This window comes from Neisseria sp. P0001.S007 (genome assembly GCF_051963655.1).
GTDB lineage: Bacteria > Pseudomonadota > Gammaproteobacteria > Burkholderiales > Neisseriaceae > Neisseria > Neisseria subflava_A.
Window position 1 is genome coordinate 11358 of record NZ_JBQCUB010000002.1, and the last position, 57292, is coordinate 68649.

Below are 57292 nucleotides of genomic sequence, written 5' to 3' on the forward strand. Positions count from 1 at the left end.
GCGGGAATAGCTCAGTTGGTAGAGCGCAACCTTGCCAAGGTTGAGGTCGCGAGTTCGAGACTCGTTTCCCGCTCCAGTTTCAATACTACATACACTCCAAAGTAGTTTATTTGGCGAGATAGCAAAGTGGTTATGCAGCGGATTGCAAATCCGTCTACGCCGGTTCGATTCCGACTCTCGCCTCCATCCATTTCATGGCGGGGTGGCAGAGTGTTTATGCTATAAGGGGTGCAACCCTTATATAGGCCGGTTCAAATCCGCGCCCCCGCCTCCAATCTATCAATTTATTGTCTACGCCCGGGTGGTGAAATAGGTAGACACAACGGACTTAAAATCCGTCGGCCCTAAACCGGCCGTGCCGGTTCGATTCCGGCTCCGGGCACCAATAAATATCTGAACTTATTGAAAAACCTAAGATTCTAAATTTCTAATTGACAGCTTATTTGTAAGTCTGTCTTTTTTGTTTGTGCCTGATTTATGTCTAACTTGCGCTTGCGCCATTTGTGTCAAATGTGACAAGCTCGTGTAAAACTTGAGCATGTTGATGAAGATGCTCAGGAGCCAAATGTGCTATCTCTGCACCATCCTTAACGTCTTCCAACCACCCATTTCTTGCAACACTCTCAATGGTACGCCACCTTGAACTAACCAATTTGCCCAAGTGTGCCTTAAATCGTGCCAAATAAAATCTTCTATTTCTGCCAGTTCTAACGTCTTCTTCCAATATCGGCTGTTAATGCCGCTAATTGGTTTATTCCACTTATTCACAAAAACAAATTTCTTATGCTTGCCTATCTGCCGCTTTAATACTTCAACAGCAGTATCATTCAAAGCAACACCCAGTGCATTTCCAGCTTTCATTTCATCAGGATGATACCAACAGACCTTCCTGTCTAAATCAACCTGATTCCATGTCAAACCCAAAACATTTGCCTGTCGCAAGCCCGTATTCAAAATAATTAATTATCATAGCAATACTCCAAATTGAAAATGTTTGAAGATAGTAAAATTGACTTTTCCTCCTTTTTGTATTTGCCTATCAATATACCTTTTTGGCCAAGCGCTTTATGGCCCGCTGGCTCGATGGCATTAAACAAAGGTCGTCTGAAACGGTTTTGCTGTTTTCAGACGGCCTTTTGAATTCATACAAGCTATGGCTTGGCTTGCTTATATTTATAATTGGCTAAATTTCCAATAATCTCGTCCTTCAATTTTCCAGTAACAGAATTCGTCCGGTATTAAATACCCAAAATCCATTGCCTTTGAAAACCAGCCATCATAGACATAATCTTCATGACATCTGTCCCAATCCATATGCAGATACACTTCCATATCAAAATTGATATAGAACAAAGGCAGCCTCGAAGAAATCTGATTGATTTTTAAGAAATCACTTTGCTGGCTAGAGTCTGAGATAGGATCATTGTACGACAGCTTGTTCTCAACAACGGAATATAACCTTACTGCTTCAGCAGAAGTAAACCCCTGAAACATCAGTTCCTTCAATTCATCTTTTTTTAATACAATGACTGAATCTGATTGAAGATAGCTTTCGAAATTGTCCTTAGTTAACTGCCAGATGCCATTACGGTAATTTTTATAATCATAATTATATTGTTCTTTAGTTATAATTCCTTCTCTTAGGTAAATGTCAAAAGATATTTTTGCATTTAATTCAAAATTTTCCTTATAATCAATTAAATAATATATCTTTTTCTTATAGACAAAAATAGATATGCATTGAGTATATTGAAAGATGGCATTTAATAATTCAGATTTAAATTTCTCAATTTTTTCCATATTTGACAAATTCCTTAATAACTTTATCTTCAGCAAGCCGTAGCCCGCATTAAACCTGTGCAGGTAAGGTGTGCGCGGTACGCACGCACGCGAGCTTGAGTCTAATAAAAAAGTCGTCTGAAACATTTTTCCGGCTTTCAGACGACCTTTTGCCAAATATTATCGGCAGCGGCTCAATGCCAACCTTAAACCTGCTCCGATTTCTTCAGGGCTGTTATCCAATGATAAAATTACATCGTCTGCATCAATGGCATCCCACGCTTCCAGCTTGACATGGCGGCTCGGGCTGATTTTCAGGCAGCCGTTGTGCAGCCAAATATCCCCGCTCATCATGTTTTTAAATAGGGCGCGTCTGGTTTTATAGCCCAAGTTCCCGCATAGGTTGGCAACCCAATCCTCATAGCGTTGCCGAATTTTTTCGGTATCAAAAAAATCTTGGTCTTCTGGACTGTCATAAACGAAAGTCCTGCTGTTTGCCAACGCTTGCAAGACCGTCGTGCCTAAAGTTTCATTGTCGGTATCCAATGGCAGGATATGGGGGGGAGATAGGTGGTCTGGAGCATATCGCCCAAATCCTGACCATGTTTGAATAATCAAGGCTCTTTCATTTGCCTTATAGCCAGCCCAATAATCTTGTTCTTGATTAAAAGTCATTTATTCGATCTCCGTAATTTTGACTGTAATGTTTCAATTTTTGCCATACTCTACCACACGTTGCAACTGCAATCTTTGCTCCTTATTTGTGTATATGTCGGCTTTGGTTTGCGCTGCGGTTTTGCCTGTCAGCTGAATTTGTTTGGCTTCATCTGTAATGCGGATATTTTGGGTGTTGATGCCGCTTTTTGTGACGCTGCTTTGATTGTCTCGATCGCTGCCGTAACCTACTGATGAACTTGTGCCGTTTTTATCGGCTACGGTTTTTAAGTGGCTTTCTTGCGGATTGTTTTGTGCGCCTTGCCCCAATGTTTTACCGCTTACGGCAACACTTGCACCCAATCCGAAACTTTCGCCTTCGTAATGGCTGTGGTTTTGGATGTCGCTGTGGGCAAGTGTGCCTGTGCCAAATCGGTTTTTGCCGTTATCTTCTGCACTTTGGCTGGACGTGATAATGCCGCCATCAAGTTGGGTGTGTTGTTTCACATTCACTTGATAGCCCGCATCGCCCGCATAAATGCCGCTTTGTTCGCTGACGCTTTGGTGCTCGGCGTTGATTTTGCTTTGGCTGTAATCGCCACTGGCACTGAATCCGTAGCCTACGGTCACTTGTGCACTGGCGTTTTGTTGTTTGCTTTGATAAGTTTCTCTATCTTGTACGCTTTGAATGCTTAGGTTTTTGGCATCAACTTGTACGCCTTGGCCCATGACTTGGGCACCTTTGAGTGTCGTGGTCTCACCACTTTGAATTAGGGTTCGACTGCCTGTGTCGCCAATATGGCTATGCCGATGGGTGAGGCTGTCGCCCTTGCCATGTCCTTTGCCGACATTGCCACCTGCGGTAATGCCTAATGACCAACCGCCTTGTCCGAATGATACGGCAACGCCTGCGTTTCAGCCGCTGCTTTTATTGCTACTGCGCTCGATGCTGCTTTGTCGAGCATATTATACAGGCTACGCTGGCTTTATTTATCACGTAGTGTAAATTGAGCATGAGCATCTTTACAGCCCAAAAATTTCATTGTGGTATTTTGATTGATGTATTCTATAAACTCCTTATCTCTTTGTATATCATAACCATCTTGCTTGTTTATGCAATATGTCCACTTGGGATTATTGGAATTATCAGGTTGTGCGCCAATTTGCGCCATAAGTTGATAATATAGTTTCGGATTGGACTTGGGATTTATTGTATGAATGTCAGTTGTTTGACATCCGATTAATAATAAACAGCTACATAATAAGTAATATTTAAACATTTTTGATATACCTTAATTTATGGATATGGATAAGATTGGTTGGGATTATTAGGATTTTGGATAATATATTTCCCCTTGCTATCTGGTTTTATAATTGTTTGTTTTGGCTGAAATTCATGAATTAAATTATCATTACTATCATATTTAAGCTTACCGAAAGTAATACCAATTAATCGGTGCAGATTATTATCATAGTATAATTTATCATACTCAATCCCATTAACCATACCATTATCTTCAACAAAATTAATGTATGCCGGCAATACTTGTGGTTCGTGCTTGAATATTGCTTTTCTATGTAATTGTTGAAAATCCATATCGTTACTGCCTTGATTCGGTTGCAGTCCTAGCTTTGTTTTATCCAGTTGTTCATTAAATTCATGAGCTATTAGCACATTTCCCGATAATACAATTGAATGATTATCCAATTTTTCCATATCCCCTACATCAAAATTGCCTGTAATCCAACTTCCTCCTGCTGTTTTCTCATCATTAAGAACTAAGGTTATATTAGCAGAACCTCTTCTATCCTGAATTACGCCCGATAACATATTGTAGAATCTTAATTCATCGGTAGTTAAATCAGAAATCTGATATTTATTAGTGCTATTAGGTTTTGCTAATGGGACTAACTCAACAATTTCATACCCTTGTTTATTTTTTTCTCCTGTTTTTTGTAGTTCAAATTTATTACCTAATTCCGTTCGTACTTTTTGATTGAAACGAAACACTGCATTTTTTTCACTATTTATATTAAATGCTAGTTCATTATTCTCCACCGCACTTTGCGCATTCAGGCTGCCTTGCTCTGCATTGGCTGTGGTGTCGCCAATAACTGCTCCTGTTGCCGTTCCCAATAAGTTTGTAATTGCGGTTACAGTCTCTTTCTCTTCTGCCGTTAAATCGCTGCCTTTGTCTTTGCCATATAACCATTTACTGATGTAAGGTGCAGCCGCTTCCGCACCACCTGCACTCAACGCTCCTGCTAGGGCGTTATTGTCTCCTGCTGCTGCAACTGCTGCTCCTAATACCGCGTGGGCAAGGATATGTGCAGGTGTGCCTTCTGCATTGTGTTTTTTGAATTGTTGTCCAATTTCATATGACAATGCTGGCGATGCAGTTGCGGCTACTATGCCCATTGTGCTTTCGGTTGGCGCACTTAAGCCCGAGGCGATGCTGTTGAGTAGCACTTGTCCTCGTTGCCAATTTTTCACTTGGGTGTCTTAGTCGCTTTGACTTATCTCGCCTTTTTCTAGTTGTGCTTTGAGTTGGTCAAGGTGTTGGTTAATTTTGATATTGGCTGCCTGAACGTTTTGATTAAAACTTTGGCTTATGGTTCTTTGTAAATCTAGCTCGCTTTGCACCGCTGCTTGGTCAAACACGTTTTTCAGGCTGCCTGAATGTTATTGCAGTAAATGCCAAAAAAGTTGCTCACGCTACTGCTTATTAGCTACAAAGCGATTGCAAGTTTATTTGGATATGTGGTTTTATTCTTATGCTAAAACTACTAACATCGTTATTTTGTTTTAATTTAACATAAAGATATTCACTTATCTCATCATTTTTTATTTTCATTTCAATAATTTGCTCTAAATAATATGAGCAAATCATTCCAATAGATGAAAAAACTTTTATGGATACATACGGCAAAGCATATCCAAAGGCAATTTCAAAATTATTGATACCGTCATTTAATTTGAAAATAACACAACTTTCATCTTCGCTAATTACTGGTTCTTTTTCAAAAAACCACATTAACTCATCTGCGTTAAGTAACATATTTTCAGACATTATTGTCCCCCTTTGGGAATTACTGTATTAAACACTCTTGTTCCATTTGGCAACACTTGATATGTGGTTTCAAATTTTACAAACTTTCCACTTGGACTTGCAAACAACGACTCTCTAACTTCAAAATTTCCATATTGTGTAGAAAAAGTTCTGACGATGTTATTGTTATTTTGTGTAACATTTGAAAAGTGTTCAGTCAATAGATTGTGTCCATAAGCATTATTTGGCACACCAAGTCTTTGCATTGTCTGCGATAATTGAGAAGACCTCGCTGCATTGTGAGAGTTACTTGAAACATTACCAAAGAGATAATTAAACTTGTTTGTCTTAATCTCGATAAACCCAAAATAATGACCGCACAAGATTATTTTGAAAAGTTTATGGAAAAATAAAACAGCGAAAAAGTTTTGGTTTCGCTGTTTTTGATTTAATTAGCACTGATAATCTTCAAACTCCCACGAAAAGAAACGAAGTAAATAAGGTAATGACTTTTCCCAAGTTTCTTTTGAACATTCTTTAAGAATTTTCTCAATTTCCGATTTAATAACAGAATGATTAAATTCATTCATAATCATCATACCCGCTCCCCATTTAACCCTTTGATTTTGGAAACAATTATGCAAAATCCATTTTGGAGAGCATATGCACACGGAAAATATATCTGCAGCATCACTATCATCAGTGCCTATGTCTAAATCAATTCCCACACAAAAATTGTCTTTGATTTCGGGAACGAAATCTTCAAAGGCACAATCGTAAAGATTGATGGCTTTCAATTCTAGGTTAATCATTTTATATTTAAATGTCCATTAGTTAGTGTTGTTCTTGTATTTGGGTCTCGAATAACAAAATTCGCTTGCGTTCCTGTTGGATTAAGATGTGTTGGAGTGTTTTTTTGGTAGTAGGCGGTCGGTATAAACGAGTTCCGTCAGCACTTATCAAACAACCCTTGCACGAAGGATTATTGACCAATCGTGCTCCTGAAATCATCGGCGAAACAGTCGCTGCTGCAATACCTACACCACTTTGCGTAGGCACACTTAAGCCTGTGGCAATCATATTTACCAAAATATTGTCATATTGATGTGGAGGGTGCAAGTACCCACCTTACCAATGACCCACGCTACGCTTGCTATGGTTTATACCTATTTAAAGCTGGTACCCTTTCTTCAAAATCACAAGAAATAATTGTGATAATATTTGCATGATTTAAATATTCTAAAAAATTATTAATTTTATTGATACATTCATCAATATCATATTGATTTAACATAATTATCTCTATGATAAATGGAAAATATAAAAAATTATCTTTAAAGTCAAAATTACGTTTTTCATCAAATTCATCATTATTAAAAAAATAAATATCTAACATTTCAGTTTCTATATATTTACCATTTATTAATGGCGATTTAAAGAAATTTTCAATTGCTAAAGATATTAGATTTTTATCTTGACTACTAATAAATAATTTACAAAAATCAGAAATCATAAATTTTCCTTACTGAACTTTAATATAAGGTGGATTGTCAAATTTCCCACCTTGTTTAATGATAGAAATATCAACATCCATACCTAAATCTTTTTCTAATTCTTTACGAAAAGAAGACAATTTAGCTTCTCCAGATTGAATTTTTCCTGTTTGTATTGCATGTAGCATAGTACGTTCTTTTGCCGAACCAGCATTCGGCTTTCCAAAGTATTTACTAATTAAATCATTGAAATCTTCGGGAGTTACTCTAATTGCAATATCTAAATCAGAATTTGGTTTGGCTGTTCCTTTTTCTCTACTACCTTGAATTAATATGTCACTGCTAATATTTCCTACTCGAGTTCGTAATTTTTGAGATAAGTTGGAAAATTTTTCATAACTAATTCCTTGTGGTAATTTTTTTGCTGTTTGGTAAATTCCTATTGTAGGTTTATGAACTTGGATAGGAGCAACATAATTATCCGCAGCACGAGCAATTTTACCACTAACATATACAACCTTAACTCCATTAATAGTTGCATAACCTGTTTTTCTCAATTGCGCCAAAGCTGTTTTAAATAAAGCAGGTGTTTTAGATATCATAGTTACTGCAGAAGTAATATCAGTAACACTTCTACCAATAACCATGCTTTTACCAAATTCATCATTTAATCTGACAAAGGTTTCATAGTCTTGATTTCTTTCTTCCACTGTTAAAATTAGACCCATTTGTAAAACAGCTAATTTATCATCTGTATTGACAAATTCTTTTAACCCATTCCATGTATCAATCGGATGTAAAATAGGTTCTCCAGCAGAACCAAATGACGCGGCAACACCTAATAAACCACCAGTCAATCTATTCCAATAGTCTTTTACATCTTGAAGTGAAAAATTATTCCCCACCGCACTCTGCGCATTCAGGCTGCCTTGCGCTGCATTGGCTGTGGTGTCGCCAATCACTGCTCCTGTTGCTGTTCCTAATAGGTTTGTAATCGCGGAAACAGTTTCTTTCTCTTCTGCCGTTAAGTCGCTTCCTTTTTCTTTGCCGTATAACCATTTGCTGATGTAAGGCGCAGCCGCTTCCGACCCGCCCGCACTCAATGCTCCCGCCGGGGCATTGTTGCCTGCTGCTGCTGCAACCGCTGCTCCTAATACCACGTGGGCAAGAACGTGAGCGGTTTCTTGACTGGCGGTTAGTTTGCCATTCGCGTTTTGACCAGCTAAATCTTTAAAGTGCTGTCCAATCGCATACGATACGGCTGGCGATGCGGTAGCCGCAGCGATACCCACTCCGCTTTGGGTCGGCGCAGCTAAGCCCGAGGCTAACATGTTGAGAATGACTTTGCTTTGTTGCCAATTATCTGCTTTTTCTGCCGCATCTTGAGCCTCATGGGCTTTGCGTTTGGCAGTTTCCATATCGCCATTGGCTAATGCCTCGGCTGCTGCTGTTTCGGCTGCTTCTTTGTCTGCTTTGAGTTTGTCCAAATGCCGGTTAATCTCGGTATTGGCCTGTTGAACATTTTTACTAAAATCTTGGCTGACGGTTCTTTGTAAATCCAGTTCACTTTGCACTCTATCTTTGTCAAATACGTTTTTCAGGCTACCTGAATGTCGTTCGGCGGTGTCTGTGGTTACGTTTGTATCAATATCGGCTTTGGTTTGTGCCGCTATTTTGCCTGTCAGCCGGATTTGTGCGGCTTCGTCTGTGATTTGAATGTTTTGGGTGTTGATGCCGCTTTTCGTGATGCTGCTTTGACTGTCGCTGTCGCTGCCATAACCCACTGATGAACTTGCGCTGTTTTTATCCGCTACGCTTGTCAGGTGTTTGTCTTGAGGTTTATTTTGTGCGCCCTGCCCCAGCGTTTTGCCGCTTACGGCAACGCTGGCACCTAAGCCGAAACTTTCGCCTTCGTAGCGGCTGTGGTTTTGAATGTCGCTATGGGTGAGGGTAGCCGTCTGAAAGCGGTTTTTGCCTTTGTCTTCTGCGCTTTGGGTACTGGTGATGATGCCGCCTTTGAGGTCGGTGTGGTTTCCGACATTGATTTGATAGCCGTCTTCTCCGGCGTAAATACCGCTTTGTTCGTTTACCGAAGCATGATCAGCTCGGATTTTGCTTTGGCTGTAACTGCCGCTTGCACTGAATCCGTAGCCTACGGTCACTTGGGCACCGGCGTTTTGCTGTTTGCTCTGATAGGTTTCAGTATCTTGAACACTTTCTATATGCAGGTTGCGCGTATCTGCCTGTACGCCTTTGCCGATGAGCTGCGCACCTTTGAGGGTGGTATCCCCGCCGCTTCGGATGGTGGTTTTGCCGGCCGGGCTGCCGATATGGGTGTGGCGGCGGGTTGCTTTTGTCTGATTGCTGTGGTGGCTTGTTGAAAGAAAGGTCGTCTGAAACCGTATTTGTTGTTTCAGACGGCCTCTTAGCTCAAACCTTGAGAACCGCATGCGTGCGTTCCGCACACATCCTACTTGTTGAGTTTAGGTTTCATATGGGCTACAGCTTGCTTAACGCTCTATCGGCTTGGGTTGTGGCAAACATACTCCAAGCCATATCAGAACTCCCTGCTCCCCAAACGAGTCCTAATCCTGAATCCTAGGCGGTAATGACGACGGATAGTTTTACAAAAGTTTCGGCCTACAATTTATAGGTTTATAATAATAAAAATATCCATCAAAAAAATGTGATTTTTCTTTTTTTAAAAATTGCATCTTGCCATTCTTGTAATCACATTCGTAATATTCAACATTTTTCAAATCTGAATCAAATAGATATTGAGGTAAAACATTCCCTTCCCTATCTAGTTCTATTAATTCCTCAAAAACTATCTTACTTTTATGATAAAAAACAATTTTTTGGAAATCTGTATTAATTATATACAGTTTTACATAATCCCAATTAAAATTCGTTATATCACTAATTAAGAATTCTTTTTTATTATAATTAAAACTTATTTTTCTTATTACATTCTTTTCAAATATAAAGAAAATAACAATAGTGATTAATAAAGAAAATATATAAAGTATATTTTTATTCATCTTTTATCTTCTCCATTGTCTGGCTGAAATTTGTGCTCTAATTTGTTTTCTCCTCTGCTGAATTTTAAATCCGGCACCAGTATTATCTAAGTGAATCAATATATTGCTTGTATTTTGGTAATCTTTTTCAGATAATCTTTTTCTTACAACATCATAATTTCCATTACTGTTTCTTTCTGCTTGATAAAAACCATTATTTTTATAAGTTTCCAGAATTAATCCAACTAACTCTTTTGTATTTAACCTATTGGTATTTAATGCTATTTCTCTTCCTATTTCGTTATTTAGTTGATCAATCATTTCATCTGCTTTATCTAATGAAAGATTACGTTTTATAGAATAATTAATTTTTTCCCCACTTTCATGACTATTTCCTACTTTAACAGCAATATCTTTGCCAAATTCTCGTGTGATGATTGCTTGCCATAAAACGTGCCTGAATGCATTGCCAACTCCACCTTCACCACCAAATTCACTATTAGGAAATAAATTTAATTGAAAAGTTGAAGTAATTGTTGAAATATTAGGCTCTAATGTAGAGCCAGGATCTTTATGTACAGATCCAATTGCAATAGCAATTCTAGGGTGCCTAAGAGCAAATTTCACTTGCTCTACAGTATCATTGTATTTGTTGTTTCAGACGACCCTCTTGGCTTAAACCCTGAGAACTGCATGCGTACGTTCCGTACACATGCTACTTGTTGAGTTTAAGTTTTATATGGGTTACGGCTTGCTTAATTGGCTTTGGGGAGTTTTAAGCCTGTGTACGTAATGTAATTAGGGTTTACTTACTCTAAAATATAATTAAATTTTTCTTCGAATCCATAATCCTCATCTTGTTTCTTAACTCTTTCTAGAACCTTTACTATTTCAATAAATATATTTTCTAATTGATTTTTTGAGAACATAGCATCTTTCCATACCAAAGTAATCGGTCGTTCTAAATTTGTGCTTAATAAATCCCACAGAGCATCAAGATTGTTCCCATAATAATCATGTATAGAAAATATTTTTGAAATTTGATTATGAAAATCTTGTTCCGTATAAATTTTACTGCCGATAATCTCTAATTGCATAAGTTATACTCCTATTTCCAAGTTCCAATTTGTGTTGCAGAGATATAACGATCAGTTGTTATATAGCAATCCATCATTGGAATACAACAATCTAGTATCAGCCTGATTCGATCTTGACATAGTGTTTATTAAGCTAATGTTCGCTTCATACCATATCCTACCCTGTTTAGCAGGTAAAATATTTGTAGAATTTACAAAATATCTCCCCTATGTTGCCTATATGGATGTGGAGGTAGGCTGCTTTTGTCTGATTGCTGTGGCAACTTATTAAAAGAAAGGTATTTGTTGTTTCAGACGACCTTTTGGCTCAAACCTTGAGAACCGCATGCGTGCGTTCTGCACACATGCTACTTGTTGAGTTTAAGTTTTATATGGGCTATGGTTTGCATTTCCAAATGCGCTTGTTATTTAAAAAAAGAAAAATAAACCTGTCTGTTTGGAAATAGCCAGCTGAGTTAAAAATAAAATATTTTGATATATTCTAAGAGGGATATCTGTCAATGCCTGATGGGAATTATCTTGTAAAAAATTTTTTAGAATAATTAATTTTCTTAAATCAATTATTTTTTCATCCTCATAATCATCTATATATGTATCTATTATCTCATTTATTTTATCGAAGAAATTTTTCTCAAATAACAAATTAACCTCTTGTTTTGAAAGTTTAAATACATATAGTTCATTATCATCAGCTTGATCGTAATCTAATTTTTTCATGGCTTCAACACTTAAAGGGACAACTATCTGTTTCATATCAATGACTCCTTATCTTAAAATGTGTTATTTCATTATATTCAGCTTGAGTGCGTCCCTGCTGCTTACCATTCGTATTAATTTTAGGGGCTTTACTAGATTAGCAGATATGCTACCCTTGAAATATGATGATAACACACTGAAAATTAAAGAAAAAGTACAGAGGGATAATCTAGTACAGTCCCTAAATATAAATAGACTAAAAAACTTCCAGTCATTTTTATTTTACTGGTTATAGCATCGTCTCATTTCATCTATTCACACCTATAATATCTCAACAGCTTTTACAAATACTCCAGCAGATCCACTGCTACCCTACTAAGCCTTTTTGAAACCTTTGTTGTAAAAAACGCTATTTCCATTCTTATCGAATAAAGGCAAATTTATAATTTTAAAGCCTCCCAAAATGATGAGGCCGTCTGAAAATCCTTTTTCAGACGGCCTGCAAAGAGACTAAACCAAGTTCTCCAGCATCCATTTAACGTAACGGCTGACGCCTTGTTTTACATCCAAGAATTCTTCTTTATACCCGGCTTCGCGCAGCTTGGTGATATCCGCTTGAGTAAAGCTCTGATATTTGCCTTTAAGGGCATCTGGGAATGGGATATAACGAATAAGTTCTTCTTCAACCAACTCTTTCAAACTCATTTCAGGCTTGCCTTCGGCTGCACGGCAAGCGTTGACGGTGGCGGCGGCAAGTTCGTTAAACTGTTGGCTGCGGCCTGTGCCAAGATTGAAGATGCCTGAAAGCTCGGGATGATCAAAGAAGTAAAGGTTAACTTTGGCAACGTCTTCTACGCTGACAAAATCGCGTGTTTGCTCGCCGTTGCCGTAGCCGTCATTGGCGCCGAATAGGTTGACATAACCATGCTCGCGGTATTGGTGGAAATGATGGAAGGCGACTGATGCCATACGACCTTTGTGTTGCTCCTGTTGTCCGTAAACATTGAAGTAGCGGAAGCCGACAACTTGGGCTGTCAGACCTTCTTTCATGCGGCGACGCAATACTTGGTCAAACAAGAATTTAGAGTAGCCGTACACATTGAGTGGTTTTTCCAGTTCGCGCTCTTCGCGGAAGATTTCGCCCTTACCATATACGGCAGCGCTGGAGGCATAAAGGAACGGAATGCGTTCATCCTGACACCAGTCCAAGAGATCGAGCGTGTACTGGTAGTTGTTGTCCATCATGTAAAGACCATCATGATTCATGGTATCGGAACATGCGCCTTGATGGAAAACGGCCTCGATATCGTCGTAAGGTAGAAGGTGGCCACGCACTTGGCGGATAAATTCGTGTTTATCGAGATAATGGGCAATTTCACACTCGGCAAGGTTTTTAAATTTTTCGCCTTTACTCAAATTGTCGACGGCAACAATGTCGGTAATACCGCGCTGGTTAAGTGCTTTGACGATGTTGCTGCCGATAAAGCCGGCCGCGCCTGTTACGATAATGGTCATAATGAATTTCCTTTATTTTGATTTTTCAGACGGCCTTGAAGAAATCATGCCGTCTGAAAATAAAAACTTGTCTGTCTGGATTATATTCCAACTCTATTTTCAGACGACATTTAGAATTTTAAGGCCGTCTGAAACAATCATTATTGCTCTTCCAATGCCTTATTCAACTCTGAAAACGAGCAAACCGCCGTACCAAGTTTCGCCACGACAACGCCCGCTGCCGTATTAGCAAGGTGCATCGCTTCGGGCATGGTATAACCAGCGGCCAACCCTAAGCCCACTCCGGCAATAACGGTATCGCCCGCACCGGATACATCATAGACTTCTTGGGCCCGTGTAGGCTGATAAATCGGCTCACCCTCATTGAACAGGGTCATACCCTCTTCGCTTCGGGTTAGCAAAATAGCGGTCAAGTCGAGATGGCGGCGCAGATTTTGGGCTTTCTCGGTCAAGTCGTTTTCGTTTTTCCAGCTGCCCACCACTTCTTTCAACTCTGCACGGTTAGGCGTAATCAGCGTAGCGCTGGCATATTTCTCGTAATCATCGCCTTTAGGATCGATTAAAACGGGTTTACCGGCCTGTTTCGCCCAATCAATCATATCAGAAATATGCGACAAACCGCCCTTGCCGTAATCTGAAAAAATAATGGCATCGTATTCAGGCAACACTTCTCGATATTGATGCTTGATTTGTTCCAACACCTCACGATGAGGAGATTCTTCAAAGTCAAGTCGGATAAGCTGCTGGTTGCGGGCAACAACGCGCAATTTGACAGTAGTTGCAATTTGCTTATCGCGCATCAGATAGGAAGAAACGCCGTCTTGCATCATCAATGCGTCCAACGCATCTGCAGCTTCATCATCGCCGGTCACGGACAACAGCCCTACTTTACCGCCCAATGAGGCGATATTGCGCGCAACGTTCGCCGCTCCGCCCGCTCGTTGGTCGATACGGGCGATTTTCGCCACCGGCACTGGGGCTTCAGGAGAAATACGGGACACATCGCCAAACCAATAGCGGTCGAGCATCACATCGCCGACGACAAGGACTTTGGCTTGTGCAAAACGTGATTTTAGGGTTTCTTGTTGGAACTTGGTTACCATACTGGCTCCATTAAAATCTCTGTGTAAGGCTTGTTATCAGTTTATTGATCTAACAGCCTAAAAATATCTTGAGGCTCATATACCTGCATATGGTTTTTCGAGTACGACGCCTGTTCATAAGATGACAACAACGCCGCTTTTAGCATGGCTTGCGCCAATTTTTCGACCGCAAGCGGACGTTGGCTTTTCATCAGGCTGATACGGTTGAATCCATGCAAAATCCGTTCGGCTATTTTCTCACCCAATCGGTCGCTATTCGGACGAATCAATAAGGGCGGGCGGAAAATAATAAGGTGCGGAAAATTCAAAGCAATAATTGCTTGTTCCAATTCGCCCTTCATTCGTTGATAAAACAGGCGCGAAGCAGAATTTGCACCGGAAGCGGAAATCAAAACCAAAGCATTGACACCGTTTTGTCTGGCTGCTTTGGCAAATTCAAGATTTGCCTCATAATCGATTGCCCATTGCGCTTCTTTGCTTCCTGCTGCTTTCAGGGTTGTTCCCAAGCAGGCAAACAATACATCACCCTGCACTTCATCGCGCCAATCATCAGGCTGAGAAAAATCAATCTGATGGCTATTTAGCTTTTGGTGGGTAAAATCAGGATGTCTGCGACCGAAGCAGTCGATAGACTCAACCTCTGAACTGGTTGCAAGTAAAGGCAACAAGGATTTTCCTGTTGCGCCTGTCGCGCCAATCACAATCGCCTTCATACTTCAGACGGCCTTAAGCGTTTGCCACGCGGTTCACTTCGCGCAATACAGCTACCGGATCGGCAGCTTTGGTTACCGGGCGGCCCATTACCAAATAGGTTGAACCTGCAACCAAGGCTTCAGCCGGTGTCATAATACGGCGTTGGTCGTCATTATTGCCGGCAACGTCCAAGCGGATACCCGGTGTTACCAAGACAAAATCCTGTCCCAATTCGCGGCGCAATGGTGTGGCTTCTTGAGCGGAACATACCACGCCGTCCAAGCCTGAACTTTGCGCCAGTTTCGCCAAGCGGATGACTTGTTCTTCAGGGGCGATGTTCAAACCGATTTCTGCCAAGTCGCTTTGTTCCATGCTGGTCAACACGGTTACGCCGATCAAAAGCGGCTTGGTTTGATATCCGGCAACGGCTTCTGCTGCTGCTTCCATCATGCGGCGACCGCCCGATGCGTGCATATCGACCATCCACACGCCCATATCGGCGGCAACTTTACAGGCCTGAGCGACTGTGTGGGGAATATCGTGGTATTTCAAATCGAGGAAAAGTTTGAAACCTTGATTGATTAAGCTTTCTGCCAAATTGCGGCCGGTCGCGGTAAACAGCTCTTTGCCGATTTTGATTTGACACAGTGCCGGGTCAAGATTGCGGACAAATCCGAGCGTATCTTTTTCGTTGGCAAAATCAAGGGCGACGATGACGGGAGTGCGTTGTTGCTGAGTTTGGAAATCGGAGATCAAGGGATTCATAAGATGCCTGCGGATAAACGGTTATAGCTTCGATTTTAACAGCTTTTGTACATAAAAGGCCGTCTGAAAATATTTTTTCAGACGGCCTCATCACAACACACCTTAATTATTCTTATATAAATCTAAAATTTTTACAGAAAATTCATCATCACTGAAAAAAAAGGCTGGTGGAACTTCCAATACTTCAGCAATTTTCTGCAAAGTATTCAAATCAGGCTGATGATTTCCTTTCTCGTAGCGATTAATACGCGTACTTGCCACAAACTCATCTAACCCTATCGCCAGTCCCAGTTTCTCCTGCGTCAAATTTTTTGCTTTTCTTGCTTCCTTAAATCGCCTTGTAAAAATTTCTTGTAAACTCATAACTTCTATCCTAAAAATCAAAGTTACGAATTTCGTATATTTTTCTTGATTATTTACTACGAATAACGTAGTATTGCACCGTTTTATATCTTATCTGTTACGAGAAAACTATGACACCAGCTCAAGAATCAAAATGCCATAAAATTATCCATTCTCATGCAGTTGCTGCTGCCGCAGGTAATGCCGTTCCCGTCCCAGGACTTGGTATTGCTACAGATATGGTCGCAATGACTACCATGTGCACAAGTCTCTGTGCTGTTTTTGGTGGGAATATGACCAAAACTGCTGCTGAAGCAATGGCTATAGCTGCAATTAAAAATACCATGTTAAAACAACCCATAAAAACAATGGCAAAGGAATTTTCTAAATTAATTCCCGGTTTAGGCAGCGTTGTTGCACCAACTATTTCTGTTGCATTACTTGAATCAGCAGGATGGTCTCTAGCAAAAGAACTAGAACGAAAATTTGGTTAATTTATACAATAATGAAAAAGGCCGTCTGAAAATATTTTTTCAGACGGCCTCATCATTTTACTTTGGCAAAACTTATTTGCCTAAACCTTTCAATACTTCGGCTTTCACGGCTTCTACTGCTTGGGTGCCGTCAACTTTGATGTATTTCGGCGCGTGTTCACCTTCCAGTTTGCTGTAGAAATCAACCAAAACTTCGGTTTGCTCGTGGTAAACGGCAAGGCGTTTTTTCACAGTTTCTTCTTTGTCGTCGTCGCGTTGAATCAAGTCTTCGCCGGTTACGTCGTCTTTGCCTTCGACTTTAGGCGGATTGTAGGTAACGTGGTAAGTACGGCCGGAAGCCAAATGCACGCGGCGGCCGCTCATGCGGTCGACAATCACGCTGTCAGGTACATCGATTTCAACCACGGCATCCAAATCCACACCAGCTTCAACCATGGCTTCGGCTTGTGCCAATGTACGTGGGAAACCATCAAACAGGAAACCGTTTTTGCAGTCGTCTTGGGCAATACGCTCTTTAACCATGCCGATAATGATGTCATCGCGTACCAAACCGCCTTCATCAATGATTTTTTTTGCTTCCAAACCCAGCGGAGTGCCTGCTTTGATGGCAGCGCGGAGCATGTCGCCGGTAGAGATTTGAGGAATGCCGAATGCAGCAGTGATGAATTGAGCCTGTGTGCCTTTGCCGGCGCCTGGTGCGCCCAACAATAATACTTTCATGATTAGTCCTTTTGGTTGACGGATTTAATATTCAGATAATTTTACACGGCTTGTGTTTATCGTTCAAAACTTCAGACGGCCTCTTTTGGGCCGAAATGCTTCCATGCATCGTCGCGCATTCCGATAAACCATGCGTCTTCAGGGAATCGCTCTATCGCGTCTTTCAAAGTGGAAAGCAAGTTTTGCGATAAGGCTTTCGCCAAATATTCTTCCTCATTGGCTTCGGCCGCTTTGTCAGGCTGCTGCGCCAGACCGATTGCACGGGTTTGATGGCCATGAGCCAAATAGTTGAGCGCAATGATTTTTTGTGCCCAAAGCTGCGGAACATCCGGATTGTCTTGCAGCAATACCGACAAAATCGATACGGCAACGGTCAAGCGTCCGCCGTTCATACGCAAGTCCAACGACTGGTTGGGCGGCAAAGTGCTGAGCATTTCTGCCATGCGGAACCAGAACTCGCCGCTGGCCTGCTCCGGCGCTTCTATTTTCAGCATGTCATAGTTGAATTCTTGCTCGTCTTCTCTTACTAGCTTCGCCACGTCGGCAAGCAGTTTTTGTTCTTCACGGCTCAAATGGCGGAAATCATTCATATCTTTTCCTTTCAGACGGCCTTAAGCTTTAAACGCAACACGTACTCTGTCCAAATCTTCCTGCGTATCCACGCCGGCAGCAGGCGCTTCTTGGGTGATTTCAACAGCAATCGGATAACCGTGCCACAGGACGCGCAACTGTTCCAGCGATTCGATGGTTTCCAAAGGAGAAACTTCCATTTCGGAATAGCGTTGTAGGAAACCTGCACGATAGGCATAAATGCCGATGTGGCGCAAAACAGCTGTTTCTGAAGGTAATTCGCGTTTTTCGGCGCGCATGGCGTCGCGCGGATAAGGAATCGGGGCGCGGCTGAAATAGATGGCGTTGCGGTTTTTATCGAGGATAACTTTGACGACATTGGGATTCATGAACTCGTCAAAATCGTGCAATTCGTGGGCGGCGGTCGCCATTTGCACATTGTTTTCAACCAAAACTTCAGCCGTACGGTTGATGAGTTCAGGGTCGATTAAAGGCTCGTCGCCTTGTACGTTCACAACAATCAGATGCTGCGGCAGTTTCAGCGTATTGGCCGCTTCGGCTAGGCGCGTTGTACCGCTTTCGTGTTGATTGGAAGTCATGACCACTTCGACGCCATGCACCTGACAGGCCGTCTGAATATCAGGATGGTCGGTGGCAACAACAACACGCGCAGCCTTGCTTTTCGCCGCCTGTTCGGCGACGCGTACAACCATCGGTTTACCGTGAATATCGGCCAAAGCCTTTCCCGGCAGACGTGAAGAATCCAACCGTGCCGGAATCAATACGACAAATTCGGTCATGCTTTCAGTTCCTCTTCGCTCAACGGGCGCGCTTCGTTTTCCAACATATAAGGGATGCCGTCACGAATCGGATAAGCCAGCTTCGCCTGCCGGCTCCACAATTCCTGTTTGTCTTGATGGTATTCGAGTTTGCCTTTGGTTACAGGACAAACGAGGATGTCTAAGAATTTTTTTTCCATGGGGTTACTTTCGGGTTTGATGGTTTTAGCGAAACTCGCTTCGCTCGTTTTCAGACGACCTCAAGCGGCATTATTTTTTCCGTGCCGGTTTTTGGGGTTGCGTTGAGCAGGCTGGGGCAGGATTTTTGCCGCCACACATAATCTGATGAATTTCTCGAGTTAATTCTTTGTTATAACCTGATTTTTCATATTTTTCATTAATGATGTTTATCATCGGGCCCATCGTTGTCTCAAGATAGCGTGGCATTTTATCGAGTATCGATTGCCCCACTGTCGTACCGTAAAAGTCAATCAATGCGTTGACTTCTTCCTGAGTATAAACCGTCTTTATGCCATCCAACGTCGCTTTATGTAACTGGGCATGTACTTGCGGTGTATTAATTTCAGCAATCAATTGAGTTGTATATTTCTTTAAGACCGCTTCCAACTGAGGACGTTTGTCTTCCGGCGCATTTTTCAAAAAATCCTGTACCTTTGGATCAGAGAGCACAATACCCTCGACACTTTGGAAGGTCTGATCCAACAGAGCATCCATCTTCTGTACTTGATACAAACGCTCCAGCGACTCATCGCTAGGTGTAGCGGCAAACGCATTGGCACACAAGGCCAAAGCAGTAAAAGGCAACAATAAAGTTTTCAATTTCATTTTTTCTACCTACTTAATAAATATCAATATTTTCAGACAGCCTGCATACTATTTGGCACATTCCGAAGAATGTTTATTGCCCTTGCACAAAATATCACGCGTTTGCGCTTTAAAAGCAGGCGTATATTTCCTGCTTGCGTTGATATAGTTGTTGCTCATTGTCTTTTCAACAATCTCATCATTCAATTTGTCGAAACGTTCTATCTTTTCAAATGCAGACTTACCGGCCCCATGCTCAAATACTTTTACTATGCTATCCACGTCTGCTTGGCTCAGCACATTGTCAATATCTCCGCCATGCTGTCTGAGATGATTGATTTTTTTCAAAATACCCTTGCCCCGAGGGGAAGAGAAGAAGCTGTTGAGTACATCGACTTCTTCTTGTGTAAATACTTTCTGTACGGCACGCTTTTCTTCATCCAACCATTGCTTTTTCAACTCAGGGCGGCTCAAATCGTCTTGCATGTTTTTCATATAACGGCTGATGACCGCCTTCATCTGCGCTTTTTGAGCTTTGGGCGTCATCGTTAACAAGCGCTCATTGTCCTCTTTATTCACCATCTCCAAAGAACGTTGCACTTTCTCGCTATAATTATTGCTTATCCCTTGAATCTCCAACCATTTCATTGCAGATTCATCACTTGGTTTAGCAGCCAGGCTTTGAGTGGATACAAATAAAGCTGCGCAAGCAACCAACAAATATTTTAACTTCATGATTTACTCCTATCGCGTAGTTTGAAGATCATCTTTAAAACATCTGTGAAACATCTATAAGCATTTAGATTGAAACATTCGCGGATACGAACGCCGCCAAGTCCGGCTCAATTATCGCATAAACAGGCAAGACCCACACATGATTCAGACCGTGGCCATCTGAAAATTTGACCGCATCCTTTTCCGTGATAATCACCACATCTGCGTCCGGCAAATCCGCCGCCGTAATATCTGCATGATCAGGCAAGGCAACGGTTTGTTTTAAAGCAATATTCATGCTTTGCAACGTATTGAAAAAACGCTCCGGCTTGGCAATACCGGCAACGGCGGCGACGGTTTGATTTCCCAAACCCGCCAAATCCAATTTTTCAGACGGCCTGTTCAAACGGTAAATCTGCCCTGTTTCAATATGGCTGGCAAACATATTTTCAGACGGCTTAAATGCCGCATCTGCTTTTCCGCCGCTGACGACGACCGCATCAACGGAAGCTAATCGCGACAAAGGTTCGCGCAAGCTGCCGTTGGGCAGTAAATCCAAATTGGTGCGTTCAGCATCCGCCGCCGGGAATACGGCAATTTCCATATCGCGTTGCAAGGCATAATGTTGCAAGCCGTCGTCGGCCACAATCAATTCAAGCTCCGGATATGCCGCAAGCAATGCCCTGCCTGCTTCTGCACGGCTGCTGCCTACCGCCGTCGGCGCGCCGGTTTGGCGAAACAGCAATAAAGGCTCGTCGCCTGCATCTGCCGCACTGCTGGCTGTATTCAATACATGAACCGCCTTACTCTTGCGCCCGTAACCTCGGCTGATGATGCCGACCTTAACGCCCTTTTCCTGCAAACCCGACACCAGCGCGGCGACTATCGGCGTTTTCCCTGTCCCACCTGCATGGATATTGCCGACCATCACCACAGGCACTGGCAATTTTTCGCTTTTCAGACGGCCTGAAACAAAATCATCGCGCCGTTTCGCCGCAATTTTGGCAAACAGCTTGGACAATGGTTTTAACAGCAAAGACAAAAACGGATTGGGGGATTGCCAATGGCGTTCGATAATTTGGTGGAGTTTGGGCATACGCACGGCTTTTGAAGCGAAAATCAAACGATAATATAACACAAGCCCGACCAGACAAGGCCGTCTGAACATTCGGCTTTGATAATATTAAAACAAAGGGCGCAAGTTTCATAAAAACGAATACAACGAATCGCCCTAAAACCCTTATAATTCAACTTTCCCCAATTTTTCTGTTTCGCAATGTCCGAACTCTTCGCGCCCTCCTCCATTTCCGTATCCGAACTCAACGCCCTCGCCAAAGCCTTGCTGGAAGACCATCTCGCAGGCTTATGGATTGCCGGCGAAGTATCCAATCTGACCCGTGCCGCCAGCGGACATTATTATTTCTCGCTCAAAGACAGCCGCGCGCAGGTGCGTTGCGCGATATTTAAAGGTGCGGCGGCGCGTTTAGCGAAGCCTTTGAAAGAAGGCGACCATATCGAAGTGGCGGGCAAAATCAGTATTTACGAGGCGCGGGGCGAGTTTCAGATTACCGTGAACGAGGTGCGGCTCAAAGGTTTGGGGCAGCTTTACGAAGCCTATGAACGATTGAAGGCACAGTTGCAGGCGGAAGGCGCGTTTTCAGCGGAACGCAAGAAACCCTTGCCCGCCCGTCCGCAATGTATCGGCATCGTCACCAGTCTGGCGGCGGCGGCTTTGCGCGATGTTGTGACCACCTTAAACCGCCGCGCGCCCGAAATCCCTGTTATCGTTTATCCGACGCCCGTACAAGGCACAGGCAGCGAGTTGCAAATTGCCCAAGCGATTAAAACCGCTTCGCAACGCGCCGAATGTGACGTGCTGATTGTCTGCCGTGGCGGCGGCAGCATTGAAGACTTGTGGGCGTTTAATGAAGAGCCGGTTGTGCGCGCCATCGAAACCTGCGCGATTCCCGTCGTCAGCGGCGTAGGCCACGAAACCGATTTCACACTCGCCGATTTCGTTGCCGACGTACGCGCACCGACACCGACCGGTGCGGCGGAATTGGTCAGCCCCAACCGCCAAGAATCGCTACATCGTCTAGCCCAAGCGCAAGGCCGTCTGAAAACCGTTTTGGAACAACGCTATTTCGATGCCAGCCAAAAACTTGACTGGCTCGCACGGCAAATCCGTCATCCGCGCCAAAAACTTGACGATCAGCGCGCTTCAATCAGCAAGCTGGCGCAAACGCTGTCTTACTCGATGACGCAAAACCTCCGCGCCCATACCGCCCGTTTTGAACGCCAAACCCAAACCCTGAAACATTGCCGTCCTAATGTTTCCGTTTACAAAAACAACATCACCCACTTTCAGACGGCTCTGTCGCATTCTTTCCGCCAACTGCTTGCCCACCGCCGTCAAAGCCTGACCGCCCAAGCCGCATTACTCGAAGCCGTATCGCCACAGCATATTCTGGAGCGCGGCTTTTCGGTCGTCAAAAACACACGCGGACAAGTCATCCGCAATGCCGATACATTGAAACAAGGCCAAAAACTGCACATCACTTTTGCCGACGGCGAAACCGACGTACGCGTGACCAAAGAGCAGGCACAAGGCGAGTTGTTTGACTGACAAAATAAAGGCCGTCTGAAACTTTATGCGATTGAAGTGAAACTATGTCTGCCTTTTAAAAACCCTTAACCAACCAATGCGGTATAATGACTCATCTGCACACGCAGCATATACGGAAAAATTATGGACAACTCACAAAATACAGAAAATCCGATTCCTCCGCGTAACTCCATCCGCAAAAACAGCATTTACCTGCTGCCCAATTCCTTTACCATCGCCGCACTGTTTTGCGCGTTCTTCGCCATTACCCAGTCCATGCACGGACGTTATGAAACGGCGGCGATTGCAGTTTTTCTTTCCATGCTGCTCGACGGTATGGACGGACGCGTTGCCCGCTTGACCAACAGCCAGAGCGCGTTCGGCGAACAACTCGACAGCCTCGCCGATATGGTCAGTTTCGGCGTCGCGCCTGCCCTGATTGCCTACAAATGGCAACTTTGGCAGTTTGGCAAAATCGGCTATTCCGTCGCCTTTATCTACTGCGCCTGTGCTGCCCTGCGTTTGGCGCTGTTCAACACGCTCATCGGCAAAGTCGATAAACGCTGGTTTATCGGCGTTCCAAGCCCGACCGCCGCTGCGTTGATTGTCGGCCTGATTTGGGTCAACCACAGCATCGAACGTTTCCCCGGCGTGTATTGGTGGGCATTGGGTATCACCCTGTTTGCCGGTATTTCTATGATTGTGCAGATTCCATTTTGGAGCTTCAAAGAAATCAACATCCGCCGCCAAGTACCGTTTATGGGCATGGTGTTGGCCGTGTTGGTATTGCTGCTCATCAACTGGGAGCCTTCGCTCGTCCTCTTCCTGTTTTTCCTCGGTTACAGCCTGTCCGGTTATGTGATGGCAATCATCCGTTGGTCTAAAAAACGCCATAAAACTCACAAACACGACAAGGCCGTCTGAAATGTGGTCTTGGGACATCATCCTTTCCATGCTCGCCGTCGGTAGCGCGGCGGGCTTTATTGCCGGACTGTTCGGCGTAGGCGGCGGCACGTTGATTGTCCCCGTCGTCTTATGGGCGTTGCAACTGCAAGGCATAGGCGGCCACCCCTATGCCCAGCATCTCGCCATCGGCACTTCCTTTGCCGTAATGGTGTTTACCACCTTCTCCAGTATGTACGCCCAACATAAAAAGCACGCAATCGATTGGGCGACCGTCTGCCGGATGACGCCGGGCATGATACTTGGCGTATTCCTCGGCGCGGCAACGGCAAAATATATGCCGACGCTGGCTTTGCAGGTTTTCTTTATTGCATTTCTTGCCTTTATCGCACTTAAAACCCTACGCAATTCCAAACCCAAACCTTCACGCACCCTGCCTGCCCTCCCCGGCCTGACAGCCGTCGGTACGCTTTTTGGGGCGGCTTCAAGCTGGGTCGGTATCGGCGGAGGTTCGCTATCCGTTCCATTTCTGCTGTATTGCAACTTTCCGGCGCACCGTGCCATCGGCACATCTTCAGGTTTGGCATGGCCGATTGCGATTGCCGGCACCATCGGCTATTTTGCCAACGGTTTGCATATTGCCAACCTGCCTGAAGGCGCGGCAGGCTTTATCTATCTTCCGGCCGTAGCCATATTGAGCGTTGCCACCATCCTCTTTGCTCCTCTCGGCGTAAAAACGGCGCACAAACTGCCCGCCCGAAAACTCAAAATCGCCTTCGGCATTATGTTGCTGCTGATTGCCGCCAAGATGGCTTGGAATTTGATACATTAATCTTTCTTGTGAAAAAGGCCGTCTGAAAATCTTTCAGACGGCCTTTTTGATTGCAAAACAACAAACTAAATAAAACCTTTTTACCTTACCCGATTTGCCCCATCGCAAATACAGCCAAGCGCCATATCGCCCATCCTGCTACCAATAATCCGGCGCACAAACGAACCATGCGTTTCTGCAGAAAGGTTTTCAACTGCGCTGCAAATATGCCCATCGCAAGCAGGTTCGGCAATGTCCCCAATGCAAACGCCAGCATATACAGCCCGCCGTGCAAGGCATTGCCGCTGCCCAAAGCATACAAAGACGCGCTGTACACCAAACCGCAAGGCAGCCAGCCCCAAAGCACGCCCACGCCGAAACAGGCAGGCACTGATTTAATCGGCAGCAATTTGTTTAACAAAGGATTCAGGCGTTTCCATATCGGTTTGCCGATGCCTTCGATTTTGGTTGCGGCAGTCGAAATACCGGCAAGATACAGACCGAGTAAAAGCAGCAAGACATTGGCGGCAATATACAAACCGTTTTGAACTGCGCGCGTATCGTCCAAGGAAATGCCGACCTGCCCAACCAAGCCGACCAATAGGCCAATGACGACATAGCTGCTGATGCGCCCCAAGTTCAACAATACAATCAGCCCGATTCGGTTTAAATGTGGCGGCAGTTGCAAAGCGAATGCGCTGCTTAATCCGCCGCACATGCCGACGCAATGCGTTCCGCCAAAAAAGCCGAGTAGAAAAAGAGTAAGAAATGTAATTTCTTGATTCATGGTTTTTAATGATTCAAACGAATGGATGAGGCCGTCTGAAACTTTTCAGACGGCCCTAAGAATGCAGGACAGGCTTTTCCGCCCATCCTCTTCACACTTTAGAAAAGCAATTAACTGCGTGCGCGTACGTCAAATGCCTGACGCAAACCTTCGCCGATCATGACCAGCAAAAGCAGCATTACCGTCAGCGTAGCAACGGCAGACATGCCAATCCACCACGCATCCAAGTTGTCTTTGCCTTGCGCCAGCAACTCGCCCAAACTCGCCTGTGAGGCAGGTACGCCCAAGCCCAAGAAGTCCAAACTGGTCAGGGCAAGTACGGCGCCAGAAATACGAAAAGGCAGGAAGGCCAATACCGGCGTCAAGCTGTTGGGCAGGATATGGCGCCACATGATTTCACGGTTGCCCACGCCCATCGCGCGCGCCGCCAAAACATAATCGGCCTGACGGTTTTTCAAAAACTCGGCGCGGACATAGTCGGACAAGCCCATCCAGCCGAAAAGCGACAGCAACACCAGCAAAATCAACAGCCCCGGATTAAAGAACGAAGACAGGATAATCAAGAGGTACAGCTCCGGCATACCGCCCCAAACCTCGATAAAACGCTGCATCAGAAGGTCGGTTTTGCCGCCGAAATAACCCTGCACCGCGCCTGCAATCACGCCAATCACGGTAGTCACCACGGTCAACACCAAAGCAAACAACAGCGAATCACGGAAACCGTAAACCAAGCGCGCCAAAAGGTCGCGGCCGCGATCGTCCGTTCCCAAGATATGCCGTTCGGACGGTTTGGCCGGATCGGGTACCGTATCAAAATCGTTCAAGGTATCGGCATCGTAAGGATTGGGCAGGTAAAAGGCAAAATTGCCGTCTGAAGTAATGTTGTGGCGGATAAGCGGATCCAGATAATCCGCCGGCGTATCGAAATCGCCGCCAAATGTGGCTTCGTTGTATTCGTTTACCAAGGGGAAGAAATACTCGCCCTGATAACGTATCCACAAAGGTTTGTCGTTGCTCCACAAAGGTGCAAGCAAAGTGACGACAAACAAAACGGCCAAAATCCGCAAAGCCAACCAACCGCGCTTATGCTGTTTAAAGGCTTGCCAAGTAGGGTTTGAAGTAGATTTTTTCTTTTTCATGGTTTGAAACATTCTTTAATAATGGATTGAAGACATTTTCAGACGGCCTTATTTCTGTCCGCCAAAGTGAATGCGCGGATCGACCCACGAATACGAAATATCTGACACCAATTTAGCCAACAACCCCATCAGTGTGAACACATACAGCGTACCCATTACGACAGGATAATCACGTTTCATCACTGCCTCGTAAGACAGCAAACCCAACCCGTCCAGCGAGAACAACGTTTCAATCAACAGGCTTCCGGTAAAGAATGCGCCGATAAATGCGGCCGGGAAACCGGTAATCAGAGGAATCATGGCATTTCGGAAAATATGTTTCCACAGAATCTGTTTCTCAGGCAAGCCCTTGGCTCGCGCGGTATAAACATATTGACGGCGGATTTCTTCAAGGAATACGTTTTTCGTCAATACGGTCATGACCGCCAAGTTGCCTGCTACCGAAGCGGTAATCGGCAAGGCCATATGCCACAAATAATCTTTGACTTTACCCGCCCAAGAGAGCGTATCGAAATCATCGCCGACCAAGCCGCCCTGCGGGAACCAGGCAAAAAAGCTGCCACCGCCAAACAACACCAGCAACACCAAACCCAAGACAAACGGCGGTACGGTATAGCCGACCAAAATGATCATACCCGTAACCGTATCAAACCGGCTGCCATCCCTGACCGCCTTGGCTATACCCAACGGAATACATATCAAATAAGTTAGGAAGAATGTCCACAAACCCAAACTCATCGATACCGGCATTTTCTCTTTTACCAACTCAAATACGGTTTGGTGGTGGAAAAAGCTCTCGCCCAAATCGAAACGGGAGAATTTCCATACCATATCCACAAATCGCGTCACAGGCGGCTTGTCGAAACCGTATAAAGCATTCAGAGCGGCCAAATCTTCCGCACTGATGCGGTTGCCGTTTTTAGCCAAAGTTCCAGGCATACTGCGTCCTGCTGTTTCGCCACCAACTGCGCCCTGCGTCAGCTGCTGAACCATCTGTTCCACCGGACCGCCGGGAACAAACTGAATGACGGCGAAGGTAATCGCCAAAATCCCCAACAACGTGGGAATCAAAAGGAGCAAACGATGAAAGATATAACGCCACATGATAAAGTGTTCCTCTATTTTTTGATTTGAAGGCCGTCTGAAACCACTGACCTCAGACAGCATATAGTAACGGATTAATAAGCGTTTGGCCGATTATTTACTTCTCTAAGGCCTCCTGCAATTTCTTCTCAATTAAATCCGCGTCAAACGATTTGGCAATCAGCTCAAAGCGCGAGTCACGGCGCCATGAAACTTGGTTTGCGCCCCATTGACCGTCCACCCAGTTGAGCCATACCCATGTACCGAGCACTTGGAACACGCCTTTGGCTCGCACGAGGCCGTCTGTAAATTTAGGCAGGTCGTTAAAGAAATCAGTCAGCTTTTCGCCGTCGAAATCACGTCCGGCAGGAAACGTGAAGCCTTGAGACTGGAAGCCCATGGTGTTGTCCGGCAGGGCTTTAAGGCGGTAGCGCGATTTTTCGACAACGGGAATATCAAGCCATTGGATGTCAAGTTGTGCATTTTGTACTTCAACCACTTTGGCTTTAGGCGGGAACAGCTTGGCCGCTTTATCGTGAAACTCGGCCAGCTGCTCGGGCGTGCACAAGTCTGTTTTGCTGGCGGCCAATACGTCGCAAATGCCGATTTGGTCTTTATACAAGGCTTGTTGCGCGTAATCGGGATTGATGAATTGGCGCGGATCGACAACGGTAAAGACGGCGCCGATTTCCAGCATACTGTCGAGCGGCTTGGTTTTCAATTCGTCGATAACGCTGGCGGCATGCGCCAAACCGCTGGCTTCAATCATCAAGCGGTCGGGTTGGGCATCGCGCAGCATTTTTTGTACGGTCGTACCCATTTGCGCGCCTGCAGTACAACACAAACAGCCACCGGCGATTTCTGCCACGGGAATGCCGTTGTCGCTCAAGACAGCGCCGTCAATGCCGATTTCGCCAAATTCGTTGACGATGATGACCCATTTTTCATTCGGGTCTTTTTGCGCCATCAAACTTTTAAGGGCGGTGGTTTTGCCTGTTCCGAGGAAGCCTGAAATCAGGTGGACTTTAGTCTTTTTTACTTCTGACATTTTTTACAAATTCCTGTTAAAACAACATGTTCTTCTTTTAATGAGAAACCGGTTTCGGCCACGCCTGCACGCAATGCCGCCCATTCTTGGCTCAAGGTCTGCTCATCTGCCGTACCGCATTCGGTGCAAACCAAAATAAACGCGCTGTGGTGCGCTTCGGCTTCTTCGTGGTCATGGCAATGGTCGTCGCACTCGTGCTGCGCGTGGCTACACAGAATATAGCCGTTGACCGCCGCCACTTTGTGCAAAACGCCCTGCTCCGCCCAAAAATCAAGGGCGCGGTAGGCCGTCGGCGGCGCAACCACGCCCTCGCTTTGCTGCTGCATCTGCGACAGAACGTTGTAGGCTTTAATCACGCCGCTTTGTTTCAAAACAATATCAAGCACTTGCTCGCGCAAAGCGGTTACCTGCACACCATCGCGCTGCGCTTGTTCTAAGATTTTTTGTTTGATTGCGTTCATAACTGAAACAGCCTTTCAGACGGCCTTGTTAATAAAAAATTACATTATAACGTGTTTGTTCAATTTCAGATAACAAAGAGGCCGTCTGAAATGTTCAGACGGCCTGATGCCGATTACTTAAACCAAGATTTAATTTTTCCAAACAAAGACATACTTTGTTTTTCAAACGTTTCTGCCTTCACTGGAGCAGGCGCGTCACGGTAAACTTTCATGCCTGCAAAGGTCTGGGCAACCGGCATGATTTCGATGGAATTGACGTTCATCCGCGCAGGACGTTGATAGAGCCATAAAGCGGTATCGGCAATATCTTGCGGCTGGATAAACTCGACATTCTCATAAACCTCGGCCGCACGCTGATCGTCACCTTTGAAACGGACGTTGGAAAACTCGGTATCGCCGCACAAGCCCGGTTCGATATTGGTAATGCGGATGTTTTTGTCTGCCAATTCGGCGCGCAGGTTCATACTGAATTGGCGCACAAAAGCCTTGGTCGCGCCATAGACATTACTGCCTGAATAAGCATAACTGCCGGCAATCGAACCCAAATTGATGATGTAGCCCTGTTTGCGCGCTACCATTTGCGGCAAAATCTGGCGGGTCAGAAAAGTCAGGCCGATGATATTGGTTTGAATCATGGTTTCCCAATCGCCAAAATCGGCTTTATCAGCGGAATCCAGACCTAAAGCCAAACCGGCATTGTTGATCAGGCAATCAATTTCAGCTAAATGCTCGGGCAGACTGTTCAAAGCGTTTTGAATCGACTCCGTACGAGAAACATCCATTTCCAAAGGGTAAAACTGCTCGCCCAATTCCTCTGCCAACTGCTGCAATTTGTCTTCGCGCCTTGCCGCGCCGATGACATGATAGCCTGCCGCAACAAAGGTGCGGCACATCGCCGCGCCGAATCCTGCCGATGCCCCGGTAATCAAAATTGCCATATCGTTTCCTTTCTGTACTCGTTTCAGACTTGGGTTTAAGGTATGATAACGCCTTATCAGACGGCCTAAGCGTTTGGCTGGCTGATTTTAAATTTAACGATAATCATATCATTACAATAGGACACACTCCATATGAAAACCCGTTTTCTCCCTGTTGCTTTGGCAACAGTGGTGCTTACGCTTTCCGCCTGCGGCGGCAGCGGCGCGCCTTCCCAGCCTAAAGGCCCGATTTCCGAAGACCGTACGGCCGCGTTCAAATCCATGATGCCTGAGTTTACCCGCATGGGCAAAATGGTTAAAGACGAAGAGCCTTACGACGTTGAGAAATTCAAACAAGCTGCAGCCACTTTTGCTGAAAACAGCAAAAAACCGTTCACCCTGTTTGAATCCGATCCTCAAGGCAACGGCCGCGCCCTGCCTGCCATCTGGACAGACACGGCAACATTCAAAGCTGAAGAAGAAAAATTCGTCGCAGCAGTTGAGAAACTCAACGCCGCCGCCCAAACCGGCAAGCTCGAAGAAATCAAAGCCGCTTACGGCGAAACCGGTGCAAGCTGCAAATCTTGCCACGATACATTCCGCGGTCCGGAATAAGGCTTAAAGCAATAAAGGCCGTCTGAAATATCATTTTCAGACGGCCTTTTCTTCAACTGCCTTCAAACCTTTCTATATCGACTTTATATTTTGCATTTCATGTTTTTTACCGGTTTCATTTGAAACCGACGGCTCAATTCACATAGCGCAATCAAATTTTCTTCTTCCAGCTGTTTAAATTCAATTAAATCTCCCTTCTTCTCAACCACCCAAATTCAAATTCAGACCTGCTTTATCTTTTCAGCCAGATTAATCATATGCGGGTGGATTATCTTCTAAAACAAAATTTTACTTTATTTTTTAATAAATAAAAACCATTATTAAAATATTTGTAAAGTTTAATAATATGTTATAAAGTAGCGGCTTCGTTTCTGAGGTAACTATCATGAATCCGAATTTCAAATTAAATCTACTAACATTATCTTTACTGGCTATAACAAGTATCGCACACGCAGAAGACGAGGTTTCAACTCAAGAGCTTGATGAAATTCAAGTCAAAGGCAAACACATTGCCAAAGAGAAAAAAGTTTTTACCGAAGGCCAAGCCAAAAGTTCGCGTGAACGCATTTATCAATCCAGCGAAAACATTGATACCATCGTTCGGAGCATGCCCGGCGTTTTTACCCAACAAGACAAGGGATCGGGGGTATTGGCGGTCAATATCCGTGGCGATAGCGGTTTGGGACGTGTCAATACGATGGTTGACGGCGTAACCCAAACCTTCTATTCCACTTCTGCCGATGCCGGACGCAGCGGCAGCTCCTCGCAATTCGGTACGGCACTGGATCCCAATTTTATTGCCGGCGTGGATGTAACCAAAGGCAGTTTCACAGGTGCCAACGGCATCAATGCCTTATCCGGTACAGCCAATTTCCGTACTTTGCGGGTAGACGATGTGGTACACGGAAACAATACCTTCGGCCTCTTGACCAAAGGATTGACCGGCACAAACAGCACCAAAAGCAACTTTATGGCAACCGGAGCAGTACAAAAATGGTTTGACAGCGGTGCGCGCCTTGGCGCGTTATATGGCTACAGCCACCGTAATGTCGAGCAAAACTATAAAGTAGGCGACGGCGGTCAGCGTATCGGCAATTTTGGCGAAGAATATTTGGACCGTAAAAAACAAGAATATTTTGAACGCAACTTATTAAAATTCGACCAAGGGCAAAATCGTTGGGTTCGCGACTTTTCCAAGCGCAATGCGGTCGGTAAAAGCTATTGGGACTACCCTTTCTCCAAAAAATATAACGATCCTGAAGTTTTACAAAGAGATTATGTCGATGACTTGGAAAGAGGCTGGAAAGAGAATTTGGCACCGCAATGGGATCTGACTCCAATCGACCCGACCAGCCTGCAACAACGCTCAAACAGCCATTTGGTCAAAGTGGAATACGAAAACGACAACAACAAGCTGAACCTTCAGCTTCGTACCATGAACAACCGTATCGGCAGCCGAAAAGTAGAAAACCGCAACTACCAAGCCAATTACAACTTAAACATTGGCGATTATGTCGATTTAAACGTGTTGGCCGCCCATAATTTGGGAAAACAAAAATATCCGAAAAACTCACGTTTTTCAGGATGGGGACTGCTTGATTATTTGGAAACCAAAAATACGGCCAATCTTTTGGATATCAACAACAGCTTTTCTTTCAAACTTCCCCAAAAAACAGATTTAAAAACTACTGTCGGTTTCAATTTCTTTAAAAACCAATACAGTAAAAACCGCTTTCCGGAAGAGCTGAGCCTGTTTTATGACGGCCCGGATCAAGATGCCGGCCTGTACAGCTTTTTAGGCCGCTTCAAAGGCGACAAAGGAATATTTCCTCAAAAATCAACCATATTGCAACCTTCAGGCCAGCAAAAATTCAATACGTTCTATTTTGATACTTCCTTGAAAAAAGGCATTTATCAATTGAATTACAGCGCCAATATGGTCAACTACCGCTACAAGGGCGAATATACCGACTACTTCAATACCCAAGAAGACTTTAAAAAAGCATTTGGAGAAGATTCTGAAATTTATAAACAGCATTGCACGCCAAGCTGCGACCTTTACGAACCGGTTTATACCAAATCCGGTAAAAAGCATGCGGTAAACCATTCGGTGGCATTAAACATCAATGTCAACGACTACTTTATGCCGTTTATCAGCTATTCGCGTACGCATAGAATGCCGAATATTCAAGAAATGTATTTTTCACAAATCGGCGACTCGGGCGTCAATACTGCCCTTAAGCCGGAACAGGCCAATACTTACCAAATAGGCTTCAATACCTTCAAAAAAGGGATTTTCAAGCCGGACGATGTATTGGGTTTCAAACTGGTCGCCTATCGCAGCAGGATAAACAACTATATCCACAATGTTTATGGCAAATGGTGGGATTTGGATAAAGCACCCAGCTGGGTAACCAGCACCGGCCTGCAATACTCTATCCAGCATCGAAACTATGCCAAACCTGTTCATAAAAATGGTTTGGAAGTGGAAATGAACTATGATTTCGGCCGCTTTTTTACAACCCTGTCTTACGCATATCAAAAAACCAACCAGCCGACCAATTATAGCGATGCCAGCGAATCGCCCCGCAACTCTTCTAAAGAAGACCAAATTAAACAGGGCTACGGCTTAAGCAAAATTTCACGCTTACCCCGAGATTATGGCCGTTTTGAATTAGGATCCCGATGGTTGGGCAACAAATTGACCATCGGCGGCATTATGCGCTATTACGGCAAAAGTACACGGGCGACGACTGAGGAGGAATTTGTTGACGGTACAACCGGCGCCAATACCTACTCTTCACATCAAATGGGCAGAAGAGTGATCAAAAAAACAGAAAGCATCAACAGACAGCCAATGATTTTTGATTTCTATGCCAATTATGAACCAAAGAAAAACCTTATTCTTCGTTTCGACATTCAAAATGCGTTCAATAAACGCTATGTCGATCCTTTGGATGCTGCAAACGATGCCGCAACCCAGCGCTATTTCAGCGTATTTGAAAGAAAAGGCGGTTGGGATGATGAGGAAGTCGAATGCGATGCCAACGGTTTATGCAATGGCAAATATGGCGGCACGACACGCTCCGTCTTGAACAACTACGCGCGCGGCAGGACTTTGCTGTTTACCATCAGTTATAAGTTCTAAACCTATCTATCAGTATTCTTAATATTGCACTGATTAAAAAGCCGACAAACACAATGTTTGCCGGCTTTTTTCAATATATTCTCAAAATTTTTTTCATCTATACACAACAAAAAACCTACCCTTGCGGGCAGGTTTTCAATAATGACGGATTACAGGCCGCTAAGACGGGCTGTATCGTGTGCAATCATCAATTCTTCATTGGTAGGAATCACAACGGCAACAGCTTTGCTGTCGGCAGTGGTAATCACACCGGCATTGCCGAAGCGGGCTTTCAGGTTGGCTTCTTGGTCAATGTACAGACCGAGGAAACCCAAGTAGCCCAATACACGTTCGCGGATGATGTCGGAGTTTTCACCGATACCGCCGGTGAAGACCAATGCGTCCAAACCGCCTGCCGCGACTGTCATGCTGCCGATGTATTTAGCCAAGCGGTAGATGAACATTTCCAAAGCCAGTTTGGCGCCTGGATGACCTTTTGCAGCTTCTTCTTCGATAGTACGGCAGTCATTGGACAAACCTGAAATACCGAGCAGACCTGATTTTTTGTTCAGCATGTCGGTGATTTGGGCGATGGTCATGTTGGCATTTTCAGCCAAGAAGCTGAAAACTGAAGGGTCGATATCGCCGCTGCGGGTACCCATAACCAAACCTTCCAGCGGAGTCAGACCCATGCTGGTATCGCGTGATTCGCCGTTGGCGACGGCGGTAATAGATGCGCCGTTACCCAAGTGGGCAATCACCATGCGCAGGTCTTTTTTGTCTTTGCCGAGGAAGCGTGCAGTTTCGTCAGAAACGAAGCGGTAGCTGGTACCGTGCGCACCGTAGCGGCGCAAGCCGTATTTTTCATACAACTCATGTGGAACAGCATATTTGTAAGCGTGTTCAGGCATGGTTTGATGGAATGCGGTGTCGAATACGACAACGTTCGGCAGGCCTTTGAAGATGCTTTGTGCAGCACGCAGACCCAAAAGGTGTGCCGGGTTGTGCAGAGGAGCAAGTGGAATACATTTTTCGATACCGTCGATAACTTCGTCAGTAACCAAAATGGATTCGCTGTACAATTCGCCGCCACTTACCACGCGGTGGCCGATCGCACCGATACGGGTGTCGAGGCCGTGGGCTTTGAGTTCGTCCATCAGGGCTTCTACCGCGCCGGTATGGTCTGGCTTGGCAGTCAATTCAACTTTATGTTTTTCGCCGTTGAATTTGAAGGTAATGTAGGCATCAGGCAGATTGAGTTTTTCTGCCAAGCAGCTCAGCAATACTTCGCCGCTGTCATTGTCCAATACGGCACCTTTGAGAGAAGAGCTGCCGCAGTTCAAAACCAAGATTAATTTTTGTGTCATTTTATGCTCCTTGAGGTTTCAGACGGCATTTTTTGTCGGGGCCTGACTGCTGCTCCGGCTATGTTGCACCCCTTGTGGGACGTAGTGGGTAGCGGTCTGAACAGATTAACAAAGTAAACGTCGTATTCTAACAAAAAATGTAATCGGCTGCTTGACTTAATATTTGATGTAAAATGGACGGAATTTTATTTTAGGCCGTATGAAAAAATGACGGCGTTTTTGAAGATTTCCCGATATGCATTATTTCAGTATCCATACTCAAGACGGCGAACACGCCGGATTTTTTATTATGTTAGCAGATGATGAATCGCAAAATCCGCCGCAAAGCGGACGCTTTGTAATCAAGCTGCAAAACGAAGATGCAGCCGAAGCGGCTGTATTATCGCCTTTTGAGCAAACCGATATCCCGCAATACTGGCGCGTAGTTAAAGACCGTATCGAATTGTTTTTTGATGATAAAAATATCGGTGCGTTGCGCAACGAATACCTGACCATCAGCGGTAAAACCTTTATCCTGACCGATTTGACCGGAGCGATGTAATGGAAAGTATGTTTATCCTTGTCCCCATCAGCATTATTTTGGCCTTTATCATCGGCTGGTTTTTCTGGTGGTCGGGTAAAAACGGACAGTTTGACGACCTTGAAGGCCCTGCGCACCGCATTTTGATGGACGACGACTCCACTGAAAAACTGATCGAAAAAGACGAAGACAAAGAATCTAAACAATGAGCCTTAAAAAAGACAATCTGAATTTCCACACGACCCGCCGTTTTGCGCCGCTCTTTGGGACGCAGTTTTTAGGCGCGTTTAACGATAATGTGTTCAAAACCGCATTATTCGTGATGATCAGTTTTTACGGTTTAGGCAAAAACGACTTGCTGCCGCCCAGCCAAATGCTAAACTTAGGCGCAATGCTGTTTATCCTGCCCTACTTCCTGTTTTCCGCGCTCTCAGGGCAGCTGAGCAATAAATTCGATAAAGCCGTTTTGGCACGTTGGATCAAGCTGTTGGAAATCATCATCATGGCAGTGGCGGCGTATGGCTTCTACATCCAATCCGCGCCTTTGCTTTTAATCTGCCTGTTTTGCATGGGCACGCAATCGACTTTGTTCGGCCCGCTGAAATATGCCATTTTGCCCGATTACCTCAACGACAAAGAGCTGATTATGGGCAACAGCCTGATTGAATCGGGTACGTTTATCGCTATCTTGCTCGGCCAAATTTTGGGCACGGCAGTCGCAGGCGTTCCGCCGTATATTGTTGGCGGTTTGGTGTTATTGGTCGCTATCGGCGGCTCGATGACCAGCCTGTTTATGCCGTCTGTAGCCGCTAAAATGCTAGACACAAAAATCGAATGGAACATCATCAAAGGCACGAATTCACTGATTCGTGAAGCGGCAGCCAATCGTCCCGTATTCACTTCCATCATCGGTATTTCATGGTTTTGGTTTGTCGGCTCGGTTTATACCACCCAACTGCCGACGTTCACGCAAATCCATTTGGGCGGCAACGATAATGTGTTCAACCTGATGTTGGCGCTGTTCTCCATCGGCATCGCCATCGGCTCGGTGTTATGCGCCAAACTCAGCCACGAGCGCCTGATTTTGGGCTTGGTTACCATCGGCACTCTGGGGCTGACGGTCTGTGGATTATTGCTGGTGTGGCTGACCCAAGGCCAACGCTTTACCGAATTAAACGGCATTATTTGGTTTTTATCGCAAGCCCAAGCGTATCCGATTATGCTCGTGATGTCGGCCATCGGCTTTTTCGGCGGTTTCTTCTCCGTACCGCTCTACACTTGGCTGCAAACTGCCAGCAGCGAAACCTTCCGCGCCCATGCTGTTGCCGCCAACAACATCATCAACGGCGTGTTTATGGTGTCGGCTGCCATTTTGAGCGCGGTTTTGCTGATGTTGTTCAACAGCATCACGCTGCTGTATTTGATTGTTGCCGTAGGTAATATTCCGTTGATTGTTTACCTCATCAAACGGGAACCGAAATTTATCGGGGATTTGACCGCTTTGTTGAAAATCAGCAAATAAGGCCGTCTGAAATGTATCCCCACCATGCACATTTTCACTGTTCAATCGCGTGGACAGCTTGTGCATAAATCAGATTACTGTCTGATTTAAAATTAAAAAACACATCTGCCTAAATTTTAAGCACAACTTTACCGCCAAACAAAATGCACATTTTCCCCAAACAAGCGTGTGCAAAGGCTGTGAATAAGTAAGCTTAATAATTGATATTTCAAAGAAAGACGATAATTGATTAATTTTTAGGCAGTTTATTAAAGGCCGTCTGAAACCTTTTTCAGACGGCCTGAGAGTATAATAACCACCTACCTTATAGTTCCCAAACGATATGATTTACCCATGGCATGAAACCCAATGGCAACAGCTCGCCGCCCATTGGCAAAACCGTCCCAACGCTTGGCTGTTTACCGGCAAAGAAAATACCGGCAAAACCGAGTTTGCCCGCTTTGTCGCGCAGGCATTGCTGTGCGAATCGCCCAAGTCCGGTCATGAACCCTGCGGCGAGTGTGCTTCGTGTCATTTATTCAGCCAAAATACCCATCCCGACTTTTATGAACTCACGCCGGAAATTCCCGAAGGCGAGGCAACAGGACGCAAACTCCTGCAAATCAAAATCGATGCCGTGCGCGATATTGTGGAAAACATTTACCTGACTGCTGTCCGTGGCGGCCTGCGCGTGGTATTGGTGCATCCGGCGGAAAGCATGAACACACAGGCGGCAAACGGTTTGTTGAAAGCTCTGGAAGAGCCGCCGCAACACGTCGTTTTCCTGCTCGTTACCCATGCACGCGACAAACTCCTGCCCACCATCAAAAGCCGTTGCCGCCAGATGGTGCTGCCCTCGCCTACCCATGAGCAGGCTGCGGCATACCTGCGCCAACAGGGCGTGGAAAATGCCGAAGCCATGTTGGCATTCCACAGCGGCGCACCTTTATTCACGCCGACTCCAGAATTGGACGCATTACGCGAAGAGTTGCTGACGCTGCTGGCTGCCCCGCGCCTGTTGGCCATACTCGACTACGCCGCCGCGTTCGACAAACAAAAACAACCGCTGGCCGTTTTCATCGACTGGCTGCAAAAGTGGCTGATGGATGTCGGCTTGGCACAACAAAACATGGCGCCGCTTTATTATCCGCACCATGCCCAAGCCCTGCTTCAGACAGCCTCTAAAACCGATTCACGCAAGCTGTTTGCCCTATTGGGCCGTCTGAACGCGCTCAACCCTTACGGATATCATACCTTGAGTGTTAAAATGCAGCTTGAGTATCTGCTTATCGAATATTTGGATTTTTGGCAAAACAAACCCTAACAGGTAATCAATGATGAATAAAAAAGACATTCCGGCGAAGATGTTGGCTTTGCAACTCAAAGACCCCAATTTGTTGTACAACTGCTATATGCCGTTTTTAGAACACGGCGGCCTGTTCGTACCGACCGATGACGTATTCTCACTAGGCGAAGACATCCTCTTGGCCGTCGAAATCGCCGACTATCCCAAACGCTTCCTGCCAACCAAAGTCGTTTGGATCAATCCGGCGCGCACTTCAGCCCACCGTCCCAAAGGCGTAGGACTTGCATTCTCCGAACACGAAAGCTGCCTGCAGGCAAAAAACCTGATCGAAGCCGAGCTTGGCCCGCGTCTGCGCAGCGACCGCACTACTTTTACCCTGTAATAAATACCATGTATTTAATCGATTCACATTGCCATCTCAACTTTGACGGCTTAAAAGACCGCCTGCCCGAAGTCTTTGCCAACATGGAAGCGCAAAGCGTCAAACAGGCGCTTGCCATCAGCGTCAGCAAACAAAGTTTTGCCGAAGTCTTCGACATTGCTCAGGCAAACGACCACATCTACTGCACCATCGGCATACATCCCGACAGCCAAGAAGCAGAAGAATTTACCATTGCCGAAATGGTAGAAGCGGCCAAACATCCCAAAATCGTCGGTATCGGCGAAACCGGTTTGGACTATTACTGGTGCAAAGGCGATTTGTCATGGCAACATCAACGCTTTACCGACCATATCCAAGCCGCCAACGAAAGCGGCCTACCCGTTATCGTCCACACACGCGATGCAGCCGAAGACACATTGCGGATTTTGAAAGAGTGCCACACCAACTCCGGCGTGATTCACTGCTTCTCTGAAGACGTCGCCTTTGCCAAAGCCGCTTTGGATTTGGGCATGTATATCTCCTTCTCCGGCATTGTAACGTTTAAAAATGCACCGCTGATACAGGAAGCCGCCAAATACGTCCCTGCCGATAGAATCTTGGTAGAAACCGATGCGCCCTTCCTCGCGCCGGTTCCCAAGCGCGGCAAACAAAACGAGCCGTCCTACGTCCGCTATACGGCTGAGTTCTTAGCCAATCTGCGCGGCGAGAGCTTGGAAACATTGGCACAAAACACCAGCGACAATTTCTATCGCCTGTTTAAGAAAGTACCCGATGGCCGTCTGAACAATGGCTAGGTCTCAAAGTCTCTAAACATTGGCTCTGCCAACCCGTCATCAGGATTCTGCCTCAAACTCAACGGTAAACTCGAAATGGCTTGAGACAGAAACGCAATCGGCTTGCGCTATCTTCAGAACGGCAAACTTTTGAAGAATGGGAATATTCCCATCAACACAATAAATAAGTTTAAATTCAAAATATTGCTTTCCTAAGCCCAGCAAAGCTCAAGGCCGTCTGAAAGTATTTTCAGACGGCCTCTTGCTTATTTTACCGATAGGATGTAAAACCTATCCTTCGAAATAAACGGTTCATCGAAACCGTACATCAATCGACACAATATGGACACAAACTCCGAAATGCACACCCACCCTAATTTTTACGCTATGCTGACTGCAGCCTGCCAAAAAAACGGTAAAGGCACAGTCATTTTCAACGACAAAGAAAAAATCAGCTATTCCTCCCTCAAACGCGAAGTAGAAACCGTCGCCGCCTATCTGCAACACCAAGGCGTACAATTTAGCGACAGGGTCGCCCTTGTCGTTTCCAACTCTCCCGAATTTATTGCCGCCTATTTCGCCATTACTTCCATCGGCGCGGTAGCCGTCCCACTCAACGTCTTTTTGAAAAGCGAAGAATTTTCCTACATCCTTAATGACTGCGGCGCACGCTTTATGTTCGCCTCCGCGCCGTTGGCCAAAGAACTCAAAAACATCAAAGCCAAAACCAAAGTCAATAAAATCATCTGGATTGGCGAAACCAAAGCCGCCAGTGGCGATGACAGCTATTTCGATGCCGCGCGTACATTCCCCGGCAAGCCGAATCTGAGCCGTCAGCCGTCTGCCAACGATTTGGCGCACATTATCTACACCTCCGGCACAACCGGCCACCCCAAAGGCGCATTAATCAGTTATAGCAACCTGTTTTCCAACCTTTCGGGCATCGAACAAATTTTCCAAATTTCGCAAAAAGACCGCTTCGTCGTCTTCTTGCCCATGTTCCACAGCTTTACGCTGACTGCCATGGTTTTGCTGCCGATATATCAAGCCTGCTCGATTATTTTGGTCAAATCCGTCTTCCCGTTCTCCAACGTGTTGAAACAGGTTTTACTCAAACGCGCTACCGTTTTTCTCGGCGTACCGGCTATTTACACTGCCATGAGCAAAGCCAAAATCCCTTGGTATTTCAGATGGTTCAACCGCGTCCGCCTGTTTATCAGCGGCGGCGCGCCTCTGGCCGAACAAACCATTGACGACTTTAAAGCCAAATTCCCGCGCGCCAAATTGCTGGAAGGCTACGGCTTGAGCGAATGCTCGCCCGTTGTGGCCGTCAATACGCCCGACCGCCAAAAAACCGCCAGCGTCGGCGTTGCCCTGCCCGGCCTCACCGTGAAAGCCGTCGATGACGAATTGATCGAAGTGCCGCGCGGCGAAGTGGGCGAACTCATCGTCAAAGGCGACTCGGTGATGCAAGGCTACCTCAATATGCCTGATGCCACAGATGAAACCATTGTTAACGGTTGGCTGAAAACCGGCGACTTCGTCACCATAGACGAAGATGGCTTCATCTTCATCGTTGACCGCAAAAAAGACCTGATTATCTCCAAAGGCCAAAACGTCTATCCGCGCGAAATCGAAGAAGCCATCTACAAACTCGAAGCTGTGGAAGCCACTGCCGTAATCGGCGTGAAAGACCAATACGCCGATGAAGAAATCATTGCCTTTATCCAACTCAAAGAAGGCATGAAACTGGAAGAAGCCGAAGTCCGCAGCCACCTGCGCGGCCTGTTGGCAAACTTTAAAATCCCCAAACAAGTCATCTTCCAAGACGAGCTGCCGCGCAATGCCACAGGCAAAGTATTAAAACGCAAACTCAAAGAACAGTTTCAAGACTAAACCGCTGTTTCAGACGGCCCCTTGATTCATGCAGGCCGTCTGAAAATCTGTCATCAACAAACTTTTCAGATGGCCACGACCATGACTACACCTATACTCGAAATCGAAAACCTAAACGGCTCCTTTCCGAGCAAACAAGTTTTGTACGATATCAACCTTACCCTGCAACCTGGCCGCAAACTGGCATTGGTCGGCGAGAGCGGCAGCGGCAAAACCGTATTGTCGCAAGGCATTATGCGCCTCAATCCGATGGTTACCTTTGAAGGCAGTCTGAAATATTGCGGAACCGATCTGCTGACGCAGCCCGAACGCGCCCTGCAAAAACTGCGCGGTCGCGAAATCGGCATGGTGTTTCAAGAACCGATGACCGCCCTCAACCCCGTCATGCGTGTCGGCGAACAAATCGCCGAAGTCCTGTCCCTGCATTTGGGTTTGGATAAAAAACAGGCATGGGTGCGCGCTATCGAACTCCTGGACGAAACCGGCATCCACCAGCCCGAGCAAAAAGCCCAGGCATACCCTTTCCAACTTTCCGGCGGACAACGCCAACGCGCCATGATTGCCATGGCCGTATCAGCCCAGCCCAAGCTCCTGATTGCCGACGAACCGACCACTGCTTTGGACGTTGCCGTTCAAGCCCAAATTCTCGACCTGCTCTCACGCCTGCAGGAAGACCACGGCATGACCATGCTCTACATTACGCACGACTTGAACCTTGTACGCCGTTTTGCCGATGATGTCGCCGTTATGCGTAACGGCCGTATTCTCGAAACCGGCAAAGCAGCCGAAGTCTTCGCCAATCCGCAGCACGAATACACCAAAATGCTGCTCAACGCCGGCACAATGCGCAAAGTGGCTCCTTTACCTGCAAACCCAGCCACCGTACTCAAGGCCGAACAAATCGCCTTTTCCATCAAAGAATCAGACGGCTGGTTTAAAAAACGCGACAAAACCATCCTCAACCCCATTTCTTTCGATCTCAAATCAGGGGAGACATTGGGCATCATTGGCGAAAGCGGTTGCGGCAAAACCACGCTGGCGAAAGCCGTTATGCACCTTATCGATTCCGAAGGCAGCCTGATTGTCAACGGCGAGCCATGGAAACGCGAATTGAGACGCGAAATCCAAATGGTGTTCCAAGACCCGTTCGGCGCATTCAATCCGCGCATGAACGTCTTCGATACCGTTTCAGAGGCCTTACGCGTACACGAACCTGAAATGCCGCGCGAAGAAATGCGCCGCCGCGTCGAGGAAGTCCTCAAACAAGTCGGTCTGCCCGAAGACGCACTTGAACGCTATCCGCACGCATTCTCCGGCGGCCAGCGCCAACGCCTCGCCATCGCCCGCGCCATCATTGTCCGCCCAAAAATCCTCGTATTGGATGAACCAACCAGCGCGCTTGATGTCCAATGGCAACAACAAATCCTTGAATTGCTCAGCAGCCTGCAAAAAGAATACGGCCTCGCCTTCATCATCATCAGCCACGACCTCGCCGTCATCCGCGCCATTTCCCACCGCGTGATGGTGTTGAAAGACGGCAAAGTCGTTGAGGAAGGCGAATGCGAAAACGTGTTTGCCAATCCAAGCAGCGACTATACGCGCCATTTGATTGCACACTCCGGCCACATGGTTCAAGAGGCCGTCTGAATCTTTAAGGATTACGATAGGCACATTTCAAAAAAACTATTACCGGGTGGCGGCACTTGAAATTTTCCCTGTCTGCCACTATTCTGAACAACGTATTTATTAATCCCGATTTAAAAGGAAACAAACATGAGCAGCGAATTGATTATCCACGCCAGCGATGCCAGCTTCGAACAAGACGTTTTGAAATCCGACGTACCTGTATTGCTGGACTTCTGGGCACCATGGTGCGGCCCTTGCAAAATGATTGCCCCAATCTTGGACGACATCGCCTCCGAATTCCAAGGCCGTCTGAAAGTCGTTAAAATCAACATCGACGACAATGAAGCCACTCCTGCCAAATTTGGCGTTCGCGGCATCCCTACCCTGATGGTGTTCAAAAACGGCGAAAACGTTGCCACTAAAGTCGGCGCATTGGCTAAAGGTCAACTGACTGCATTCGTTGAAGCTTCTATCGCTTAAGGCTTTAAGCATATAAAAAGGCCGTCTGAAAATTGTTTTCAGACGGCCTTTTTTGTATTCATTAAGCAGCCAATGGTTTCAAAGTCAGGCTGATATTGTCAGCTTTCACTTTAAACAGCAAATCAATATTCGGATGTTTACCCGGATTGGCTTCGGCATCGGCAACATGTTCGGCAAACCATGCCAGGCCGCGTTCTGCTGCCGCTGCATCCAGCTTGCTGTCAAACTCTTGTGCCAAAGCATAGTAAAGCTTGAGCGAGCCTTGTTTGCCGGGCGCATTGGGAATGTGATGAACCACATTGTCCTCTTTATCGAAAATATCCAAGCCGCTCAAATGGTCGATAGCAGGCATGGTGGCCAGATTATCTTGGAAGCTCATGATTGTCCTTTCTGATGTGGGTTTTAAAGCAAACCATATAACAAGGCCGTCTGAAAGTTGATGTTTGACACTTTTCAGACGGCCTTAAACATTTCAATTAACGTGTACCGAAAATCTTATCGCCGGCATCGCCCAAGCCTGGGATGATGTAGCCGTGTTCGTTCAAGTGACTGTCGAGCGCGGCAGTGTAGATGGTTACATCAGGATGCGCGTCATTGACGGCTTTCACGCCTTCCGGAGCGGCAACCAATACCAATGCTTTGATATTGCTGCAACCTTTGGCTTTCAGTAAGTCGATGGTCGCAACCATAGAGCCGCCGGTCGCCAACATTGGGTCAATAATCAGCGCGGGACGTTCGTCCATGCTGTCGACAAATTTTTCAAAATAAGAAACCGGTTTCAAAGTTTCTTCATCGCGCTGCAAGCCGACAACGCTGATTTTGGCAGTCGGAATCAGGTCGAGTACGCCGTCGAGCATACCCAAACCGGCACGCAAAATCGGGACGACGGTCAGCGTTTTGCCTTTGATGCGGTCGCCTTCAATAGAGCCGCACCAGCCGTCAATAATGTATTTTTCGGTTTCAAAGTCACGGCTGGCCTCATATGCCATCAGACGTGCCAACTCGGTGGTAAGCGTGCGGAATTTGTAAGTGCTGCAATCCGCTTCACGCATCAGCGTGAGTTTGTGGCGGACTAAAGGGTGGTTGATAACGGTAACGTTCATGTTGATTTTCCGAATTGCGTTGATGGAGGGGGATTATACTTTTTTTCGCATGGCGCGCAAAGTGCGTATTTATGCGAAAGGCCGTCTGAATCAGGGTTTCAGACGGCCTTTGTCAACAATTTTACATTACGGAATATTGTAGATGATTAAGCTTTCAGCAATTCTTGCAGTTCGCCGGCTTCGTACATTTCCATCAAAATGTCAGAACCGCCGACAAATTCGCCGTTGACGTACAGTTGAGGAATAGTCGGCCAGTCGCTGTATTCTTTAATGCCTTGGCGTACGGCATCGTTTTCCAATACGTTGACAGTCACATAGTCGGTGCAACCTGCCGCATTCAGGATTTGTACGGCGCGGGAAGAGAAGCCGCATTGTGGGAACTGCTTCGTGCCTTTCATGAACAATACGACGCGGTGGGTGGTTACGACTTCTTTGATTTGATCGTGGATAGAGGACATGTGTGTTCCTTTTACTAAATCGGTTGTTCGGGGAAAATCAAATTTCCCGCCATTATACGCAAATTGATGGAATTGAGGGGGTGTTTCTCAACGTCGGATCTGACCGTTGCCGTTGATATAAAATTTGGTCGAAGTCAGCGCTTCCAAACCCATCGGGCCGCGGGCGTGCATTTTTTGGGTGGAAATACCGATTTCCGCGCCCAATCCGAAAACAAAGCCGTCGGTAAACCGAGTGGACGCATTGACATAAACCGCCGCTGCATCAATGCTTTCTTGAAAAAACTCGGCATGGGCAATGCTTTGGGTCACAATCGCTTCCGAGTGATGCGTCGTATGGTCGTTAATCCAATCGACGGCTTCTTCCACCGATTTCACTGTCTTGACCGACATAATATAGTCAAGAAACTCGGTACTGTAATCTTCCTCGGTTACCAAAACAGCATTTTTAAACATACGCAGTGCTTCCTGATCGGCTCTAAATTCGACCGGATGCACTTTGGCAACTGCTTCTTCCAGTTTGGGCAAAAACGCCTCCGCTATCTTTTCGTGGACAACCAAAGATTCAGCTGCATTGCACACGCTCGGACGCTGCGTTTTGGCGTTCACGACGATATCGACTGCCATCTCCAAATCGGCACTGTCGTCCACATAAATATGGCAATTACCGACTCCGGTTTCAATGACGGGAACTTTCGATTTCTCTTTCACCGTCTGAATCAAGCGCGCGCCGCCGCGCGGAATCAGCACATCAATATAATCGATTGCCTGCATCAATTCCTCGGCAGCGGCATGACTGGTATCTTCAACCAGCTGCACTACATCGGCATCCATTCCCGCTTTTACCAAAGCCTGCCTGATGACGGCAATCAATGCGGTATTTGAATGGATCGCGTCGCGACCGCCACGCAAAATAATGGCATTGCCGGTTTTAAAGGCCAGAGAGAACGCATCAACTGAAACATTGGGGCGGCTTTCAAAAATCATGGCAACCACGCCCAAAGGCACGCGTTTCTGAACAATCTTCAAACCGTCCAGATTGGTATAGCCACGGACAACCTGCCCAATCGGGTCCTGTAAATCGGCAACCTGCCCAACGCCTTCCGCAATGCCTTTGATGCGTTCATGATTCAAGCGCAGCCTGTCGAGCATAATGTCCGAAATGCCGTTTTCTTTTGCAGTGGCCAAATCGCGGGCATTTTCCGCCAAAATTATCTCAGCCTGTTCAACCAACGCCGTTGCGACCTGACGCAGCAGATTGTTTTTTTCTACGCTTCCCAAGCTGATTAACGTTTTACTGGCTTTTTGGGCATTCTTGCCCAACTGTTCGATATAGCTCATCAAACCTCCCTATTTCTCTTGTGCAAACCAAGTTCCGATAGGCGCGCCATCTAAAACCTGAAGAATATCGCGCGGATTAGCGCTGTTCATCAACACCATCTGGCCGTGATGTTCAAACATCATCTGCGCGCTCTTAATCTTACTGAGCATGCCGCCTGTACCAAACTTACTGCCCGAGCCGCCGGCAGAAGCAATAATTTCTTCAGTAATATCTGCAACATGGCTGCGCAGCTTGGCATCGGCGTGAACGGCCGGATTTTTATCAAACAAACCGTCGATATCGGACAACATAATCAGTAAATCGGCTTTAACGATTTTCGCCACGACCGCCGACAAACGGTCGTTATCGCCAAACTTGGTGGCATGGTCCATCTCGTCTACGCTGACAGCGTCGTTCTCATTAACAATAGGGATGACGCCGATGGAAAGCAGGGATTCAAAAGCATTGGTAACGTTTGCCAAACTTTCCGGATATTCGACCACATCACGCGTCAGCAGGATTTGCGATACCGTCATCCGATAATGGGAAAAAATCTGCGAGTAAAGGCTCATCATGGCCACTTGGCCGACGCTAGAAACAGCCTGCTGCTGCGCCATTTCTGCCGGACGTTTTTCCATATTGAGGACATTCAACCCAAAGCCCATCGCGCCGGAAGACACCAGCACAATTTCTTTGCCCTTACTGACCAAGCTGGAAATGACAAAGGCCAGTTGGTCGATTTTTGCCAAATTGATTTTGCCGTTTGGCAACACCAAAGAACTGGTTCCAATCTTAATGACAATGCGTTTTACTGCTTCAAAATCTCGTTTCATTATTCTCCTCTGCTTTCTATTTTTATGATTGCATGCGGCATTATTTCAGCCAAACGTATCTACATCATAACTGCGAAGCAATAGAAAATACAGACAAAATTAAAAATGCTTCCTTTAAAAGCCGTATTTTCAGCTTCTATCCGAATCCGTTAACAACAAAACAAAAGGCCGTCTGAAACCCTATTTCAGGTTTCAGACGGCCTTTTACCGATTGTTGAAACTCTAGCCTGCAAAGATAAATACAGACCGTTCCCTATAAACGCTTATTAGTGATCAGAAATAATTTTCAGCATTTGCGCCAATACCTTAGGATTGGCCGCAACGATGTCGCCGCTTTCCAGCCAGCCTTCATTGCCGGACATATCGGTAACGATGCCGCCTGCTTCTTGGACAATCAATGCACCGGCGGCAATATCCCAAGGTTTGAGGTTGAACTCGAAGAAACCGTCCAAACGGCCGGCCGCAACGGCACACAAATCCAAAGAAGCCGCGCCTTCACGACGGCCGCCGGCGGTTTTTGACAAGAAATCTTTTAAAATTGCCAGATACTTGTCCATCATGCTTTGATCGACAACAGGGAAGCCGGTACCGATCAGGCAGCGGTTCAATTCGATGCGGTTGGAAACGCGGATACGACGGTCGTTGAGCAACGCGCCTTTGCCGCGGGAAGCCATATATACATCGTTACGCTCAGGTGCGTACACCAAAGCTTCTTGCAACACGCCTTTATGCAGGAGTGCCATAGAGATGGCGTATTGTGGATGGCCGTGAAGGAAGTTGGTTGTGCCGTCGAGCGGGTCGATAATCCATTCGTACTCGGCGGTGGCTTTACCGTGGGAGCCGCCTTCTTCGCAAGTGATTTTGTGATGCGGATAGGCTTCTTTAAGCGCTTCCACCAAAATCATTTCGGAGCTGCGGTCAACATCGGAAACGAAGTCGTTGAATGCTTTGCTGTCTACTTTGACGGCATCCAGATTGCCGGCGGCGCGAATCATCATTTGCCCTGCTTTACGGGCGGCTTTGAAAGCGGTATTTAAAAACGGATTCATGGTTTTCTTCCTAATTCAGGTAAAATACGCCCTAATGCGCCGAACAAGGCACACAAGAGGCTGTTAATCGTTTCCGATGCTGTTAAAGAACATTTCAGACGGCATGGAAAAAGGCCGTCTGAAAACAAAAAGATGGCGCATTATACCTGATTCCCGTACAAACAGAAAACAAAACATGACTTCCGAAAAACCCGCCCTGCCCGCTTATCTGGACAACATCCGCATCATCCTCACGCGCACCAGCCATCCTGCCAATATCGGCTCCGCCGCGCGCGCCATGAAAACGATGGGCCTGCACAAACTGACCATCGTCGCCCCCAATCTGATGGCAACGCCGATGACGGAAAATCCTCCCGTATTTGATCCGGAGCATCCGCAATCGTTTAAATTACCGGAAGAAAGTTTCATCCTCGCATCCGGTGCGGCAGACGTTTTGGAAAATGCCACCATTGCCGCTTCTTTGGACGAAGCCCTTGCCGACACCACCATCGCCTGCGCCCTGACCAGCCGCCGCCGCGAAATCACCGCGCCGCTGCAAACCCCGCGCGATTTGGTGCCCGAATTACTGCAGGCCGCCAACCGCGGCGAGAAAGTGGCACTGGTCTTCGGCAACGAAACTTTCGGCTTGAGCATAGAAGAAGTGCAGGCCTGCAACCGACTGATGACCATCAACGGCAATCCCGACTATTTCTCGCTCAACCTCGCCCAAGCCGTGCAGGTCGTGTGCTACGAAATCTTCAGTCAAACCGATTCGCCCATGACCCATCTGCAACAGGAAGACCACGCCGCGACCCACGAGCAAATCAAAGGCATGGTTGCCCACATGGAAAGCGTGATGAACGACATCGGCTTTTTCAACCGCCGCAACGGCGAGCGCCTGATGCGCCGTATGCAGAGCCTGTTCGGACGCGCCAACACGCAAACCGAAGACATCGATATCCTGCGCGGTTTTTTCAATACCGTCAGCCACCGTATCCATAAAAAAGACTGATTAAGGCCGTCTGAAAACATTTCCAGCCTTTCAGACGGCATGACTGATATTCGGATAAGCATGAATTACGCCCTAGACGCATTATGGTGGAAGCTCACCAGCCAACCCGTCCGCGACCTCGCCTCGCTGCTGACTGCGCCCCCTTTGTGGCAAAACGGTTGCGAATTGAGCGTGCGCGAACTATTGGGGGAACACGGTTTCCGCTACCTTTTGGCATTGGACGCCGATCCCGCACCGCTGATGGATTACCTCGCCCAACGCGCCCCGTTTGGTCATCGTCTCGGCATTTATGCTGAAGAGCTGTTGACTTTTTGGTTTGCCAACGCGCCGCACGCCAAACTGCACGCATACAATCTGCCCGTTTTTTCAGACGGCCAAACCTTAGGCGCTGCGGATTTCGTCGTTTCCCTCAACCAACAGCCCTACCATATCGAGCTGGCGTGTAAATACTACGGCGGAGACCAAGCGCAAAACCTGCGCGGCCTCAATCCTAAAGACATGCTGACGGACAAAGCCACCAAACTGGTGCAGCAATCCCAGCTGCTGCATACGCCGCAAGGCAAAGCAACCTTAACCGCACAAGGCCTGCCGGAAAATCTGCTTCCTGCTTCCATCGTGCGCGGCATCGGCTTTTTTCCACAAGGTTTCCATGCTTTTGAGCCGCCACTTAATCCATACGGCTGGCGCGGCGTCTATATTCAAGATTGGGCGGAATACGGGTTTGAACGCCAAGAAGCGCGTTATCACTTGCTCGACCGCATGGCCTATCTCGCGCCTGCGCGTGTCGCCGAAACCGAAGCATTGAACGAAACCGAAATCCGCCGTATCGACCAAGACTTGATTGCCGTTTTGGAATTACGGCCGGACGGCTTTTGGCACGAAATCGAACGCATCATGAAGGCCGTCTGAAACCCTTTACTAACTTTAAGAGAAACCCATTACATTATGAACGCCGCACAACTCGACCATACCGCCAAAGTTTTGGCTGAAATGCTGACTTTCAAACAGCCTTCCGATGCTGTCCTCTCCGCCTATTTCCGCGAACACAAAAAGCTCGGCCGTCAAGATCGCCACGAAATCGCCGAAACCGCCTTTGCCGCGCTGCGCCACTATCAAAAAATCAGCACTGCCCTGCGCCGTCCGCACGCGCAGCCGCGCAAAGCCGCTCTCGCCGCACTGATTCTCGGCAGAAGTACCAACATCAGCCAAATCAAAGACCTGCTTGATGAAGAAGAAACAGAGTTCCTCGGCAATTTGAAAGCCCGTAAAACCGAGTTTTCAGACGGCCTGAATACGGCCGCAGAATTGCCGCAATGGCTGGTAGAACAGCTGCAACAGCATTGGAGCGAAGAAGAAATCCTCGCCTTCGGCCGCAGCATCAACCAACCTGCCCCGCTCGACATCCGCGTCAATACTTTGAAAGGCAAACGCGATAAAGTGCTGCCATTGTTGCAAGCCGAAAGTGCCGATGCAGAGGCAACGCCTTATTCGCCTTGGGGCATCCGCCTGAAAAACAAAATCGCGCTTAACAAACACGAGCTGTTTTTGGACGGCACGCTGGAAGTCCAAGACGAAGGCAGCCAGCTGCTTGCCTTATTGGTGGGCGCAAAACGCGGCGAAATCATTGTCGATTTCTGTGCCGGCGCCGGCGGTAAAACCTTGGCTGTCGGTGCGCAAATGGCCAATAAAGGCAGAATCTACGCCTTCGACATCGCCGAAAAACGCCTTGCCAACCTCAAACCGCGCATGACCCGCGCCGGACTGACCAACATCCATCCCAAACGCATCAGCAGCGAACACGATACCCGTATCGCCCGACTAACAGGCAAAGCAGACCGTGTATTGGTGGACGCGCCCTGCTCCGGTTTGGGTACTTTACGCCGCAATCCTGACCTTAAATACCGCCAATCCGCAGAGACCGTGGCCAACCTTTTGGAACAGCAACACAGCATCCTCGATGCCGCCTCCAAACTGGTAAAACCGCAAGGCCGTTTGGTTTACGCCACCTGCAGCGTGTTGCCGGAAGAAAACGAGCTGCAAGTCGAACGTTTCCTGTCCGAGCATCTCGAGTTTGAACTCGTTAACGGCGCCGAACTGCTGCAAAGCCTGAAGATCGATTTGGATACCGGAAAATACCTGCGCCTCAACTCTGGAGAACACCAAACCGACGGCTTCTTTGCCGCTGTATTGCAACGTAAGGATTAAGGTTGAAAAAGGCCGTCTGAAATCCTTTCAGACGGCCTTTTTGATAGATTTTTTACATTAAAATCATTAGAAACGATAGTCGCGCTCTGCAATAATATACTTTAAGGCATGTATCTCGACCTTTTATCAGAATATTGTGAAAAGCTGGAAAAAATGCTCTATGCTTTGTAAATGTATGTGTTCTCGTTCAAAATTCGCCCGGTCATGCCTCAGGCAATACCCGATACGGACAACGATAATATATAAATCATTTGGTTAAAAATCATGTCGCATATTTATTCTTCCCCCACAAAGCCCCGTTTATTGTCATCGGCCGTTGCCGTCGCCTGCTGTCTGCTGCCGTTTCAGACGGCCTATGCATACAGCCTGCAAGACATCCTCAGGGACGCTTTAATCAGCGATCCGATTGTGCGTGAAGCCAAAGCCACTCAAGAAGCTGCGCAAAGCACGACCAAAGCCACGCGTGCGCGCCATTATCCTGTCGTTACCCTGACCGGCACGAAAGTGCTGGCGCAACACAATAAATACAACAGCAACGACATGGATGACGGTATCGGCGTGCGCGGCAGCGTAAACATCTACTCATGGGGTGCAATTGAAGCCGCCGTCCGCCGCGACCGCAGCCGCGAAGAATACTATCAACACAAATACACCGAAAGCCAAGAGCAGCTGGGCAGCGATATCGGCCGCCTCTACCTGAGCGCATTGCGTGCAAAAGAAACCCTGATCCTCAACGAACAGACTTTGGCGCGCCATAACGCCCTCATAAAAACCCTGACCACAATCGTCAAACAGGATGCCGGTCGCAACTTTGAACTGATTGAAGCGCGCGCACGCCAACTACAAGTGGCAAACATCATTGCCCAACAACGCCGCACCATGGATTTGGCGCTGAGCCGCCTGTCCCGCTATACCTCACGCCAGCTGACTGCCAACGATTTGGAAGATCCGTTTAAAAACGACACGGCAAAATCCATCAGCGAACGCTACAACAACCCCAACCGCAACAATAATCCGTCCTATCAGGCACAATTAGCCGAACGCGACAGCGTCCGTGCAGATTTGGATGCGTCCAAAGCCGAACGCCTGCCTGCCCTCAATTTGGAAGGCAGTGCAACGCGCAACACCAGACAGCTTTATTTAAACGTTGCATGGAATGTGCTGGATATTGCCGCACGACACAATGTAGAGCGCAATGCCAAATCATTGATTGCCGCAGAGGCCAAGTCCGAACAAATCCTGCGCGACATGAACGAACGCGTTCAAACGTCGGCCATCGATATGCAGGAAAGTGAACAGCGCACCGCATTAACAGCTCAACATATTCTTGCTCAAAAAGATGTTATCAAAGCCTATGAAATGCAATTTAGAGTTGCAAGACGTACGCTGACCGACGTTTTGAGCGCATACAGCGAGTTATCCTCCATCGAACAGGATTACGTTGCCGCCCGCAACGATTTCCGCGATGCAGCGCTCGACTATTTAAATACCCAGGCCAAGATCTCCGCTTGGGTCGGTTTGGCACAAAAATAAAGCCATATCCGCCGGTTAAACCAAAAACATTACGCGAAAAAATATGAAAGCCATCATTGAACACATCGTTTTAGTGACCCGCCTTTTGGGTGCGCCCGTATCCGAAGCCGCTTTATCCGCCGAAGTCGTGCGCGACAAAAAGCTCAAGGTCAACTATCACTCACTGGTCGAAGTCCTGCGCAGCCATGGCTTTGAAAACACCTTATCCAAACGCAATCTAGAAGACATCCCCTCGCTCGCCGTGCCGGTCATGATTATCCTGCACAACGAAGAAGCAGCGGTTATCACCCAAATCGAAGGTTCCGGCCAAGAGCGCAAATACCATATCCGCCAAGTCGACGGTTTGGAACAGGAACTCAGCCACGAGCAGCTCTCCGGCCTGTATTTGGGCTACTGCTGGTTTATCAAACCCAAAATGGCTACCGATATGCGCTCGGAGCTGCCTGAATACCATTTGCCCAAAGCATGGTTTTGGAAAGTCATTTGGCGTTTCCGCAGCTACTACTACCAAGTCATTTTGGCCACCATCATCATTAACTTCCTTGCGCTCGTCAGCTCTTTATATGTGATGAACGTGTACGACCGCGTGATTCCCAACCAAGCCTATGAAACCTTGTGGGTATTGAGCATCGGCGTGGTCTTGGCGATTTTGTTTGAGTTTGCCGCCAAGATGATTCGCGGTCATTTGACCGATATTGCCGGTAAAAAGGCCGACCTGATCATCAGCTCCGCCCTGTTCCGCCGCGTGATGGCATTGCGTTTGGCAGACCGTCCTGCTTCCTCCGGTTCATACGCCAGCAACCTGCGCGAATTTGAAGCCGTGCGCGAGTTTATGACCAGTGCCAGCTTGTTGACCATCGTCGACTTGCCTTTCCTGTTGCTATTTATCTTCGTGATTTCCATGGTTGGCGGCAAACTGGCACTCGTTCCCCTGATCATCATTCCGATTGTCGTGATTGTCGGTTTTGTCGTACAACGCCCGCTCTCTCGCCACATCAACGAATCGATGAAAGAAGGTTCGCAACGCTCCGGCCTTGCCGTTGAAGCCATCGAAGGCATCGAAACCCTGAAAACCAACAACGCCACATCTTGGGCGCAACAACGTTGGGACGAATACACTGCCAAAACTTCCGCTTCTTCCATCAAAGTCAAAGACACCAGCAACTTCATGGTCAACTTCGCCGTTGCCATGCAGCAGCTCAATACCGTCTTCTTGGTCGTCGTCGGTACCTATCTGATTCATGCCGACAACCATGCGGAACGTATCACCATGGGTGCATTGATTGCCTCCGTGATCCTATCCGGCCGCGCTTTAGCTCCATTGGCACAAATCGCCGGTTTGGCCACCCGTTTCCAACAGGCCAAACTTGCCCTCAAAGGCGTAAACGACATCGTTACCCGCCCTATCGAGCGCAATCCGGAACGCAAATACATTACTTTGGACAACGTTCAAGGCAGTATTACCTTTGAAAACGTATCGTTCAAATATCAAGCCGACAACAACAGCGCCGTCGAAGATTTGCGCCTGACCATCAAACCGGGCGAAAAAGTCGGTATTTTGGGCCGTATCGGCAGCGGTAAAAGCACCATGCTCAAACTGGCCAGCGGTCTGTACGACACTGAAAAAGGCAACGTTACCCTTGACGGCGTCGATATGCGCCAGCTTGACCCCAACTTCCTGCGCGATCAAGTCCTGCTGTTGAGCCAATCACCACGCCTGTTCCTCGGCACATTGCGTGAAAACATGGACTTAGCACGTACCGGCAGCTACTCTACCGACCAAGACTTACTGACTGCGCTCAACCGTTTCGGCCTCGACAAAATCATCCGCAACCATCCACGTGGTTTGGATATGCCTTTGGGTGAAGACGGTTTGGGCTTGTCCGGCGGTCAAAAACAAATCATCGCCTTGGCACGCATGACCTTGCGCAACCCGAAAGTCGTCTTGCTGGATGAGCCGACCACCAGCCTGGATCAAGCTACCGAACGCATGGCGCTCAATGCCATTGCCCAATGGGGTCGCAACCGCACCATGCTTTTGGTGACGCACCGTCCGCAAGTGCTGCAAATCGTCAACCGCATCATTGTGATGGACAATGGTAAAGTCGTGATGGACGGCCCGCGTGACCTGGTATTGCAAAAACTCATGCAAAACGAACAGGCCAAAGCAGCCAACGTTAAACAACAGCAACAAGCCGCCACTGCCTCTCAATCAGCAGCACGATAAAGCAAAAGGCCGTCTGAAACCTACTTGCCCTTTCAGACAGCCTGCCCTAATGGTTAAAATCCACCAAACACAATAAAGACACACGATTATGAGCCGCGAAAACAACGTCAAATCCAAAGATCTCGACCTTATCAATGACCTCAACGCCGCCCTTCAAAAAGAAAAACACAGTGGCCAGTTTATTGTCATCATCCTGTTTTTTATTCTGATGATTGTCTTCGTTATTTGGGCTTACAACAGCCCTGTCGAAGAAGTTACCCGTGGCAACGGCAATATCATTCCCAGCAGCCGTGAGCAAGTAATCCAAAGCCTGGATCCCGGCATCGTAACCGAAATCATGGTTAAAGAAGGCGATATGGTCGAGAAAGATCAGATTCTGATGAAACTAGACGACACACGCAGCTCCGCCGTTTTGCGCGAAAGCGAAGCCAAAGTCGCAAACCTCGAAGCCACTATTGCCCGCCTTAAAGCTGAAGCCTACGGAACCAAGCTCTCCTTCCCAGACAGCGTGAGCCCTGAGCTTCGCCGTCGCGAAATTGCCGCCTACAAAGCACGCCGCCAAGTCATGGTGGATGCCATCAACGGCCTATCCCAAAGCAAGGCCGCACTTGATCGAGAGATTGCCATTACTGCTCCTCTTGTTTCCGAAGGTTATGTTTCCGAAGTCGAACTTTTAAGAATGCGCCGCGATTCCGCAGACTTAGCCACCCAAATCTCCGAACGCCGCAACCGCTACAAAGCCGATGCCAACAACGAACTTTTGCAAGCCGAATCTGAACTGGCGCAATCCAAAGAAAACGTTGCCATGCGTGCCGACCCGGTTGAACGCTCGCAAATCCGTGCTCCTATGCGCGGCATCGTCAAAGGCATAAAAGTCACCACCATCGGCGGCGTTGTGAACGCAGGCGAAGACATCATGCAAATCGTCCCGGTTGACGACAAACTGCTGGTCGAAGCCTATATCCGCCCGCAAGACATCGCCTTTATCCGCGTAGGCCAACCTGCATTGGTTAAAGTCAGCGCATACGACTACTCCATCTACGGCGGCTTGGAAGGCAAAGTTACCCTCGTTGGCGCCGATACCGTCAGCAACTCCATGCAAAACCGTGCCAACGACTTAAAACTTGACCCAAACCAAGTCTATTACCGTGTTCTCGTCCAAACCGAAAATAACTCCCTGAAAGACAAAAACGGCAAACCTATGCCGATTATTCCGGGTATGGTCGCAACGGTAGACATCAAAACCGGTGAAAAAACCATCTTCCAATACCTGATCAAACCGATCACGCGTATGAAACAAGCGTTGAGCGAACGCTAATCGATAAAACGATAAAAGGCCGTCTGAACGTTTTCAGACGGCCTTTGATTTATGTTTTCACTATGCCTGCTTATCTGGCAGATAAATTATTTCTCCTTAAACGTAGCTCCGACAAACGTCCTTTTCGGATTGCCGCGCTCAACTTGATAGAGTTGCGCGTGCTGCTCCTGTGCAAAACTTCCAGCTTGTCCGGCATGATGCTCCGCCAGCTTTTGCGCCAATGACATTACCGCCAATTTTTTATTGGCGTGCTGGCTGCGTTCGCTCTCGACCCGCACGGAAATGCCGCTTTCTTTATGGGTGGCGCGGACGGCGCTTTCGGTTTTATTGACGTGTTGCCCACCCTTGCCCCCTGAGCGGCAGGTTTGAAACTCGATTCCGTTTTCAGACGGCATTTCATACATCTGCGGCATATCGGGCAAGCGAAAAACGCCTATATACCAATTTTTACGCGGATGTTTCGGACGGACAGGGCTAGGACATATCCATTGGAGCGTCCCCTGCCAAGTTTGCACCAAGCTTTCGGCTTTCTGCCCTTCCAATTTGAGTGTTGCCGACAAAATACCGTACTTATCGGCGGTTTCGGTAACAAGTTCGGCAT

The 57292-nt window shown here is 46.8% G+C and carries 61 protein-coding genes, 4 tRNA genes and 2 pseudogenes (1 of these 67 running past the window's edge); 25 read left to right on the forward strand and 42 right to left on the reverse strand.

All coding sequences use genetic code 11. The features are described from left to right. The 4 genes from ACTHRE_RS02420 (at position 1) to ACTHRE_RS02435 (ending at position 385) form a co-directional block, all read left to right on the forward strand. Positions 1–76: transfer RNA gene (locus tag ACTHRE_RS02420), tRNA-Gly, on the forward strand. Positions 77–112: 36 nt separating this feature from the next. Beyond that, positions 113–186 (forward strand) — tRNA-Cys (locus ACTHRE_RS02425). A gap of 10 nt (positions 187–196) precedes the next feature. Continuing rightward, positions 197–274 (forward strand) — tRNA-Cys (locus ACTHRE_RS02430). Between the two features lie 21 nt (positions 275–295). Next, a tRNA-Leu gene (locus tag ACTHRE_RS02435) sits at positions 296–385 on the forward strand. A 185-nt stretch (positions 386–570) separates the two neighbouring features. Here ACTHRE_RS02435 and ACTHRE_RS02440 read toward each other — a convergent pair. From ACTHRE_RS02440 to ACTHRE_RS02540, 21 genes and pseudogenes are all read right to left on the reverse strand, one after another. Continuing rightward, entirely contained in the window at positions 571–924 is a 354-nt protein-coding gene (locus tag ACTHRE_RS02440; RefSeq protein ID WP_283120623.1) for a site-specific integrase, read from the reverse strand. Between the two features lie 249 nt (positions 925–1173). Further along, positions 1174–1800 carry a hypothetical protein gene (locus ACTHRE_RS02445; RefSeq protein WP_377072328.1) on the reverse strand — a complete coding sequence of 209 codons (627 nt, stop codon included), beginning with the start codon at positions 1798–1800 and terminating at the stop codon, positions 1174–1176. Positions 1801–1959: 159 nt separating this feature from the next. Continuing rightward, positions 1960–2454, reverse strand: a complete 495-nt coding sequence (locus ACTHRE_RS02450) for a contact-dependent growth inhibition system immunity protein (protein ID WP_377072326.1) — start codon at positions 2452–2454, stop codon at positions 1960–1962. An 84-nt stretch (positions 2455–2538) separates the two neighbouring features. After that, a pseudogene (locus ACTHRE_RS02455) lies at positions 2539–3396 on the reverse strand (hemagglutinin repeat-containing protein); the annotation flags it as partial. Positions 3397–3730: 334 nt separating this feature from the next. Next, positions 3731–4927 (reverse strand): VENN motif pre-toxin domain-containing protein, encoded by a 1197-nt coding sequence (locus ACTHRE_RS02460; protein ID WP_377072324.1) that lies wholly within the window; start codon positions 4925–4927, stop codon positions 3731–3733. A 9-nt stretch (positions 4928–4936) separates the two neighbouring features. Continuing rightward, positions 4937–5095, reverse strand: coding sequence for a hypothetical protein (locus ACTHRE_RS02465; protein ID WP_234396024.1), 159 nt, complete (start codon positions 5093–5095; stop codon positions 4937–4939). A 64-nt stretch (positions 5096–5159) separates the two neighbouring features. Next, positions 5160–5504: a hypothetical protein gene (locus ACTHRE_RS02470; protein WP_107792533.1), complete on the reverse strand. Its 345-nt coding sequence runs from the start codon at positions 5502–5504 to the stop codon at positions 5160–5162. Then, positions 5504–5734 (reverse strand): hypothetical protein, encoded by a 231-nt coding sequence (locus ACTHRE_RS02475; RefSeq protein ID WP_440344807.1) that lies wholly within the window; start codon positions 5732–5734, stop codon positions 5504–5506. The genes ACTHRE_RS02470 and ACTHRE_RS02475 overlap by 1 nt, the downstream gene beginning before the upstream one ends. Before the next feature lie 201 nt (positions 5735–5935). Next, on the reverse strand, positions 5936–6295 hold the full coding sequence (locus ACTHRE_RS02480; RefSeq protein WP_107792535.1) for an immunity 8 family protein: 360 nt from the start codon (positions 6293–6295) through the stop codon (positions 5936–5938). Between the two features lie 341 nt (positions 6296–6636). Next, positions 6637–6996 carry a hypothetical protein gene (locus ACTHRE_RS02485; protein ID WP_107792536.1) on the reverse strand — a complete coding sequence of 120 codons (360 nt, stop codon included), beginning with the start codon at positions 6994–6996 and terminating at the stop codon, positions 6637–6639. A gap of 9 nt (positions 6997–7005) precedes the next feature. Further along, complete coding sequence (locus tag ACTHRE_RS02490; RefSeq protein WP_440344848.1) at positions 7006–7704, reverse strand: nucleotidyltransferase domain-containing protein; 699 nt, start codon at positions 7702–7704, stop codon at positions 7006–7008. 165 nt (positions 7705–7869) lie between these two features. Further along, a pseudogene (locus ACTHRE_RS02495) lies at positions 7870–9324 on the reverse strand (hemagglutinin repeat-containing protein); the annotation flags it as partial. Between the two features lie 276 nt (positions 9325–9600). Continuing rightward, positions 9601–10017 carry a hypothetical protein gene (locus ACTHRE_RS02500; RefSeq protein WP_377072321.1) on the reverse strand — a complete coding sequence of 139 codons (417 nt, stop codon included), beginning with the start codon at positions 10015–10017 and terminating at the stop codon, positions 9601–9603. A 3-nt stretch (positions 10018–10020) separates the two neighbouring features. Further along, positions 10021–10623, reverse strand: a complete 603-nt coding sequence (locus tag ACTHRE_RS02505) for a DUF6973 domain-containing protein (RefSeq protein WP_285071510.1) — start codon at positions 10621–10623, stop codon at positions 10021–10023. Positions 10624–10805: 182 nt separating this feature from the next. Continuing rightward, positions 10806–11093, reverse strand: coding sequence for a barstar family protein (locus ACTHRE_RS02510; RefSeq protein ID WP_070644911.1), 288 nt, complete (start codon positions 11091–11093; stop codon positions 10806–10808). A 408-nt stretch (positions 11094–11501) separates the two neighbouring features. Then, entirely contained in the window at positions 11502–11846 is a 345-nt protein-coding gene (locus tag ACTHRE_RS02515; protein ID WP_070644913.1) for a hypothetical protein, read from the reverse strand. Between the two features lie 453 nt (positions 11847–12299). Then, positions 12300–13304 (reverse strand): ADP-glyceromanno-heptose 6-epimerase, encoded by a 1005-nt coding sequence (rfaD, locus tag ACTHRE_RS02520; protein ID WP_049348399.1) that lies wholly within the window; start codon positions 13302–13304, stop codon positions 12300–12302. Positions 13305–13444: 140 nt separating this feature from the next. After that, positions 13445–14407 carry a D-glycero-beta-D-manno-heptose-7-phosphate kinase gene (gene rfaE1 / locus ACTHRE_RS02525; RefSeq protein WP_377072318.1) on the reverse strand — a complete coding sequence of 321 codons (963 nt, stop codon included), beginning with the start codon at positions 14405–14407 and terminating at the stop codon, positions 13445–13447. Positions 14408–14448: 41 nt separating this feature from the next. Next, positions 14449–15120, reverse strand: coding sequence for an NAD(P)H-binding protein (locus tag ACTHRE_RS02530; RefSeq protein WP_377072316.1), 672 nt, complete (start codon positions 15118–15120; stop codon positions 14449–14451). A 13-nt stretch (positions 15121–15133) separates the two neighbouring features. Continuing rightward, on the reverse strand, positions 15134–15865 hold the full coding sequence (pyrF, locus tag ACTHRE_RS02535; protein ID WP_377072314.1) for an orotidine-5'-phosphate decarboxylase: 732 nt from the start codon (positions 15863–15865) through the stop codon (positions 15134–15136). 102 nt (positions 15866–15967) lie between these two features. Beyond that, positions 15968–16228, reverse strand: a complete 261-nt coding sequence (locus ACTHRE_RS02540) for a helix-turn-helix domain-containing protein (protein ID WP_070644922.1) — start codon at positions 16226–16228, stop codon at positions 15968–15970. A 110-nt stretch (positions 16229–16338) separates the two neighbouring features. On the opposite strand from ACTHRE_RS02540, the gene ACTHRE_RS02545 reads away from it, so the two are divergent. Further along, positions 16339–16701 (forward strand): hypothetical protein, encoded by a 363-nt coding sequence (locus ACTHRE_RS02545; RefSeq protein ID WP_070644924.1) that lies wholly within the window; start codon positions 16339–16341, stop codon positions 16699–16701. 72 nt (positions 16702–16773) lie between these two features. Here ACTHRE_RS02545 and adk read toward each other — a convergent pair whose 3' ends face one another. The 7 genes from adk to lpxK all read right to left on the reverse strand — a co-directional run bounded on the left by adk (position 16774) and on the right by lpxK (position 21405). Continuing rightward, on the reverse strand, positions 16774–17421 hold the full coding sequence (gene adk / locus ACTHRE_RS02550) for an adenylate kinase (RefSeq protein ID WP_003746105.1): 648 nt from the start codon (positions 17419–17421) through the stop codon (positions 16774–16776). Between the two features lie 71 nt (positions 17422–17492). Beyond that, positions 17493–18011: a 3-deoxy-manno-octulosonate cytidylyltransferase gene (locus ACTHRE_RS02555; RefSeq protein WP_070585739.1), complete on the reverse strand. Its 519-nt coding sequence runs from the start codon at positions 18009–18011 to the stop codon at positions 17493–17495. A 21-nt stretch (positions 18012–18032) separates the two neighbouring features. Then, positions 18033–18791 (reverse strand): 3-deoxy-manno-octulosonate cytidylyltransferase, encoded by a 759-nt coding sequence (gene kdsB / locus ACTHRE_RS02560; protein ID WP_377072311.1) that lies wholly within the window; start codon positions 18789–18791, stop codon positions 18033–18035. Next, positions 18788–18970 carry a Trm112 family protein gene (locus tag ACTHRE_RS02565; RefSeq protein ID WP_049329252.1) on the reverse strand — a complete coding sequence of 61 codons (183 nt, stop codon included), beginning with the start codon at positions 18968–18970 and terminating at the stop codon, positions 18788–18790. The genes kdsB and ACTHRE_RS02565 overlap by 4 nt, the downstream gene beginning before the upstream one ends. Before the next feature lie 70 nt (positions 18971–19040). After that, positions 19041–19616: a DUF2059 domain-containing protein gene (locus ACTHRE_RS02570; protein WP_107867648.1), complete on the reverse strand. Its 576-nt coding sequence runs from the start codon at positions 19614–19616 to the stop codon at positions 19041–19043. Between the two features lie 48 nt (positions 19617–19664). Continuing rightward, positions 19665–20330, reverse strand: a complete 666-nt coding sequence (locus ACTHRE_RS02575; RefSeq protein ID WP_107867649.1) for a DUF2059 domain-containing protein — start codon at positions 20328–20330, stop codon at positions 19665–19667. 64 nt (positions 20331–20394) lie between these two features. Next, entirely contained in the window at positions 20395–21405 is a 1011-nt protein-coding gene (gene lpxK, locus ACTHRE_RS02580) for a tetraacyldisaccharide 4'-kinase (RefSeq protein WP_377072308.1), read from the reverse strand. Positions 21406–21585: 180 nt separating this feature from the next. Between lpxK and xseA the strand changes: the two genes are divergently transcribed. The 3 genes from xseA to ACTHRE_RS02595 all read left to right on the forward strand — a co-directional run bounded on the left by xseA (position 21586) and on the right by ACTHRE_RS02595 (position 24649). Continuing rightward, positions 21586–22935, forward strand: coding sequence for an exodeoxyribonuclease VII large subunit (gene xseA / locus ACTHRE_RS02585; RefSeq protein WP_377072306.1), 1350 nt, complete (start codon positions 21586–21588; stop codon positions 22933–22935). A gap of 123 nt (positions 22936–23058) precedes the next feature. Further along, positions 23059–23838 (forward strand): CDP-diacylglycerol--serine O-phosphatidyltransferase, encoded by a 780-nt coding sequence (gene pssA, locus ACTHRE_RS02590; RefSeq protein ID WP_377072304.1) that lies wholly within the window; start codon positions 23059–23061, stop codon positions 23836–23838. Position 23839: 1 nt separating this feature from the next. After that, a complete protein-coding gene (locus ACTHRE_RS02595; RefSeq protein ID WP_377072302.1) occupies positions 23840–24649 on the forward strand; it encodes a sulfite exporter TauE/SafE family protein in 810 nt (269 codons plus the stop codon). A gap of 85 nt (positions 24650–24734) precedes the next feature. Here the strand turns inward: ACTHRE_RS02595 and ACTHRE_RS02600 are convergent, their stop codons facing one another. The 6 genes from ACTHRE_RS02600 to ACTHRE_RS02625 form a co-directional block, all read right to left on the reverse strand. Further along, on the reverse strand, positions 24735–25415 hold the full coding sequence (locus ACTHRE_RS02600) for a sulfite exporter TauE/SafE family protein (protein ID WP_003680951.1): 681 nt from the start codon (positions 25413–25415) through the stop codon (positions 24735–24737). Positions 25416–25525: 110 nt separating this feature from the next. After that, a complete protein-coding gene (locus ACTHRE_RS02605) occupies positions 25526–26566 on the reverse strand; it encodes an ABC transporter permease (RefSeq protein WP_070585748.1) in 1041 nt (346 codons plus the stop codon). Between the two features lie 36 nt (positions 26567–26602). Next, positions 26603–27658 carry an ABC transporter permease subunit gene (locus ACTHRE_RS02610; RefSeq protein WP_440344808.1) on the reverse strand — a complete coding sequence of 352 codons (1056 nt, stop codon included), beginning with the start codon at positions 27656–27658 and terminating at the stop codon, positions 26603–26605. Between the two features lie 97 nt (positions 27659–27755). Beyond that, positions 27756–28685, reverse strand: coding sequence for a CobW family GTP-binding protein (locus ACTHRE_RS02615; RefSeq protein WP_070843360.1), 930 nt, complete (start codon positions 28683–28685; stop codon positions 27756–27758). Further along, positions 28673–29146 carry a Fur family transcriptional regulator gene (locus ACTHRE_RS02620; RefSeq protein ID WP_049351198.1) on the reverse strand — a complete coding sequence of 158 codons (474 nt, stop codon included), beginning with the start codon at positions 29144–29146 and terminating at the stop codon, positions 28673–28675. The genes ACTHRE_RS02615 and ACTHRE_RS02620 overlap by 13 nt, the downstream gene beginning before the upstream one ends. 113 nt (positions 29147–29259) lie before the next feature. Then, positions 29260–30084: an SDR family oxidoreductase gene (locus tag ACTHRE_RS02625; RefSeq protein WP_063068202.1), complete on the reverse strand. Its 825-nt coding sequence runs from the start codon at positions 30082–30084 to the stop codon at positions 29260–29262. 132 nt (positions 30085–30216) lie between these two features. Here ACTHRE_RS02625 and ACTHRE_RS02630 point away from each other — a divergent pair, with 132 nt between their 5' ends. Together ACTHRE_RS02630 and ACTHRE_RS02635 are read left to right on the forward strand one after the other, a co-directional pair. Then, the gene (locus ACTHRE_RS02630; protein WP_063068203.1) at positions 30217–30678 is read left to right on the forward strand and encodes a c-type cytochrome; all 462 of its coding nucleotides are present in this window, start codon (positions 30217–30219) and stop codon (positions 30676–30678) included. A gap of 385 nt (positions 30679–31063) precedes the next feature. After that, a complete protein-coding gene (locus ACTHRE_RS02635) occupies positions 31064–33826 on the forward strand; it encodes a TonB-dependent receptor domain-containing protein (protein ID WP_440344809.1) in 2763 nt (920 codons plus the stop codon). A gap of 149 nt (positions 33827–33975) precedes the next feature. Here the strand turns inward: ACTHRE_RS02635 and ACTHRE_RS02640 are convergent, their stop codons facing one another. Then, complete coding sequence (locus tag ACTHRE_RS02640; protein WP_070644948.1) at positions 33976–35172, reverse strand: acetate kinase; 1197 nt, start codon at positions 35170–35172, stop codon at positions 33976–33978. Between the two features lie 235 nt (positions 35173–35407). Between ACTHRE_RS02640 and ACTHRE_RS02645 the strand changes: the two genes are divergently transcribed. From ACTHRE_RS02645 to trxA, 9 genes are all read left to right on the forward strand, one after another. Then, complete coding sequence (locus ACTHRE_RS02645; protein ID WP_070644951.1) at positions 35408–35713, forward strand: HLGFF motif protein; 306 nt, start codon at positions 35408–35410, stop codon at positions 35711–35713. Further along, positions 35713–35901 carry a cbb3-type cytochrome oxidase assembly protein CcoS gene (gene ccoS, locus ACTHRE_RS02650; RefSeq protein ID WP_003681462.1) on the forward strand — a complete coding sequence of 63 codons (189 nt, stop codon included), beginning with the start codon at positions 35713–35715 and terminating at the stop codon, positions 35899–35901. The genes ACTHRE_RS02645 and ccoS overlap by 1 nt, the downstream gene beginning before the upstream one ends. Then, on the forward strand, positions 35898–37214 hold the full coding sequence (locus ACTHRE_RS02655) for an MFS transporter (protein WP_440344810.1): 1317 nt from the start codon (positions 35898–35900) through the stop codon (positions 37212–37214). Before ccoS ends, ACTHRE_RS02655 begins: the two co-directional genes overlap by 4 nt. A 322-nt stretch (positions 37215–37536) precedes the next feature. Next, complete coding sequence (locus ACTHRE_RS02660; RefSeq protein ID WP_070644955.1) at positions 37537–38517, forward strand: DNA polymerase III subunit delta'; 981 nt, start codon at positions 37537–37539, stop codon at positions 38515–38517. 10 nt (positions 38518–38527) lie between these two features. Next, positions 38528–38881, forward strand: a complete 354-nt coding sequence (locus ACTHRE_RS02665) for a PilZ domain-containing protein (protein ID WP_003682949.1) — start codon at positions 38528–38530, stop codon at positions 38879–38881. A gap of 8 nt (positions 38882–38889) precedes the next feature. Continuing rightward, positions 38890–39675 (forward strand): TatD family hydrolase, encoded by a 786-nt coding sequence (locus ACTHRE_RS02670; RefSeq protein ID WP_070644958.1) that lies wholly within the window; start codon positions 38890–38892, stop codon positions 39673–39675. Positions 39676–39996: 321 nt separating this feature from the next. Continuing rightward, the gene (locus ACTHRE_RS02675) at positions 39997–41550 is read left to right on the forward strand and encodes a fatty acid--CoA ligase (protein WP_285070386.1); all 1554 of its coding nucleotides are present in this window, start codon (positions 39997–39999) and stop codon (positions 41548–41550) included. Positions 41551–41631: 81 nt separating this feature from the next. Next, on the forward strand, positions 41632–43197 hold the full coding sequence (locus tag ACTHRE_RS02680; protein WP_377072291.1) for an ABC transporter ATP-binding protein: 1566 nt from the start codon (positions 41632–41634) through the stop codon (positions 43195–43197). Positions 43198–43323: 126 nt separating this feature from the next. Then, positions 43324–43656, forward strand: a complete 333-nt coding sequence (gene trxA, locus ACTHRE_RS02685) for a thioredoxin TrxA (RefSeq protein ID WP_003681479.1) — start codon at positions 43324–43326, stop codon at positions 43654–43656. A gap of 61 nt (positions 43657–43717) precedes the next feature. Here trxA and ACTHRE_RS02690 read toward each other — a convergent pair whose 3' ends face one another. From ACTHRE_RS02690 to ACTHRE_RS02715, 6 genes are all read right to left on the reverse strand, one after another. Then, the gene (locus ACTHRE_RS02690) at positions 43718–44035 is read right to left on the reverse strand and encodes a DUF2322 family protein (RefSeq protein ID WP_377072289.1); all 318 of its coding nucleotides are present in this window, start codon (positions 44033–44035) and stop codon (positions 43718–43720) included. Between the two features lie 97 nt (positions 44036–44132). After that, on the reverse strand, positions 44133–44759 hold the full coding sequence (upp, locus tag ACTHRE_RS02695) for a uracil phosphoribosyltransferase (RefSeq protein ID WP_070712287.1): 627 nt from the start codon (positions 44757–44759) through the stop codon (positions 44133–44135). A 146-nt stretch (positions 44760–44905) separates the two neighbouring features. Continuing rightward, the gene (gene grxD / locus ACTHRE_RS02700; protein WP_003681608.1) at positions 44906–45217 is read right to left on the reverse strand and encodes a Grx4 family monothiol glutaredoxin; all 312 of its coding nucleotides are present in this window, start codon (positions 45215–45217) and stop codon (positions 44906–44908) included. A gap of 87 nt (positions 45218–45304) precedes the next feature. Then, the gene (locus ACTHRE_RS02705) at positions 45305–46555 is read right to left on the reverse strand and encodes a glutamate-5-semialdehyde dehydrogenase (protein ID WP_440344811.1); all 1251 of its coding nucleotides are present in this window, start codon (positions 46553–46555) and stop codon (positions 45305–45307) included. Positions 46556–46564: 9 nt separating this feature from the next. After that, positions 46565–47368, reverse strand: a complete 804-nt coding sequence (gene proB, locus ACTHRE_RS02710) for a glutamate 5-kinase (protein WP_003683195.1) — start codon at positions 47366–47368, stop codon at positions 46565–46567. Between the two features lie 266 nt (positions 47369–47634). Further along, on the reverse strand, positions 47635–48417 hold the full coding sequence (locus ACTHRE_RS02715; RefSeq protein WP_293191288.1) for an inositol monophosphatase family protein: 783 nt from the start codon (positions 48415–48417) through the stop codon (positions 47635–47637). A gap of 175 nt (positions 48418–48592) precedes the next feature. Between ACTHRE_RS02715 and ACTHRE_RS02720 the strand changes: the two genes are divergently transcribed. From ACTHRE_RS02720 to ACTHRE_RS02745, 6 genes are all read left to right on the forward strand, one after another. After that, the gene (locus tag ACTHRE_RS02720; protein WP_049335615.1) at positions 48593–49408 is read left to right on the forward strand and encodes an RNA methyltransferase; all 816 of its coding nucleotides are present in this window, start codon (positions 48593–48595) and stop codon (positions 49406–49408) included. 39 nt (positions 49409–49447) lie between these two features. Further along, positions 49448–50317 carry a DUF1853 family protein gene (locus ACTHRE_RS02725; protein WP_377072284.1) on the forward strand — a complete coding sequence of 290 codons (870 nt, stop codon included), beginning with the start codon at positions 49448–49450 and terminating at the stop codon, positions 50315–50317. A 36-nt stretch (positions 50318–50353) separates the two neighbouring features. Next, on the forward strand, positions 50354–51613 hold the full coding sequence (locus ACTHRE_RS02730) for an RsmB/NOP family class I SAM-dependent RNA methyltransferase (protein ID WP_377072282.1): 1260 nt from the start codon (positions 50354–50356) through the stop codon (positions 51611–51613). Between the two features lie 264 nt (positions 51614–51877). Beyond that, positions 51878–53146, forward strand: a complete 1269-nt coding sequence (locus ACTHRE_RS02735) for a TolC family protein (RefSeq protein ID WP_440345263.1) — start codon at positions 51878–51880, stop codon at positions 53144–53146. Between the two features lie 43 nt (positions 53147–53189). Further along, complete coding sequence (locus tag ACTHRE_RS02740) at positions 53190–55373, forward strand: type I secretion system permease/ATPase (protein ID WP_377072279.1); 2184 nt, start codon at positions 53190–53192, stop codon at positions 55371–55373. Positions 55374–55461: 88 nt separating this feature from the next. Continuing rightward, positions 55462–56691 (forward strand): HlyD family type I secretion periplasmic adaptor subunit, encoded by a 1230-nt coding sequence (locus ACTHRE_RS02745; protein ID WP_377072277.1) that lies wholly within the window; start codon positions 55462–55464, stop codon positions 56689–56691. Positions 56692–56777: 86 nt separating this feature from the next. Here the strand turns inward: ACTHRE_RS02745 and prfH are convergent, their stop codons facing one another. Then, positions 56778–57292 carry the 3' portion of a peptide chain release factor H gene (gene prfH, locus ACTHRE_RS02750; RefSeq protein ID WP_377072275.1) on the reverse strand. The gene runs 124 nt beyond the window's last position, so the window shows 515 of its 639 coding nt (coding positions 125–639); its start codon lies off the right edge, out of view; it ends in the stop codon at positions 56778–56780.

Coding starts and splice junctions, on each gene's coding strand:
- ACTHRE_RS02445 (WP_377072328.1), bottom strand. CDS start 1,800: ATGGAAAAAATTGAGAAATTTAAATCTGAATTATTAAATGCCATCTTT.
- ACTHRE_RS02450 (WP_377072326.1), bottom strand. CDS start 2,454: ATGACTTTTAATCAAGAACAAGATTATTGGGCTGGCTATAAGGCAAAT.
- ACTHRE_RS02470 (WP_107792533.1), bottom strand. CDS start 5,504: ATGTCTGAAAATATGTTACTTAACGCAGATGAGTTAATGTGGTTTTTT.
- ACTHRE_RS02480 (WP_107792535.1), bottom strand. CDS start 6,295: ATGATTAACCTAGAATTGAAAGCCATCAATCTTTACGATTGTGCCTTT.
- ACTHRE_RS02485 (WP_107792536.1), bottom strand. CDS start 6,996: ATGATTTCTGATTTTTGTAAATTATTTATTAGTAGTCAAGATAAAAAT.
- ACTHRE_RS02490 (WP_440344848.1), bottom strand. CDS start 7,704: ATGGGTCTAATTTTAACAGTGGAAGAAAGAAATCAAGACTATGAAACC.
- ACTHRE_RS02500 (WP_377072321.1), bottom strand. CDS start 10,017: ATGAATAAAAATATACTTTATATATTTTCTTTATTAATCACTATTGTT.
- ACTHRE_RS02510 (WP_070644911.1), bottom strand. CDS start 11,093: ATGCAATTAGAGATTATCGGCAGTAAAATTTATACGGAACAAGATTTT.
- ACTHRE_RS02515 (WP_070644913.1), bottom strand. CDS start 11,846: ATGAAACAGATAGTTGTCCCTTTAAGTGTTGAAGCCATGAAAAAATTA.
- rfaD (WP_049348399.1), bottom strand. CDS start 13,304: ATGACCATTATCGTAACAGGCGCGGCCGGCTTTATCGGCAGCAACATC.
- rfaE1 (WP_377072318.1), bottom strand. CDS start 14,407: ATGGTAACCAAGTTCCAACAAGAAACCCTAAAATCACGTTTTGCACAA.
- ACTHRE_RS02530 (WP_377072316.1), bottom strand. CDS start 15,120: ATGAAGGCGATTGTGATTGGCGCGACAGGCGCAACAGGAAAATCCTTG.
- pyrF (WP_377072314.1), bottom strand. CDS start 15,865: ATGAATCCCTTGATCTCCGATTTCCAAACTCAGCAACAACGCACTCCC.
- ACTHRE_RS02540 (WP_070644922.1), bottom strand. CDS start 16,228: ATGAGTTTACAAGAAATTTTTACAAGGCGATTTAAGGAAGCAAGAAAA.
- ACTHRE_RS02545 (WP_070644924.1), top strand. CDS start 16,339: ATGACACCAGCTCAAGAATCAAAATGCCATAAAATTATCCATTCTCAT.
- adk (WP_003746105.1), bottom strand. CDS start 17,421: ATGAAAGTATTATTGTTGGGCGCACCAGGCGCCGGCAAAGGCACACAG.
- ACTHRE_RS02555 (WP_070585739.1), bottom strand. CDS start 18,011: ATGAATGATTTCCGCCATTTGAGCCGTGAAGAACAAAAACTGCTTGCC.
- kdsB (WP_377072311.1), bottom strand. CDS start 18,791: ATGACCGAATTTGTCGTATTGATTCCGGCACGGTTGGATTCTTCACGT.
- ACTHRE_RS02565 (WP_049329252.1), bottom strand. CDS start 18,970: ATGGAAAAAAAATTCTTAGACATCCTCGTTTGTCCTGTAACCAAAGGC.
- ACTHRE_RS02570 (WP_107867648.1), bottom strand. CDS start 19,616: ATGAAATTGAAAACTTTATTGTTGCCTTTTACTGCTTTGGCCTTGTGT.
- ACTHRE_RS02575 (WP_107867649.1), bottom strand. CDS start 20,330: ATGAAGTTAAAATATTTGTTGGTTGCTTGCGCAGCTTTATTTGTATCC.
- lpxK (WP_377072308.1), bottom strand. CDS start 21,405: ATGCCCAAACTCCACCAAATTATCGAACGCCATTGGCAATCCCCCAAT.
- xseA (WP_377072306.1), top strand. CDS start 21,586: ATGTCCGAACTCTTCGCGCCCTCCTCCATTTCCGTATCCGAACTCAAC.
- pssA (WP_377072304.1), top strand. CDS start 23,059: ATGGACAACTCACAAAATACAGAAAATCCGATTCCTCCGCGTAACTCC.
- ACTHRE_RS02595 (WP_377072302.1), top strand. CDS start 23,840: ATGTGGTCTTGGGACATCATCCTTTCCATGCTCGCCGTCGGTAGCGCG.
- ACTHRE_RS02600 (WP_003680951.1), bottom strand. CDS start 25,415: ATGAATCAAGAAATTACATTTCTTACTCTTTTTCTACTCGGCTTTTTT.
- ACTHRE_RS02605 (WP_070585748.1), bottom strand. CDS start 26,566: ATGTTTCAAACCATGAAAAAGAAAAAATCTACTTCAAACCCTACTTGG.
- ACTHRE_RS02610 (WP_440344808.1), bottom strand. CDS start 27,658: ATGTGGCGTTATATCTTTCATCGTTTGCTCCTTTTGATTCCCACGTTG.
- ACTHRE_RS02615 (WP_070843360.1), bottom strand. CDS start 28,685: ATGTCAGAAGTAAAAAAGACTAAAGTCCACCTGATTTCAGGCTTCCTC.
- ACTHRE_RS02620 (WP_049351198.1), bottom strand. CDS start 29,146: ATGAACGCAATCAAACAAAAAATCTTAGAACAAGCGCAGCGCGATGGT.
- ACTHRE_RS02625 (WP_063068202.1), bottom strand. CDS start 30,084: ATGGCAATTTTGATTACCGGGGCATCGGCAGGATTCGGCGCGGCGATG.
- ACTHRE_RS02630 (WP_063068203.1), top strand. CDS start 30,217: ATGAAAACCCGTTTTCTCCCTGTTGCTTTGGCAACAGTGGTGCTTACG.
- ACTHRE_RS02635 (WP_440344809.1), top strand. CDS start 31,064: ATGAATCCGAATTTCAAATTAAATCTACTAACATTATCTTTACTGGCT.
- ACTHRE_RS02640 (WP_070644948.1), bottom strand. CDS start 35,172: ATGACACAAAAATTAATCTTGGTTTTGAACTGCGGCAGCTCTTCTCTC.
- ACTHRE_RS02645 (WP_070644951.1), top strand. CDS start 35,408: ATGCATTATTTCAGTATCCATACTCAAGACGGCGAACACGCCGGATTT.
- ccoS (WP_003681462.1), top strand. CDS start 35,713: ATGGAAAGTATGTTTATCCTTGTCCCCATCAGCATTATTTTGGCCTTT.
- ACTHRE_RS02655 (WP_440344810.1), top strand. CDS start 35,898: ATGAGCCTTAAAAAAGACAATCTGAATTTCCACACGACCCGCCGTTTT.
- ACTHRE_RS02660 (WP_070644955.1), top strand. CDS start 37,537: ATGATTTACCCATGGCATGAAACCCAATGGCAACAGCTCGCCGCCCAT.
- ACTHRE_RS02665 (WP_003682949.1), top strand. CDS start 38,528: ATGATGAATAAAAAAGACATTCCGGCGAAGATGTTGGCTTTGCAACTC.
- ACTHRE_RS02670 (WP_070644958.1), top strand. CDS start 38,890: ATGTATTTAATCGATTCACATTGCCATCTCAACTTTGACGGCTTAAAA.
- ACTHRE_RS02675 (WP_285070386.1), top strand. CDS start 39,997: ATGGACACAAACTCCGAAATGCACACCCACCCTAATTTTTACGCTATG.
- ACTHRE_RS02680 (WP_377072291.1), top strand. CDS start 41,632: ATGACTACACCTATACTCGAAATCGAAAACCTAAACGGCTCCTTTCCG.
- trxA (WP_003681479.1), top strand. CDS start 43,324: ATGAGCAGCGAATTGATTATCCACGCCAGCGATGCCAGCTTCGAACAA.
- ACTHRE_RS02690 (WP_377072289.1), bottom strand. CDS start 44,035: ATGAGCTTCCAAGATAATCTGGCCACCATGCCTGCTATCGACCATTTG.
- upp (WP_070712287.1), bottom strand. CDS start 44,759: ATGAACGTTACCGTTATCAACCACCCTTTAGTCCGCCACAAACTCACG.
- grxD (WP_003681608.1), bottom strand. CDS start 45,217: ATGTCCTCTATCCACGATCAAATCAAAGAAGTCGTAACCACCCACCGC.
- ACTHRE_RS02705 (WP_440344811.1), bottom strand. CDS start 46,555: ATGAGCTATATCGAACAGTTGGGCAAGAATGCCCAAAAAGCCAGTAAA.
- proB (WP_003683195.1), bottom strand. CDS start 47,368: ATGAAACGAGATTTTGAAGCAGTAAAACGCATTGTCATTAAGATTGGA.
- ACTHRE_RS02715 (WP_293191288.1), bottom strand. CDS start 48,417: ATGAATCCGTTTTTAAATACCGCTTTCAAAGCCGCCCGTAAAGCAGGG.
- ACTHRE_RS02720 (WP_049335615.1), top strand. CDS start 48,593: ATGACTTCCGAAAAACCCGCCCTGCCCGCTTATCTGGACAACATCCGC.
- ACTHRE_RS02725 (WP_377072284.1), top strand. CDS start 49,448: ATGACTGATATTCGGATAAGCATGAATTACGCCCTAGACGCATTATGG.
- ACTHRE_RS02730 (WP_377072282.1), top strand. CDS start 50,354: ATGAACGCCGCACAACTCGACCATACCGCCAAAGTTTTGGCTGAAATG.
- ACTHRE_RS02735 (WP_440345263.1), top strand. CDS start 51,878: ATGTCGCATATTTATTCTTCCCCCACAAAGCCCCGTTTATTGTCATCG.
- ACTHRE_RS02740 (WP_377072279.1), top strand. CDS start 53,190: ATGAAAGCCATCATTGAACACATCGTTTTAGTGACCCGCCTTTTGGGT.
- ACTHRE_RS02745 (WP_377072277.1), top strand. CDS start 55,462: ATGAGCCGCGAAAACAACGTCAAATCCAAAGATCTCGACCTTATCAAT.